55 protein-coding genes (1 of these 55 running past the window's edge) are annotated in these 57,671 nt (G+C 38.0%); 47 read left to right on the forward strand and 8 right to left on the reverse strand.

The genetic code is table 11. The annotated features are described in order from the left end of the window. From AC1Z3K_RS12750 to tuf, 3 genes are all read left to right on the forward strand, one after another. Positions 1–134, forward strand: a 134-nt coding sequence (locus tag AC1Z3K_RS12750; RefSeq protein WP_461732511.1) for an IS3 family transposase, incomplete at its 5' end; no start/stop codon positions are given. 35 nt (positions 135–169) lie between these two features. Further along, complete coding sequence (locus AC1Z3K_RS12755) at positions 170–292, forward strand: hypothetical protein (protein ID WP_461732911.1); 123 nt, start codon at positions 170–172, stop codon at positions 290–292. Between the two features lie 233 nt (positions 293–525). Further along, the gene (tuf, locus tag AC1Z3K_RS12760; protein WP_461732912.1) at positions 526–1,713 is read left to right on the forward strand and encodes an elongation factor Tu; all 1,188 of its coding nucleotides are present in this window, start codon (positions 526–528) and stop codon (positions 1,711–1,713) included. Positions 1,714–1,913: 200 nt separating this feature from the next. Here tuf and AC1Z3K_RS12765 read toward each other — a convergent pair whose 3' ends face one another. Then, on the reverse strand, positions 1,914–2,450 hold the full coding sequence (locus AC1Z3K_RS12765; RefSeq protein WP_426081383.1) for a CDP-alcohol phosphatidyltransferase family protein: 537 nt from the start codon (positions 2,448–2,450) through the stop codon (positions 1,914–1,916). A 328-nt stretch (positions 2,451–2,778) separates the two neighbouring features. On the opposite strand from AC1Z3K_RS12765, the gene AC1Z3K_RS12770 reads away from it, so the two are divergent. After that, on the forward strand, positions 2,779–3,648 hold the full coding sequence (locus AC1Z3K_RS12770; protein ID WP_461732913.1) for a PhzF family phenazine biosynthesis isomerase: 870 nt from the start codon (positions 2,779–2,781) through the stop codon (positions 3,646–3,648). An 80-nt stretch (positions 3,649–3,728) separates the two neighbouring features. Here the strand turns inward: AC1Z3K_RS12770 and AC1Z3K_RS12775 are convergent, their stop codons facing one another. The 3 genes from AC1Z3K_RS12775 to AC1Z3K_RS12785 all read right to left on the reverse strand — a co-directional run bounded on the left by AC1Z3K_RS12775 (position 3,729) and on the right by AC1Z3K_RS12785 (position 7,696). Continuing rightward, positions 3,729–4,157, reverse strand: a complete 429-nt coding sequence (locus AC1Z3K_RS12775; protein ID WP_426081385.1) for a GNAT family N-acetyltransferase — start codon at positions 4,155–4,157, stop codon at positions 3,729–3,731. Between the two features lie 222 nt (positions 4,158–4,379). Beyond that, positions 4,380–6,971 (reverse strand): bifunctional lysylphosphatidylglycerol flippase/synthetase MprF, encoded by a 2,592-nt coding sequence (mprF, locus tag AC1Z3K_RS12780; protein WP_461732914.1) that lies wholly within the window; start codon positions 6,969–6,971, stop codon positions 4,380–4,382. Further along, the gene (locus AC1Z3K_RS12785; protein WP_461732915.1) at positions 6,968–7,696 is read right to left on the reverse strand and encodes an alpha/beta fold hydrolase; all 729 of its coding nucleotides are present in this window, start codon (positions 7,694–7,696) and stop codon (positions 6,968–6,970) included. Before AC1Z3K_RS12785 ends, mprF begins: the two co-directional genes overlap by 4 nt. 188 nt (positions 7,697–7,884) lie before the next feature. Between AC1Z3K_RS12785 and AC1Z3K_RS12790 the strand changes: the two genes are divergently transcribed. After that, entirely contained in the window at positions 7,885–8,490 is a 606-nt protein-coding gene (locus tag AC1Z3K_RS12790; RefSeq protein WP_426081388.1) for a lysozyme family protein, read from the forward strand. Positions 8,491–8,915: 425 nt separating this feature from the next. On the opposite strand, the gene AC1Z3K_RS12795 is transcribed toward AC1Z3K_RS12790, so the two are convergent. After that, positions 8,916–9,506 carry a class I SAM-dependent DNA methyltransferase gene (locus tag AC1Z3K_RS12795; protein WP_461732916.1) on the reverse strand — a complete coding sequence of 197 codons (591 nt, stop codon included), beginning with the start codon at positions 9,504–9,506 and terminating at the stop codon, positions 8,916–8,918. 286 nt (positions 9,507–9,792) lie between these two features. Between AC1Z3K_RS12795 and AC1Z3K_RS12800 the strand changes: the two genes are divergently transcribed. From AC1Z3K_RS12800 to AC1Z3K_RS12880, 17 genes are all read left to right on the forward strand, one after another. Further along, positions 9,793–12,075 carry a cation-translocating P-type ATPase gene (locus AC1Z3K_RS12800; protein WP_461732975.1) on the forward strand — a complete coding sequence of 761 codons (2,283 nt, stop codon included), beginning with the start codon at positions 9,793–9,795 and terminating at the stop codon, positions 12,073–12,075. Between the two features lie 583 nt (positions 12,076–12,658). After that, positions 12,659–12,919, forward strand: coding sequence for a TIGR04197 family type VII secretion effector (locus tag AC1Z3K_RS12805; protein ID WP_426081391.1), 261 nt, complete (start codon positions 12,659–12,661; stop codon positions 12,917–12,919). Between the two features lie 21 nt (positions 12,920–12,940). Beyond that, positions 12,941–13,297 (forward strand): hypothetical protein, encoded by a 357-nt coding sequence (locus AC1Z3K_RS12810; RefSeq protein ID WP_426081392.1) that lies wholly within the window; start codon positions 12,941–12,943, stop codon positions 13,295–13,297. Next, complete coding sequence (locus AC1Z3K_RS12815; RefSeq protein WP_461732917.1) at positions 13,297–14,970, forward strand: DUF3114 domain-containing protein; 1,674 nt, start codon at positions 13,297–13,299, stop codon at positions 14,968–14,970. Before AC1Z3K_RS12810 ends, AC1Z3K_RS12815 begins: the two co-directional genes overlap by 1 nt. An 11-nt stretch (positions 14,971–14,981) precedes the next feature. Next, positions 14,982–16,130, forward strand: a complete 1,149-nt coding sequence (locus AC1Z3K_RS12820) for a hypothetical protein (protein ID WP_461732918.1) — start codon at positions 14,982–14,984, stop codon at positions 16,128–16,130. A 38-nt stretch (positions 16,131–16,168) separates the two neighbouring features. Continuing rightward, a complete protein-coding gene (locus tag AC1Z3K_RS12825) occupies positions 16,169–16,816 on the forward strand; it encodes a hypothetical protein (protein ID WP_461732919.1) in 648 nt (215 codons plus the stop codon). A gap of 147 nt (positions 16,817–16,963) precedes the next feature. Next, positions 16,964–18,019, forward strand: coding sequence for a hypothetical protein (locus AC1Z3K_RS12830; protein WP_461732920.1), 1,056 nt, complete (start codon positions 16,964–16,966; stop codon positions 18,017–18,019). Positions 18,020–18,051: 32 nt separating this feature from the next. After that, positions 18,052–18,537: a hypothetical protein gene (locus tag AC1Z3K_RS12835; RefSeq protein WP_461732921.1), complete on the forward strand. Its 486-nt coding sequence runs from the start codon at positions 18,052–18,054 to the stop codon at positions 18,535–18,537. Between the two features lie 47 nt (positions 18,538–18,584). Next, a complete protein-coding gene (locus tag AC1Z3K_RS12840; RefSeq protein ID WP_461732922.1) occupies positions 18,585–19,763 on the forward strand; it encodes a hypothetical protein in 1,179 nt (392 codons plus the stop codon). A gap of 245 nt (positions 19,764–20,008) precedes the next feature. After that, positions 20,009–21,892 carry a DNA primase gene (dnaG, locus tag AC1Z3K_RS12845; protein WP_461732923.1) on the forward strand — a complete coding sequence of 628 codons (1,884 nt, stop codon included), beginning with the start codon at positions 20,009–20,011 and terminating at the stop codon, positions 21,890–21,892. An 81-nt stretch (positions 21,893–21,973) separates the two neighbouring features. Further along, positions 21,974–23,080, forward strand: a complete 1,107-nt coding sequence (gene rpoD, locus AC1Z3K_RS12850; protein WP_426081398.1) for an RNA polymerase sigma factor RpoD — start codon at positions 21,974–21,976, stop codon at positions 23,078–23,080. A gap of 203 nt (positions 23,081–23,283) precedes the next feature. Further along, on the forward strand, positions 23,284–25,383 hold the full coding sequence (locus AC1Z3K_RS12855; RefSeq protein ID WP_461732924.1) for a cell division site-positioning protein MapZ family protein: 2,100 nt from the start codon (positions 23,284–23,286) through the stop codon (positions 25,381–25,383). A gap of 323 nt (positions 25,384–25,706) precedes the next feature. After that, positions 25,707–26,414, forward strand: coding sequence for an AzlC family ABC transporter permease (locus tag AC1Z3K_RS12860; RefSeq protein WP_461732925.1), 708 nt, complete (start codon positions 25,707–25,709; stop codon positions 26,412–26,414). Beyond that, complete coding sequence (locus AC1Z3K_RS12865; RefSeq protein WP_426081401.1) at positions 26,404–26,727, forward strand: AzlD domain-containing protein; 324 nt, start codon at positions 26,404–26,406, stop codon at positions 26,725–26,727. Before AC1Z3K_RS12860 ends, AC1Z3K_RS12865 begins: the two co-directional genes overlap by 11 nt. A 21-nt stretch (positions 26,728–26,748) precedes the next feature. After that, positions 26,749–27,600, forward strand: coding sequence for a CvfB family protein (locus AC1Z3K_RS12870; protein ID WP_426081402.1), 852 nt, complete (start codon positions 26,749–26,751; stop codon positions 27,598–27,600). Positions 27,601–27,773: 173 nt separating this feature from the next. Beyond that, positions 27,774–28,244 (forward strand): ferric iron uptake transcriptional regulator, encoded by a 471-nt coding sequence (gene fur, locus AC1Z3K_RS12875; protein ID WP_426081403.1) that lies wholly within the window; start codon positions 27,774–27,776, stop codon positions 28,242–28,244. A gap of 42 nt (positions 28,245–28,286) precedes the next feature. Further along, positions 28,287–28,691 carry a hypothetical protein gene (locus AC1Z3K_RS12880; protein WP_461732926.1) on the forward strand — a complete coding sequence of 135 codons (405 nt, stop codon included), beginning with the start codon at positions 28,287–28,289 and terminating at the stop codon, positions 28,689–28,691. 149 nt (positions 28,692–28,840) lie between these two features. Here the strand turns inward: AC1Z3K_RS12880 and gap are convergent, their stop codons facing one another. Then, positions 28,841–29,851: a type I glyceraldehyde-3-phosphate dehydrogenase gene (gap, locus tag AC1Z3K_RS12885; protein ID WP_426081405.1), complete on the reverse strand. Its 1,011-nt coding sequence runs from the start codon at positions 29,849–29,851 to the stop codon at positions 28,841–28,843. Positions 29,852–30,958: 1,107 nt separating this feature from the next. Between gap and obgE the strand changes: the two genes are divergently transcribed. The 14 genes from obgE (at position 30,959) to AC1Z3K_RS12955 (ending at position 45,475) form a co-directional block, all read left to right on the forward strand. Continuing rightward, positions 30,959–32,272, forward strand: a complete 1,314-nt coding sequence (gene obgE, locus AC1Z3K_RS12890; protein ID WP_461732927.1) for a GTPase ObgE — start codon at positions 30,959–30,961, stop codon at positions 32,270–32,272. 599 nt (positions 32,273–32,871) lie between these two features. Further along, on the forward strand, positions 32,872–33,603 hold the full coding sequence (locus AC1Z3K_RS12895; RefSeq protein ID WP_461732928.1) for a VTC domain-containing protein: 732 nt from the start codon (positions 32,872–32,874) through the stop codon (positions 33,601–33,603). Further along, complete coding sequence (locus AC1Z3K_RS12900; RefSeq protein WP_426081408.1) at positions 33,593–34,270, forward strand: DUF4956 domain-containing protein; 678 nt, start codon at positions 33,593–33,595, stop codon at positions 34,268–34,270. The genes AC1Z3K_RS12895 and AC1Z3K_RS12900 overlap by 11 nt, the downstream gene beginning before the upstream one ends. Positions 34,271–34,279: 9 nt before the next feature. Next, entirely contained in the window at positions 34,280–36,163 is a 1,884-nt protein-coding gene (locus tag AC1Z3K_RS12905) for a carbohydrate-binding domain-containing protein (RefSeq protein WP_461732929.1), read from the forward strand. Between the two features lie 79 nt (positions 36,164–36,242). Beyond that, complete coding sequence (locus tag AC1Z3K_RS12910) at positions 36,243–36,818, forward strand: DUF1269 domain-containing protein (RefSeq protein ID WP_461732930.1); 576 nt, start codon at positions 36,243–36,245, stop codon at positions 36,816–36,818. Positions 36,819–37,056: 238 nt separating this feature from the next. After that, on the forward strand, positions 37,057–37,746 hold the full coding sequence (locus tag AC1Z3K_RS12915) for a response regulator transcription factor (protein WP_426081411.1): 690 nt from the start codon (positions 37,057–37,059) through the stop codon (positions 37,744–37,746). Next, entirely contained in the window at positions 37,743–39,068 is a 1,326-nt protein-coding gene (locus AC1Z3K_RS12920; protein WP_426081412.1) for a sensor histidine kinase, read from the forward strand. Before AC1Z3K_RS12915 ends, AC1Z3K_RS12920 begins: the two co-directional genes overlap by 4 nt. Before the next feature lie 68 nt (positions 39,069–39,136). Next, on the forward strand, positions 39,137–40,072 hold the full coding sequence (gene rnz / locus AC1Z3K_RS12925; protein ID WP_461732931.1) for a ribonuclease Z: 936 nt from the start codon (positions 39,137–39,139) through the stop codon (positions 40,070–40,072). 23 nt (positions 40,073–40,095) lie between these two features. Then, entirely contained in the window at positions 40,096–40,896 is an 801-nt protein-coding gene (locus AC1Z3K_RS12930; protein ID WP_426081414.1) for an SDR family NAD(P)-dependent oxidoreductase, read from the forward strand. A 17-nt stretch (positions 40,897–40,913) separates the two neighbouring features. Further along, positions 40,914–41,327, forward strand: a complete 414-nt coding sequence (locus AC1Z3K_RS12935) for a LapA family protein (RefSeq protein ID WP_461732932.1) — start codon at positions 40,914–40,916, stop codon at positions 41,325–41,327. Positions 41,328–41,509: 182 nt separating this feature from the next. Beyond that, complete coding sequence (locus AC1Z3K_RS12940) at positions 41,510–41,914, forward strand: hypothetical protein (RefSeq protein ID WP_426081416.1); 405 nt, start codon at positions 41,510–41,512, stop codon at positions 41,912–41,914. 155 nt (positions 41,915–42,069) lie between these two features. Then, the gene (locus AC1Z3K_RS12945) at positions 42,070–42,501 is read left to right on the forward strand and encodes a hypothetical protein (RefSeq protein WP_426081417.1); all 432 of its coding nucleotides are present in this window, start codon (positions 42,070–42,072) and stop codon (positions 42,499–42,501) included. 144 nt (positions 42,502–42,645) lie between these two features. Further along, entirely contained in the window at positions 42,646–44,961 is a 2,316-nt protein-coding gene (gene recJ / locus AC1Z3K_RS12950) for a single-stranded-DNA-specific exonuclease RecJ (protein ID WP_461732933.1), read from the forward strand. 1 nt (position 44,962) lies between these two features. Then, a complete protein-coding gene (locus tag AC1Z3K_RS12955; protein WP_426081420.1) occupies positions 44,963–45,475 on the forward strand; it encodes an adenine phosphoribosyltransferase in 513 nt (170 codons plus the stop codon). 621 nt (positions 45,476–46,096) lie between these two features. Here the strand turns inward: AC1Z3K_RS12955 and AC1Z3K_RS12960 are convergent. Next, the gene (locus AC1Z3K_RS12960; RefSeq protein WP_426081421.1) at positions 46,097–46,297 is read right to left on the reverse strand and encodes a hypothetical protein; all 201 of its coding nucleotides are present in this window, start codon (positions 46,295–46,297) and stop codon (positions 46,097–46,099) included. A gap of 325 nt (positions 46,298–46,622) precedes the next feature. Continuing rightward, positions 46,623–47,276, reverse strand: coding sequence for a PAQR family membrane homeostasis protein TrhA (trhA, locus tag AC1Z3K_RS12965; protein ID WP_461732934.1), 654 nt, complete (start codon positions 47,274–47,276; stop codon positions 46,623–46,625). Between the two features lie 129 nt (positions 47,277–47,405). On the opposite strand from trhA, the gene AC1Z3K_RS12970 reads away from it, so the two are divergent. The 11 genes from AC1Z3K_RS12970 to topA all read left to right on the forward strand — a co-directional run. Then, complete coding sequence (locus tag AC1Z3K_RS12970) at positions 47,406–48,248, forward strand: DegV family protein (protein ID WP_426081423.1); 843 nt, start codon at positions 47,406–47,408, stop codon at positions 48,246–48,248. Between the two features lie 166 nt (positions 48,249–48,414). Continuing rightward, positions 48,415–49,296, forward strand: a complete 882-nt coding sequence (locus tag AC1Z3K_RS12975; protein ID WP_461732935.1) for an SGNH/GDSL hydrolase family protein — start codon at positions 48,415–48,417, stop codon at positions 49,294–49,296. 2 nt (positions 49,297–49,298) lie between these two features. After that, a complete protein-coding gene (locus AC1Z3K_RS12980; protein ID WP_461732936.1) occupies positions 49,299–49,979 on the forward strand; it encodes a YpmS family protein in 681 nt (226 codons plus the stop codon). A 14-nt stretch (positions 49,980–49,993) separates the two neighbouring features. Further along, on the forward strand, positions 49,994–50,518 hold the full coding sequence (gene msrA / locus AC1Z3K_RS12985) for a peptide-methionine (S)-S-oxide reductase MsrA (RefSeq protein ID WP_426081426.1): 525 nt from the start codon (positions 49,994–49,996) through the stop codon (positions 50,516–50,518). Continuing rightward, the gene (locus AC1Z3K_RS12990; RefSeq protein ID WP_461732937.1) at positions 50,515–50,733 is read left to right on the forward strand and encodes a YozE family protein; all 219 of its coding nucleotides are present in this window, start codon (positions 50,515–50,517) and stop codon (positions 50,731–50,733) included. The genes msrA and AC1Z3K_RS12990 overlap by 4 nt, the downstream gene beginning before the upstream one ends. A 336-nt stretch (positions 50,734–51,069) precedes the next feature. Then, positions 51,070–52,497 carry a S41 family peptidase gene (locus AC1Z3K_RS12995; protein WP_461732938.1) on the forward strand — a complete coding sequence of 476 codons (1,428 nt, stop codon included), beginning with the start codon at positions 51,070–51,072 and terminating at the stop codon, positions 52,495–52,497. Positions 52,498–52,558: 61 nt separating this feature from the next. Beyond that, positions 52,559–53,110 (forward strand): signal peptidase I, encoded by a 552-nt coding sequence (gene lepB / locus AC1Z3K_RS13000; protein ID WP_426081429.1) that lies wholly within the window; start codon positions 52,559–52,561, stop codon positions 53,108–53,110. A 12-nt stretch (positions 53,111–53,122) separates the two neighbouring features. Beyond that, positions 53,123–53,983, forward strand: coding sequence for a ribosome biogenesis GTPase YlqF (gene ylqF / locus AC1Z3K_RS13005; protein WP_426081430.1), 861 nt, complete (start codon positions 53,123–53,125; stop codon positions 53,981–53,983). After that, positions 53,976–54,746 (forward strand): ribonuclease HII, encoded by a 771-nt coding sequence (locus AC1Z3K_RS13010; RefSeq protein ID WP_461732939.1) that lies wholly within the window; start codon positions 53,976–53,978, stop codon positions 54,744–54,746. The genes ylqF and AC1Z3K_RS13010 overlap by 8 nt, the downstream gene beginning before the upstream one ends. A gap of 109 nt (positions 54,747–54,855) precedes the next feature. Then, positions 54,856–55,731: a DNA-processing protein DprA gene (gene dprA / locus AC1Z3K_RS13015; RefSeq protein ID WP_461732940.1), complete on the forward strand. Its 876-nt coding sequence runs from the start codon at positions 54,856–54,858 to the stop codon at positions 55,729–55,731. 130 nt (positions 55,732–55,861) lie between these two features. Next, positions 55,862–57,671: the 5' portion of a type I DNA topoisomerase gene (gene topA, locus AC1Z3K_RS13020; RefSeq protein WP_461732941.1), read on the forward strand. It continues 269 nt past the right edge of the window; only the first 1,810 of its 2,079 coding nucleotides appear in the window; the start codon lies at positions 55,862–55,864; its stop codon lies off the right edge, out of view.

Below are 57,671 nucleotides of genomic sequence, written 5' to 3' on the forward strand. Positions count from 1 at the left end.
ACATAGAGCCAAAATACTCTACCACTACTGTAATAGATATTGTCACAAATTACATTAAGAATTATAATACCCATAGAATTCAACGGAAGTTGGGTTATCTATCACCGATAGCCTATCGAAAACAGACCGTTTAATCGCCTCTCTTTTGCCCTCTCACTTTTGGGGGTCAGTGCCGAAACGGTTAGCTTCAAGCAATAAGCCGGGATTTACGGAAATTGCTCCACAAATTTTTGCTAAATTCCGGCTTATTGCCAAAGAAGTTGTTTCTATCTCACCGTTTATTCGGATTTAAGCGTACGAAAAGTCTGGGAATTTAGTTCTGTCCCAGACTCGTTTTTTTAATCAATAGCTGGTATGAATCCAGTAATGGCAGTCATTTTAAATTAAGAAATAAATACGCTTATTATTAGTAAGCATATTTGTTGTCATTTTATAAAAAAAGCTTATAATTTATTTTGCAAAGGTCAGTGAACGTCAAAGAAGATAGGGAGCTGCCTTTCAAATGAATATAGGAGGTTTGTAATTATGGCAAAAGAACATTATGACAGAAGTAAACTCCATGTAAATATCGGGACTATTGGTCACGTCGATCATGGGAAAACAACATTAACCGCTGCAATCACTACAGTATTAGGGAAAAAAGGCCTGGCAAACCCCCAGGATTATGCAAGTATTGATGCAGCTCCTGAAGAACGTGAACGTGGTATTACCATTAATACTGCCCATGTCGAATATGAAACTGAAAAACGGCATTATGCCCATATTGATGCACCAGGGCACGCAGATTATGTGAAAAATATGATTACTGGCGCTGCTCAAATGGATGGAGCGATTTTGGTTGTTTCTGCAACAGATGGACCAATGCCTCAGACTAGAGAGCATATTCTACTTTCACGTCAGGTTGGCGTAAAATACTTAATCGTATTTTTGAATAAAACAGACCTGGTCGATGACGACGAGTTGATAGATCTAGTAGAGATGGAAGTCCGTGAGTTATTAAATGAGTATAATTTTCCAGGTGATGATACACCGATTATTAAGGGTTCTGCTTTGAAAGCAATTGAAGGAGATCCTGCTGCTGAAGCCGCAATTCTTGAATTGATGGATACAGTTGACAGCTATATACCGACTCCGAAAAGAGACACAGACAAGCCGTTATTATTGCCGGTTGAAGATGTATTTTCTATTACTGGCCGGGGAACTGTTGCTTCCGGTCGTATCGACCGTGGTCAAGTAAAGGTTGGCGATGAAATCGAAATCGTTGGTATTAAGCCTGAAACTCAAAAAGCTGTAGTTACTGGTATTGAAATGTTTCGTAAAACACTAGATTACGGAGAAGCTGGGGACAATGTTGGTATTCTCCTGCGCGGAATAACTCGGGATGAAATTGAGCGTGGTCAAGTTATTGCAAAACCGGGCTCTATCACTCCCCATACCAAATTCAAAGCAGAAGTGTATGTATTGACGAAGGATGAAGGTGGTCGTCATACGCCGTTCTTCACAAACTATCGTCCACAATTTTACTTCCGCACGACAGATGTAACTGGGGTTGTAGAGCTTCCGGAAGCAGTTGAGATGGTTATGCCGGGTGACAACGTAACGATTGACGTTGAACTAATTCATCCTATCGCTGTTGAACAAGGAACAACCTTCTCTATTCGAGAAGGCGGCCGAACTGTCGGTTCAGGTATTGTCACTGAAATCGAAAAATAACGAATTTAAGCAAAAGGTTATAACAGAAGCTTCAATTCATAAAAAACCAAGCAGGTACTAATTTCAGTACTTGCTTGGTTTTGTTATTTAATAATAAGCATTTTCTATGCATATGTTTTCTATTGTATTTTGATTTGGAAGCTAGTCAAAGGAAATAGCTCATTTTAAGTTTTTACTGTATTTAAACCGAAGTATTTGTCTTAAAAAAATAACCCTTTCTGATTCCTATCCAAGCTTTCTGAGCGAATCGTCAGCAGCAGTTCTTCCAGCGCCGAAATAAAGGTAACTCCTATCAATAACAGCCCAACCTTTTCTATGCCCAATGTTAGATAAAGAAGAGGAGCACAAAATAACAATAATCCGCTAAGCTTATTGAGCCAAGTATGTAGACTTGAAAATTTTCGATACTTTTTAAAACCGACAAGATAGGCACTCATTCGAATAATGATAATTAAAATCCCCCAGTAAAGAAAGTAAGGTGGAAGGGTTACTGCAGGAATAACCTTGAAGCAAACAATGACTAAAAAGAAAATATCGGCAAGACTGTCTAACAGTGCACCGGTTGAAGTAGCTGTATTTGTTGCTCTTGCAACATAGCCGTCAAGCATATCACTAATCCCGCAGGCTGCGTATAAAATAAAAAATGAGACTGAAAATGGATTAGTAAACAAAATAAAAAATGTTAGGAAAAATCTTAAACTAGTTAGAATATTTGCTGCATACTGAATAACTATCACCTCGCGAGCTTTTTAGTCAGTATAACAAATTTTTAGCTTGTGTACTGATAGTCTTGTATTTTTTTAAAAGGTAGCTGTCAATGTTCAACATCGATTAAAAAAATATATGTAATATTTTTCTCTCTTAATAAAAAAATATTCTAGCTTTTCAAAGCTTTTTTCTGCAATACAAACGAATAGATTACTCTGTTTTTTATTATTTGTAGTGCTGAAAAAATGTATAGTGGTACTCCTGTTTTTACAATAAAGTTATATATTTTGAAAATTGTAAATGTCTTTTACTAAATTTCTATGCTATAATTTCAAAAAATGTAGCGGAGGAGTTCATATGGAATGTAAAGTGATACAGGTGGATGCCTTTACCAGAAAACCAGGTCAGGGTAATCCTGCTGGTGTGATTTTGAACGGCGATGACTATACTGAAGAAGAGATGCAGAAAATCGCAAAGGAAGTAGGGTTTAATGAGTGTGTATTTGTCTGCAGCAGCGACAAAGCAGACGTGCGGCTTCGTTATTTCACCCCTGGGCATGAAACACCCTTGTGTGGTCATGCAACTATGGGAGCCATGTTTTTATTATCTGAACAAAAACAAGAAGATTATCAGTGGTCTGTAGAAACTCTGGCGGGTGTTATTCAGGTTGATTATGAAACTACGACACAAGAGATGACTATGCAGCAGGCTGATGCACAGTTTATACCGTTTAACGGAGATAAAGAAAGCTTATGTAGAGTAATGGGGATAAGTAGTGACAGCTTAGTTGAAGATTTGCCGATTGTCTATGGCAATACAGGTTCATGGACATTGATTGTTCCTGTAAAGGAAGGCGCAGTTTTAGATCAAATGATTCCGCAGACCGCAGCATTTCCAACTGTTCTGGAAGAAATGCCAAAATCATCAATTCATCCATTTGCGGCTTCTAAAAATGAAGGGACTTATGTTGCCCGCCATTTCTCTTCACCGTTTTCCGGAACGATTGAAGATTCTGTGACTGGAACAGCTTCTGGGGTGATGGGCGCGTATTTGCTGGCGTATGATCGGCCGCTTAAAAAGCAGCAGATGATTACTGTTGTACAAGGGAAGCATGTGGGGCGAGAAGGACAGTTAACGGTCCTGGCTGAACAAGAAGGTGATAATGTATATCATGTTTCCATTACTGGAACTGCCTGTCGAAATAAAGAAATGACAATCTCCTTGTAATTGCTGAAAATAGAATTTAAAATACCCTATCGTTGTTAGATAAGATAGGGTATTTTTAGTTGAGTAAGATGATTAACTACTTATTTTTTTGTTATTTCTTTAATAAAAAATAATTCTGTAGGTTGTTCATGACCAGGTACTGTAATAAGTAACCCGCCGGCATCGGAATAGCCTAGCCTTCGATAAAAATGCTGGGCTTCTTCATCTGCTCGTGTAGATGTCATAATGAATGCATAGCCATATCGCTGCATTTCACTTTCCCAGTAGTCCATCAGCATTTTTCCATAGCCGCTGCGCTGATACGATTGATCAATAAAAAGTAGTGTACAAAAAGGTGTATCATCCCAAAAAAGATTATAGCGCAACAATCCAACCGGTTGATTATTATCTAATAAAACATAGCCTCGTTTATCTCTGATTTTCCTTTCAAATTCAGTTTCTGACAAGTGCTGATCTAATTTGAACCAGAAAAGCTGATCTTCTTTTTGTACATGTCTGATATGTATCATAGTAACCACCTTAATAAGCATTTGGTTTCCTTGATTATAGCAAAGGAAAGCTGGAAGAAAAAGCAGAGGGCAGTTAATAATCACAGTCTGCTTTTTATTTTTGCTAAAATTCGGATAAATAGTAGAGCCAAAACACTTATCCGGACTGAGACGTAGCGGACAAGTGTTTTAGCTTCTGCGAAAATAAGTCGTATGTTCACCGATACAAACCGTCGTTAATACTTAACGTTGATATCGGTTTTTCAATATACGTTTAATTCCGTGAATTTTTTTCTGATTTCCGTCAATTGGTGCATTATCAATAATTAGCAGAGCAATCATCACATAGATGATGGAACTATCTCGTGAATACAGAGTATAGCGTGGAACCCAATCAGAGGCATACTTATTTTTGTAGGCACGTAGACCTTGAAATGAGTAGAAGGTAGAGCCAAAATTATAGACAAGAAAGGCGATGCGCTCCTGAATAAAGCTTTTTCTCGACGTACCAACATTGGCTAAGGGAGCCATCCCCATATTAAAATATTCAATGCCGTTGTTTTTCATATCGTTGAAAATTGAAATGAACAGAAAGTCCATAACGCCTGAAGGCGCATCTTGTCTGTAGCGCATTAAATCAATGGTTCCTTCTTTTTTAGTATATGTCGGCATAATATTCGCAAAGGCGATGATCTCATCTTTTTGGTTTTTAACAACAGCAATATCTGACAACTGCAGGTACTCCTCTGAAAAGAATCCTAGAGAAAATCCTTTCTCTTTTCGGTTTCCCAGCCACTCATCAGAAACAGAGCGTAATTCAGCTATTGTTTCAGGAAGAAAAGGCGGAGATAGAATGTCTAAGCGATACATTTCTTTTTCAAAACGATTCATTACAGCTCGGTCGGCGCGCCTTTTTTTTCCGGATAAACTAAAGGACACTAAGTCAACGTGAGCCTCTTCCCCCATTTTGATAAAGTCATAGCCATATTCATGAAGCAGCATGACTAATGACTCAGATACCTCGTAGAATACTGGTAAATAGCCCCACAAATCAGCCTCATGAATGAACTGCTGAATTGCTTCAGGAAAATCCTCTGAGTTACCTGAAGGATCGCCCATTACGACACACTTATTATTGTAGGTTTTGAATTGAAGTAGGACGGTTTCTTCACCAGCAGTATTTGAATAAATGTACATATTTTTGTCATTCAGAAAAACCAGCTGGCTGTCCGTATTACCTCCATAATTATTCAGGAGAGCCAAGGCTCGCTTTTTATCCAAGGGTTCACCAATTTGGTGCTTGTTTCCTTGAAGATAACGAATAAAGATGAAAATGAAAAAAGTAACAAGCAAAATTCCTAGCAGACCAGAAAACCAGATTTTTTCTGATGGGAATAAGAAAAATGAAATAAACCGCCGATGATGATGGGGAAAAGACGGTAGATTGTATACCCCAATCACAGCATAGAGCAAGGCAAGTACAGCAAAGAGAATCCCGTCAAAGGTTCTCATTTCCCAAGAATAAACAAATTGTTTTCTGTAAAGTTCTTTTTTTGAGAAAATAACAAAAATAAGCAACAGAGATAAAAGGATAATCACGCTCCAGCTTAAATCTTTAAACAAAGTATATAACAAGGTGATAAGAATTAACGCAATTGCGGGAATATACGCCCGACTGACTCTTGCAGCGAGTCCACGGCCAATAATCAGTAGAGAAAAGCCTAATATAATGGCAGGAAATTGTGTTAATAAATGAGAAGACCAAGGATTTAGCTGCTTGAGCCAGTGAAATTGTGTAAATGCTTCCGGAATTGTAGCTGAAAGAACAATCATAATGCCGGAAAAATAGACAAGAACGACCAGCAGCTTATGACTTACTTCAATAGCCAGCTCCCTGGGAACACCAGAATAGCGATGATTAAGCGTGTGACTTAGATTTTTTACGAAAAACACGACGCCGATTAAAAATGGGATAATGTAATAAAATAGACGGAACAACAAGAGCCAAACAATGACTGTCTCACGGGGAATCCCTAATGAAGACAGACCGAGAATCATCATAATATCAAAGCTGCCTAGTTCACCAGGAATCATAGAGACAATTCCGATAACAGAAGCAGCGATAAATAATGGAATAACTTGTGAAGGATGGAAAGATATACCCATAAGCGAACCAATGAGCAGAAAGCTTAGCAGCACTCCTGTCCATTCTAGAAATGAAGTCAAAATCAACTGAAGGCGGGAAGACATAGGGATATCGCCAATGTATTCATCTTTTCTAACCATTGTCAGCAGCAGCACAATTGGAAAATATAAGCCCCCGCCAATTAGCCAAATACTATACTGTTCTAAATAAGGATTTTTTCCGCCAAGTGTGACTAAAAGAAAAGAAATCAAACTGTAAATTGATAAACCTGCCAAAAGAAAAATCAAAATTTTTGATAAAGCTTTTACTACTTTTTTTCCATCTGTTTCTTTGCCGTAAAATTCGGAACGCAGACCGATACTAACCAAACCGCCAAAGCCAGCAATATTGTTGATTGAATTAATCATCCAGCTTGTTTCCAATAGGTAGGCGGGGGCAACTTTTTGCTCCAGTGTCCGATTAAGTACAATATCATACCCAAACATCGGAACCACAGCGAGTAAACCAATCCCCAGCATCAATAGAAGCTTCCAAAAAGGCAGCGTCTGAAAAATAGCTCCTAATTGCTCAAAAGATATGGTTTTACCAATAGCCAATAGCTCACTGACTACAATAAATAAAACAGAAATAATAAAAATCATTTTAATAAGACCTAAACGCTTCTTGAACCATTGTATAATTGACTTCATAAATCCACCTGCTTTTCTAATAGAAATGAAAGTACGTTTTTGTTAAAAAGGTTGGGATCTTTTCGCGCGAATAGATGGCCTTGACCAGGAATCAAAACAAAAGAAGCCTTGGGAATCTTCTCTGCTAAATACATCGAGTGAGTTAGTTTAATGACATCTTTTTTTCCAACAATTACCAAAGTCTTAGCTGAGATGCGTTCCAAGTCGCGCTCCGTGATACCGATATCCCTTAGCATTAAATGCGTAATAACTGCTCGTTTTCGCCATTTAGAGGAGTAAATGCCTAGTAGCCGAAACCAAAAGTATTCTAGATAGACGCTGATTTGACTAAAAGGAGTTAATCCTTGAAATTCAGTATTTCCAGCATTTAAAATTAAATGTTTGACCATTGCCGGATGGCTGGCAGCAAAGTAGATTGCTAGATTAGCTCCGTCGCTAAAGCCTAGAATATTTAGAGAGTGAATATTCTCCTGGGCTGTGATAAGATAAAGGTCATCAGATAACAAATCAAAAGAAAGCTTGTCTTGTGTATTGGTTGAACGACCGTGTCCGCGGAGATCAATTGTATAGACTTTGAAATAACGGCTTAAAACAGGTACCTGATAGCTGAAATAATCGCTGCTTCCCCCATTTCCATGAAGAAGAAAAAGCGGTGTGCCAGTACCTGTTGTTTCATAAAAGATTTGACTTCCGTCTGCGGTTGTTACAGTGTTTTTTTTCGTCATTTTATTCATCACCTGTCAGTAACAGTATAGTCAGTTTTTCATTATTTGAGAAATAATATGGATATAAGCCGAATCGTTTTGATAATGTTAAAGAATTTTAAAGAATAGATCTTCTTTCAGCTTTTTTTTGATAGGTAAAGTATGATAGTAAATATTTCCAGTAGTTTGGAGGATTCAACTGACCAATTATGAAAATCTTAAAAAGAGCAGCAATTGTTATTCTTAGTTTGATCGTAATTATTTCATTATATATGGGTTACAAGATTCGGGGAAATGTACAGCAGGTTATTCGCTATGAGAGTCAGGTAGAAGCAGCAGCCGAGGAGAACGGCATACCAGAATATAAAAATCTGATTCTGGCAATTATTTATACAGAGTCGAAAGGACGTTCAGCTGATTTAATGCAGAGCAGTGAAAGCGTCTATGGTCAGCAGGAGGTAATTGATGATCCAATCGAAAGTATAAAGTATGGTGTTAAGTTTCTAGCAGAAGCAATTCAGCAGAACAAAGAGGCTGGGAATGATCTTTGGACAGCAGTACAGGCGTACAATTTTGGCTTGGAATATATTCGTTTTGTTAGTCAAAACGGCGGTAGGAATACGGTGGCTCTTTCAGAAGAATATTCAAAGGATTTTTTATCTCCACTGCTTGGAAATGATAGCGGAGAAACGTATAGCTATTATCGCTTTCAATCAATTTTTCACAATGGTGGATTTCTTTATAAAAATGGCGGTAATATGTTTTATGCTGAAATTGTAAAAATGAATCAGAATTTTATTAAATGGTTTGGCTAGTGAAAGGAAGAAGCTTGGGAAGTGTTGTAGTTTTTTCTGAGAAATACCAGGAAGCATATGCAGCTAGTTTGATAGGTACTCAACAACAAGCTAAGTTAGAAAAGCCGAATTTTAGTCGAACAGATTTGAATGGATAGTATCATTAGACAACAATAGTGTCTTTTTACAAACGGCTTCTACGCAAGGAATGGCAAGATAAAAACTAAATAAACGCTTAGAGCTTGGAATCAAAAGCAGAGAATTTCTGGTTTTGTTTCAGGTTCTTTTTTTTGGAGGATGAGCTTCTCGGTGATTTAGACATTTTGATATGTATAAAACTCTACATGAGACCTACTAAAAAATACTGCCGAAAATTCTTTAAGGAATTTTCAGCAGCACAGAACAGTATCGAGCGTACAAAAACGGAAACTGTTGTCTAAGAATGATTAGTTTTCAGCCTGCAAAATAAACAGCGAGGCATCCTTGTTCATAAACATATTTTTTCCATGATAGAATGTTTCCATTTGTATATTCTTGAAGCCAGCTTGCTCTGCAATGTGAATCAATTCCCTATGAGAAAAGCCGTTGTGAACATCTGGGTGCTGAATGCTTTCCTCTTTGTCAAAATCAACGATAATCAATTTGCCGCCTGGGTTAATTAAGCTTTTTAGAAGTGAAAAAACAGCAGCTGTATCAGGGATATGCAGCAATACCTGAGATAAGTATACAAAGTCGGCTGATATACCTTTTGAATCTAAAAATAAATCCTGATGGAGCAGGGTAATTGAGTCGATTTTTTGCTGATCAATTTTCTTGCGGGCAATTTCCAGCATGTTTCCGGATGTATCAACAAAAATCATTTGACTGAATAAGTCAATAAGCTGTAGTCCTACCAAGCCAGTTCCGCTGCCAAAGTCTAATGCAGTGTCGTATTCGCCGATTTTAACTGTTTGGCGAATTTTGTCAGCGATTTGTTCTGCAATCTGTAATCGTTCTGGTGAGTCGTAGTGATTTGCTATTTGTTCAAATTTATTCATAGTTATTTTCAGCCTCTCTTAAAGTATCCTTGTTAGTATCAGACATTATCATATCATAGTATCGCAGGAAGAGTTAAGCTGATGGATTGCTAAATAATTAGACAAGACCGTAAAGGAAAGTTTAAGGAATGCACTTGTTTTTTAATAATTTCTTGCAGTTCTTTTCTTGAACAAGTAAACTAGAGAAGGTGTGATTTTAAACTTGAGTGAGGAAAGTAGGGATTCTGTGTCATTAAATAAATTAGAGCTGAAAAAAGGGTTAACTGCTCAGGAGGTTAACAGTCGGATGCAGCAGGGGCTGCAAAATGACTATGAGGAAAACGTAGCGAAATCAACTAAGGATATTATCTATGATAATGTCATGACGCTGTTTAACTTTTTGAACTTTGGAATAGCCCTTTGTTTATTAGCAGTAGGAGCATACTCCAATCTGGCTTTTCTAGCAATTATTTTAGTAAATATGAGTATGGGGATTTATCAGGAAATTCATGCTCGGAACTTAGTGCAAAAGCTTTCTATTGTCGCTAAAGAAGAAGTTACAGTTATCCGGGATGGTATACAGCAGTCCATTAATACCAAAGAGTTGGTTATGGATGATATTGTTGTAATTTCTGCCGGTGAGCAGGTTCCTTCTGATATGCAGGTAATTGATGGTAAAGCTGAGGCAAACGAAGCGCTATTGACAGGAGAATCTGATTTAATTGAAAAAACAGAAGGCGATACACTGCTTTCTGGAAGCTTTTTGTCTAGCGGTCAGGTATATGCTCAGGTTATTCATGTGGGCGCGGAAAATTATGCGGTAAAGATTACCTCTGAAGCAAAAGTGCACAAGCCGATTCGTTCTGAACTGATTCAATCAATTCGGAAGGTATCAAAATTCACTAGTTTTGTCATTATTCCATTAGGTATTATTCTATTTGTAGAGGGCTATTTTATCCGTGAATCTGGGATGAAGGGTTCTGTAGTTGCATCTGCTGCTGCCTTGCTTGGTATGCTCCCTAAAGGATTGGTTCTTCTGATTAGTATTGCCCTGACTACGGGTGTTATTAAACTGGCGAAGAAACGAATTCTTGTACAGGATATGTATGCAATGGAAACGTTAGCTCACGTAAATACATTATGCTTGGATAAAACAGGGACAATAACAGAAGGAAAAATGAAAGTACAGCATACAGCGATTTTAAATCCGCTGTTTAAAGAGAATTTTCCTTTAATCATTGGCAGTTACTTGGCTGAGAGTACAGACAATAATATTACGATGCAGGCGATTAGAGATCATTTTGAATTATCCAACCGCTATGGTGCGGTTAATGTTCTGCCGTTTTCTTCTGAAAGAAAATGGGGAGCAATTCAGTTCAATGAAATTGGGACAGTCGTTTTAGGTGCGCCGGAAAAGCTTTTTAGTGAAGACCGTTTGCCCCAGGAAGTATTTGAGGCGCAGGAACAGGGATACCGGGTTTTAATGATGGGAATTTCTGAACATGGTGTGCTGGATGAGAACGAACAGCTGCCATATCTGGAACAGCTGGCATTGTTTGAAATCGATGATCCGATTCGTCAGAACGCTAATGAAACACTTGCTTATCTGCGTGAGGAAGGGGTTGATCTCAAGGTGATTTCCGGAGATAATCCCGTAACTGTTTCTAATATTGCTCGTCGCGCAGGACTGTACGGATATGAATCTTATATTGACTTGTCTACGAAACAGACAGAAGAGGAAGTTCGTCAGGCTGTTCATGAGTATACAGTCTTTGGTCGTGTTTCGCCGCAGCAGAAGCGGACAATTGTCAGAGAACTGAAAGACAATGGTCGTGTTGTGGCAATGACTGGGGATGGTGTAAATGATGTGCTGGCTCTTCGGGAAGCCGATTGCAGTATTGCTATGGCTGAAGGAGATGGCGCTACCCGCCAGATTTCTAATTTGGTACTACTGGATTCTGATTTCACAACATTGCCGGATGTCCTATTCGAAGGACGCCGGGTAGTGAATAATGTCACTCGTGTTGCCAGTGTCTTTTTCATTAAGACGATTTACTCGCTGATTTTATCGCTTATTTGTGCAGTTACAGCAATTGCTTTTCCGTTTATTCCAATTCAAATTACTTTGATTGATTTGGCCATTGAGGGATATCCGGCGTTCTTCCTTTCCTTTGAAGAAGATAAGAGACGAATTAAAGGTAAATTCTTACCAACAGCTCTGAAAAATGCAGCTGTAAATGCAGTACTGGTTGTGGTGAATATTGTTGCAGTCTATCTAATAGCGGAAAATCAAGGCTTTAATCATTTGGATACGACAACATTAATGTACTATCTTTTGATTGGTATTAGCTGTATGGCTGTTGTACGTGCCTGCCTGCCTCTGAATCCTTTGCGCATCTTCCTGATTGTAACAACTATTGGAGGAATTTATGTAGCAGCTATGCTGTTCCATCATATTTTGGAGGTTGGTTTCCTAACAAGTGCAACCTTACCAATTTTTGCTGTGATGATGCTGGCGAATATTGTTGTTCGGGCATTAATCGGCGTATATACAATGAAGAAGAATAATTTAGCGATTAAAGATTTATAAAATTGTTAAAAGAATAACTAGAAAAAGAGAACTCTGCAGGAATTAACTATTCTTCTGCAGGGTTCTTTTTTGCTTTACTTACGAAAGGATACGCTTATTTTTTACTTTATGTGGCTAAAGACATCTAGTTTTCAAAGATTTAATACTATATAATTAAATTGTTAGATAAAAAAAGCGAATTATTATCGCTGTATCAGTAAAGTGATAGAGCAAGCGAAACGAAAATTAACTAAATTTACTGAAATTCAGTACCTTAATGGTGAGATAACTAACATAGGTTAGCACAGTTAGTTAAGTAGTAAGCGCTATTTTTAAATAGGGATTGCATATAAAGAAGTTAGCTTAGTCTATTGTAAAAGAAGGATAAGCGAATCAAAATTAAACTGTTTTTGACGGTTTTATTTACTAAGTTCTGATTAGAAGACAATATGATGATAGCTAGCGAAAAACGAAACTGGTTACAGAGGAAAATGCGCTCTGCAATATGAGTAGCTGGGTTTATACCAGTTTGCCTTTTAGTATAGGTAATCTTAGAAACAGAATTCTGTTTCTAAGGCAGGAAATTACAGATGGAGGAGATACAATGACGATTAAAAATGATGCAGGAGCTGCAGCAGCAATCGGCGGCGCACTTGCCAGCAAAGCAATTAGCGATAAAGGGGTCATTCAATATGCAGAAGAAAGTAATTTAACCGCTGTCGGAACAGGAAAAGAACGCGGAGAATCGGCTGGACAGGCAGTTGCTTCCTACCGTACGTTGTTAGTTGGCGATGCACAAAAAATTTCATCTTTAGGACAGGAATTTGCTGGTTTGGATCAGGCATTAGCTGGAAAAATGAACTAGTCTTTTTAGGAGGAAATTATAATGGATAGTGAACAACTGTTAAAAAAGGAGCTGCAGGAAATAGAGGAAGAACGCTATCAGGCGGAAAAGCTGGAGAGTGAAGTGCTCTCAGAAGAAGAATATTTTTTTGAAGACATGACTCAGCGTGTTCATAGTGTTTATGAAAGCCAGGAACAGTGGGGACAAGACCCGATGATGGGGTATCTATTTGAAGAACAGGCTGATTTATTGCGGCAAGTACAACAGAACCGTCAGGACTTTATGGATACCTGGGTAACAGAGATGAAGACATATAAGCAAAAGCTTTCAGATCAAGAAGACCACTGTACAGAGAAGCTTTACAAGGAAAGACAAGGGGAAATAAAGGAGGAAAACTAATGGGGTTGTTGGTAAAACCTAGTGAAGTCAAACGGCAAACGACAAGCATGATTACGGCTCTGCAAAAGGATGCTGATTCAATCGATCAGGTGCTGCCGTCTATAGAAGAATTTTCAGGAAATCCAGCTTTAGGCGGTGGTGCCTGGGAAGGGATGAAGGCGCAGCTTTCAGGCCACTGCGCAGTAATTCAGGGATTGATTTTAGCAATGGAAAGTATGATGTCCGATAGCGAATCTTTGGCAGGAGCTGTTGGAGATGAAGAACTGGATGAAGATAAGCTTCAAAAAGAGATAGAAAAGCTGGAGAAGAATAATGCTTCCTACAGTACATCAATTGCTTCTTATCAGCAGAAAATAAGAAATTTGTCTTACCAGTCAATTGGTATGGGGACACTAAATGAGGGCTTAAAGAATTACTATAGTCAGCAAATCAGCAGTACAAAAAAGCTGATTGACTTGAATAAAGAAGCGATTGAAAAGCTGCAGAAAAAACTGGAAACTCTGTACGAAATGGAAAGTGCCACTTCTGGGCTGTATGGAGAGGCAATGTCGCTGTATGACTTATCCCAGCAAGGAATGACTGCTTTAGGCAACAGCTGGACTGGTAGTGGATTTTCATTGCCAAAGGATAGTATGTGGCAAAAACAGCTGGAAAATAAATGGAGTACAAGTGAAACAAGAATTATCCGGCAATTAAAAAAAGAGGGCTGGGATAATCCGGCTATTGAGAAATTTAAAGAGTATTTAAACGAGAAAACAAAGGGATTAAGTGGGGAGGAGCTTATTCAGAAGCTAAATGGAATTCTTGAAGAAACCTATTTAGTAGGATCAGATGTCTATGAAATATTGTTTGATGAATCAGAGCTGCCTGATAAAAAGAAAATCGAATTGGTGCTGAAGCAGATGGGTGGTTATTTAGATGAAAATGGCGACTTGGCTTTTAAAGAACCTTGCCGATTCAAATTTGATCCGAATATGCCGCCAGGCGGCAGTTTCTTAGATAAGTTTTCAAAAACTGTTCAAAATGCTTTCCCAGAGGGATTGACTGTTAAGGATGAGGATAAGAAATTAAGCTCAGTTGAACTAAAGAAAAAATACTCGTTAGAAACAATGCTCCATCAATTTAGAAACACTCTGGATCAGAACAACATTGCTTATGTTCAGCGCTATAAAAAAGAGCATGGATTAAGCACTGATGAAGAGGCAATCAAAGCAATTCTAGGTGAAGATGGCTGGATGTACAGAGATTCTCGTTTTCATAATAGAGGCTGGGTTGGTGTGGATATATCATTAGAAAATGTTGTTGGAAATAATCTGACAGTTGAAGGCTTTGAAGAAAAGTTAAAAGCGACTGGATTTAATCGGAAAATATTATCTTCAGATTATCATACTGAGTTTATTGTAAATGAAGATGGGAATTTGGTAAGTCAATGGACTTTAAATGATTCAGAATATGGGCATCGGATGGGGTTAATGAATGGGGAATCTTTTAACTATGGAGAAAAACCAGAGATAAATGATAGTCATCAATTGTTAGATGTAGATTCACCTGCTTTTTTTGACACAGAGGCTAGAAAAAACATAAAGAATGAGTGGAGATATCCGGAGAATGATGGAAACTATAAAGAAATTAGAAAGAAAGCAGAAAATGGTCAAAAATTCAAAGAAAGATAAGGATGAAGAGGTTGAAAAAGAGAATTAAGTTATTAATTTTTTTACTTATTAGTCTAATAATTAGTGGTTGTTTTAATAAATCAAAAGAAAGTAAAGATACATCTGAATTTTTAAAAACTTTTGAAATGAAACGGTTAAATACTAAAACGACTGAGGAACTTATCCCAGAAAAATTAGAGATACCAACTGAATATAGACAATCAAAGACTGATTATATTGACATGAAAATAATAAACAAAAAAATATTCATTATTCTTGGCAGTGATGTAACTGTTACTACAACTATTTCTACAGGTATACGTTACAAAAATATGAAACTCTTAGTATATGATTTTCAGACAAAAAAATATGAGCAGCTAATAGAAAGTGATGGAGATACTAGTATATCTTTTGAATATTGTTTCAATGATAAGATTTATCTACGTAAACAAACTGGAAACTCTGAAAATAATAATGAACAACTTGGGCTTCTTGAACTAGACGCTAAAACCGATGATCTTATTGAAAAAATAGCAATGAGCAGTGAAATAAAGGATTTTGTTATTTTGGGAGAAGATGTTTATACACATTATCTGACAGAGGACAAAATAAAAAAATCCAGTCTAGTTTCAATAACGAATAAGGAAATAGAAAACAATAACAATATGAGTAATTGGATGATTAAAAGTGAATCTTGCTATAATTATGACTATAGTTATTTTAATCGGATAGAAAACGGAATGTTTATTACTATGAACATCAAAACAAAAGAAGAAGAAATTCTTTTCAAAACAGATAGCAATCCAATTGGTCAAAAACTTAATACTGCGGATATGATTATGGTTAAGAGTTTTTATCCTAAACATTTGAGTGGCGAAGAAAATCCTATAAATTTTCTAACACTAATGAATTATGAGGATAACCAGGAATATCTTTTATTTGATGGTGAGATGGTGAACTCCTTGTTTAGCGCGAAATTTCAGAATGAAGTTCTTACTCCTACTAATACAAATTTTTTCCTGTTTAAAGATTTTAAAGGGGATTGGGCACGCTATCATATGAAAGAAAGCGTGCTTATTAAAGAGCCAATTCCGAATACTGAAAACTTTAAGACCACAATGGCGATGAATAATGGCTGGTTTTTCCTAAGTGATGGAAAGTCAATCTTTCTGATAAAATAGTTTTGTTTTTAACATAGCTAGATAGTTGAGGCATATTTATGAACAGCAAAATTATCATTTTTACAAATTTTATTTTTTTAATTACGTTGTTATCTGCATGTGCTGGAAGTGTAAATAATACTATTGAAGAAATAAATTATTTTCAAGTTTACTCTTCAGATTATTATGTTGAAAGTGTGATGGTTGATCCTGAAAGTAATCGTGGTGTAGATAGCAGTCCAGAGCACGCATTTTATTTAGAAGATGAAAAGCTGCCGTATTACGATGGTGAGCTTGTTTATGACCGCTACAAGATAGATGGCGAGCTGTTTTTGAAATTGAATAAAAAGTATTATTTTCAAGCATTGATGTCTTTAAAGCTAGAAAAGAAACAAATTGAAAAAAACAATAAGAGACTTGAATTGACAGATGAAGAGGAAATGAAGTTATTTACCAGCCAAGGAAATTTAATGTTTGAAGAAAATCCGTTGGCTACAATTGATAAAATAGTGATTACATTTGACGAGAAATATCGGCCTAATAAAATTACCTCTTATGTAAAAGAAGAGACTGAGTATATGAATTTTGAAATTACGTATATTTCAGCTCAAAAATTTGATTCAATGATGAGAGAAGTAAAAAAAGACATGAGAAACTATGAGAAAGATTCAGATGAAGTGGAGAAAAAGGAAAAAGGGTACGAATAAAAAATGAAGCAGACAAAAGCTGAACTAAAAAGAAAAAGTAGTTTATTGATTTCACTAGTAATTATCCTACTTTTTTCGGCTTGTACAATAAAAACTACTGAAAAAAGTTACAAAACAGAAAAAAATGACTTTCTAAAAACATTTCAAATGAAACAACTAAAAACAGAAGATGCCGAAAAGCTGTTGCCGGAAAAAATTAGTTTGCCTATCAATGAAAAAGATTTCAGTTACGAATATGTAGATGCTAAAGTGATAAATAATCAGCTATATATTATTTTGGCGAGTGAAAAAGTGGATTCTGAGACTATTTCTAAAGAGAAGCGTTATCAAAAGTCCAAGTTGATGACCTATGACTTTCAGAAGCAGTCTTTTGAAGAAGTGCAAATCGGTAATACAGATAATACTATTTCATTCGAATGTATTCTTAAGGATACTGTTTATTTACGTTATCAATCCGGAAGCTATAAAGAAAATACTGAACAGTTAGGTCTTCTCGAATTAAATCCCGCAACAAACAAAACAGTCGACAAAATAAAATTAAATTCCAAGCTTAAAGATTTTGTTATTGTCGGGAATGATATTTATCAACTTTATAACGATGAGAAGAATGAGGAAGCTATCATTCAAAAATCAGATTTTGAGTCTATGAATATGGAACAGGAATTTGAAAAAAGCGATTCGGAATTCAGCAAACTAAAATCAATGATGGATAAATCCAAAGCGGGCTATTCTTATGATTATACTTTCTTTAATGCCATAGAAGATGGAAACTACACCAGTTGGACCATGGAATCAGGAGAGAAAAATACATTGTTTAAAGCAAATAGTTTAGAAGCTGGTCAAAGATTGGCTGATGAAAAGTTTTTAGAAATAATCGATTTTTACCCAGGAGGTAGAAGTGGTGAGGATCCGCCGATGCATTTTTTAACCTTGTATAATTTGCCTGAACAAGAGCAGGTTCTTTTGTACGACGATTTATATATAAACAGAACAAAGGAATTTCAGAACAGCTACACAACTCCAGCAAACCAAACCCATTTTTTAATTAAAGACTTCAAAGGAGATTGGGCACGATATCATATTGAAGAAAATGTGCTAATTAAAGAGCTAATTCCGAATACTGAAAACTTTAAGACCACAATGGCGATGAATAATGGCTGGTTTTTCCTAAGTGATGGAAAGACGATTTTGCTGATAAAATGAGCGTATAACTTGATGGAAAAGGAAAATTAGATATGACTGTTAAAAAAATAGTACTTATAAGCAGTTTAGCTTCTACAATTATTATTGGTGCAATATTTCTATTTTCTCTTTATAGTTTCAATGAAGAAAAAAAGATTTGGGAACATTTATCAAAAAAAGAAGCGGATTTCCTGTTGAGAAAAGAAGATGGTGTCTATACTAATACGGATGGCTATTCTATGAGTGCAACAGATTATAGCCTTTTGTATTATTTAGCTATTAACGAAAGTGGCGATGACACGGAAATTTATACGAAAAAAAGTGAAAAAAAGGATTTCTGGTACATCACTCGTTCAACTACAACCAATGGAGAAGTTGAAATAGACTATGTAATCTTTGAAACGTCAGCCTTTTTAGCAAAAGATGTTTCAGAAAAAGAATTTAAGCAAGCTATCAAAAAAGATACAGGACTAAGCTATTCTAAAGACCAAACACAAACCACAATCGAACCTTTATACGTTAAAAAGTATGTTGATTGAAATCTGAATAGAAAAGGTAAGGAGAATGAAGCCGACTGAAAAATAAGATGATTATCAATGGAAATGGTAAAAAATGGAGCAAAAACCAAAGATATCTATTAATTTTATTGATAGCTATTATATCTCTTTCGGGATGTAATTTAGCAAATACTAGTGTGAACGAAGAAGCCACGACATCTGAATTTTTAAAAACATTTGAAATGAAACGGTTAAATACTGAAACGTCTGAGGAACTTATCCCAGAAAAATTAGAGATACCAAATGATTTTGAAATATCAAAAAATGATTACATTGATGTGAAGAGTGTTGGAAATAAGCTATACATTATCACAGGTCAAGATTTATCTAATAATTTAAGCTATGAAACAATGACATTATTTAGTTATGATCTAGAAACTAAAGACTATCAGACGATAATATCAAAAGATGAGGATGTTAGTATCTCGTTTGAGTATGTTGAAGATAGCAAAATCTATATTAGAAAATATAATTCAACAGATATGCAATTGGGATTAGTAGAGCTCAATACAGAAACTGATAAAATCGTTGGAAAATTACCAATGGGTGATTGGGAAGATTTTGTTATTATTGGCAAGAGAATTTTTACACTGGAATCACAAAATGATGAGAAAATTCAAGAATTTGATTTCTTAACTATGGAAAAAAAGACCAGTTATGAAAAATCAAATGCTCAATTTGAGGAAATCAAGCAGCGCATGAATAGTTGGGAAAATGGTTACAGTTTTGATTATTCACATTACCATTCAATCGAAGGAGAAGGGATTTTTTCTTGGGACATGAAAACAGGAGAGGCAACTCTTTTGACTGAAACAAATGCTAAAGATGTTGGCCAACGATTAGGTGATAATATTTTATTGCAAAACCATCAATATTATAGCGATGAAATGAGTGGCGAAGAAAATGCATTGGAGATAGTAACTGCTTTGGATTTAGCAAATCAAAAAGAATATTTCCTTTTTGATGATTCTGAGGTTTTTTTGCATAGTAATCATTCCTTGAAAATTCCTAATGAAACAGCAACACCTGCAAATAATCATTACTTTATTGCCCAAGACTTTCAAAGTAATTGGGCACGATATCATATGAAAGAAAGCGTGCTTATTAAAGAGCCGATTCCGAATACTGAAAACTTTAAGACCACAATGGCGATGAATAATGGCTGGTTTTTCCTAAGTGATGGAAAGACGATTTTGCTGATAAAGTAAAACGAATTAAAAATGCAACGAATTACATTGGGAATATCCAAGCGCATCTATGTGATTATCACGAAAAATGACAATGGGTTTCTCAAAGTGTAGATAACTTGAATTAAATCGATTTTGTGGTACAATAACTATGTGTAATTGTGTCATTTGAAGACGTACTGAAAGCAAATGCAGATCAGTGCGTCTTTTTACCGACTGTTCACATTCACATGAATCAGTGATTTTGCTCTTTGGAGGTGAGAATAGTGGCACAAAGAATCCCTCAGGAAGTTATTGATGAGGTGCGTCAGCGGACGAATATTGTTGAGATTGTTGGTCAGTATGTTCAGCTAAAGAAATCAGGCAAGAACTATATGGGGTTATGTCCGTTTCATGAAGAACGTTCCCCGTCCTTTTCAGTAGCTGAAGACAAGCAAATATTTCATTGTTTTGGTTGTGGAAAAGGTGGAACTGTTTTTAATTTTGTACAGGAAATCGAAGGTATCAGCTTTCCAGAATCTGTTCAGAAGATTGCAGAGATGGAAAATATCCCTTTGCAGATTGATTTATCCAATCATATGGACCAAAGCAATACCGGCGATCCGAAGCGAAGACAGCTTCTGGAGATGCACAAAAAAGCATCGGAACTTTACCACCACGTGTTAATGAATACTCAAATTGGCGAAACAGCGCTAAACTATCTGTTGGAACGAGGATTGACCAGAGAAATCATTGAAGAATTTCAAATAGGGTTTGCCCCTCAGAAAAGAGATTTCCTTAGCCAAGTGTTTGCCAATGAAAAAATTGATGATTCTTTTTTTCAGGAATCCGGTTTGTTTATTCAAAGGGATAGTGGAGAATTTCTTGATCGTTTTTATCAAAGAATTATGTTTCCAATTAGTGATGCACAAGGAAAAATCATTGCTTTTTCCGGACGTCTATTAAAGACAGACAATTTTTCCGGAGAAGATATGCCTAAATACTTAAACAGCCCAGAGACGAGTTTGTTCAACAAGCGGGATACGCTGTTCAATTTTAATCTTGCACGGAAAGAGATTCGAAAAGAGAATACAGTATTTCTTTTTGAAGGCTTCATGGATGTGATTGCTGCCTGGCAGTCAGGGATTAAAAGTGGCGTGGCTTCAATGGGAACTAGTTTGACAAATGAACAAATCCGACAGCTTGAGCGGGCAGCGGAAGAGCTGGTTTTATGTTATGACGGAGACACTGCCGGAATCGAAGCAACCAAACGAGCCATCTCCTTATTAACCGAACATAGCCGATTCAACCTAAGTATCGTTAATATTCCTGAAAAGCTTGATCCAGATGATTATTTACGAAAATACGGAAAAGAAGCTTTTAAGGAACTAGCACTTCATGGTAGAGAAACAGTTTTCACCTTTAAAATGAGGTATCATCGTCTTTCTCGAAACATGAATAATGAGAAGGAACGGCTGGATTATGTCAATACGATGCTCCAAGAGTTAGTCTTGGTTGATTCTCCGTTGGAAAGAGACCATTATCTAGGACAACTCTCAGAAGAGTTCCTAATGTCTCAGCATAGCTTAGAAGAACAGCTACGCTTGATTGAAACAGAGAAGAGACAGAACACCAGAGACCAAAGACAATATCCTTCAGATGCTGCAGCTTCTTATGTTCCTCCCTATATGGAAGAAGAACCAATAGAGACAGCAGCACCACCAAGAGAAAGCCAAGAGCGATTGTCCCGTGTGGAAAAAGCAGAGCGTATGCTGCTTTATCGGTTGATGAATGAAGGAAATGTACGGGCAGCACTGCAGCAGCAGAATTTCTCATTTGTTCATACAAAGTACGAGGAGCTCTATATGTGTCTGGCCGATTTCTTATCTGTCTATCCAGATTTCAATCTAGCTCAGTTTTTAGAATACTTGCAAGATGAAAAACTAAAAGAATTGGTGATTACCATTTCTTATCAGGAAATGTCTGAAGAAAGCTCTCAGAGAGAGCTGGACGATTTACTAAATGTCGTTATGTATTCAGATATTGAAACTCGGATTGAAGAATTAAATAGGGAAAAACAAGAAGCGCAGCGCTTGGGAAATCAGCCTAGGGTGGATGAACTTTCAATGGAATTGATCAAACTTGCGCAGAAAAGACAAAAAACTCGGTAATTCCAACAGAAAAAGATTAACAAAACATAAACAGTTGTTATATAATAGATAGGTATGTAAATATGAAGGGGGCCTTCTTTCATGGAAAAAGAAACAGAAAAGAAATATGCTGAGGCTGTTGCAGGCTTTATCAAAGAGAATAAGCCGAAAGGTACAGTTGTCTATGATGATTTGGCAAATAAACTGGCAACACCTTTTACACTAAATGCTGACGAAATGGAAAAACTGATTCAAAAAATTGAGGACGCTGGAATCAGTGTTGTCGATGAAAATGGTGATCCAAGTGAGCACAGCCTGAAAAAAGATGAAAAAGTAGCGACTAAAGCTCAAATGGAAGATTTATCTGCCCCAACTGGTGTTAAGATTAATGATCCAGTACGTATGTATTTGAAAGAAATTGGTCGAGTTCAGCTTTTGACAGCGGAAGAAGAAGTGGACTTAGCGTTGAAGATTGAAGAGGGCGATCAGGAAGCTAAACAGCGTCTGGCTGAAGCAAACCTGCGTCTGGTTGTTTCAATTGCAAAACGGTATGTTGGCCGCGGTATGCAGTTTTTAGATTTAATTCAAGAAGGAAATATGGGTCTGATGAAGGCCGTAGAGAAATTTGATTACCGCAAAGGATTTAAATTCTCAACTTATGCAACCTGGTGGATTCGTCAGGCGATTACTAGAGCAATTGCCGATCAAGCTAGAACAATTCGTATCCCAGTGCATATGGTTGAAACGATTAATAAATTAATTCGTATTCAGCGTCAGCTCTTACAAGATTTAGGCAGAGAACCAACGCCCGAAGAAATTGGTGCTGAAATGGACTTGCCTACAGAAAAGGTACGGGAAATTCTGAAGATTGCTCAAGAGCCTGTATCATTGGAAACACCGATTGGTGAAGAAGATGATTCTCATCTTGGTGATTTCATTGAAGATCAGGATGCAACAAGTCCGGCAGAACATGCTGCTTATGAGCTGCTTAAAGAGCAACTGGAAGATGTTCTGGATACATTGACTGACAGGGAAGAGAACGTTTTAAGACTGCGTTTTGGCCTTGATGATGGACGTACGCGGACACTGGAAGAGGTTGGGAAAGTTTTTGGTGTTACAAGAGAGCGTATCCGTCAGATTGAAGCGAAAGCTTTACGGAAGCTGAGACACCCGTCACGTTCAAAACAATTGAAGGATTTTCTGGAATAGTCGATTTTTGAAAGAAGTTTGGACCTGAACCTTTATTAGGAGGGTCATTCCTATGTAACAGCTCTTTTCGAACAAGTCGAAGAGAGCTGTTTTTAAATTTCTTTACGGAATCGTAACATAAAAGTTACCTAGTACATATTGGAACAAAAGTAGTTTTGTGATAGATTAGATTTACTTGGTAGAGTAGAATGTGAGGCGAAAAAATGACGAAGCATTGCCCTAATTGTGGAAATGAACGAGATGATAATGAAAAAATATGTTCAGCATGCGGTTTTGTGTTTTCAGATGATGAAAAGAATAAAGCGGATGAAAACAACTCCTCTGAAGATAATAAACAGGAGCAGTCCGATGGATCTTCCTCTCATTTTTCCGGTAATGAAGAAAATGAATCGATTGAATGGGCCGACTTGAAGGATTTAAGTATTGGACATGTGATGGATATGTTTAATGAACAGCAAAAGACAGCAGAAGAAGAAAATGAATCAGTAGAACCTTTAACTGAAGAAGGAGAGACAGAAAGTACATCAACTGATTCTGATGAAATAATTCCTCCATCTGAAAGTGCAGAGGCACCTGAGACTGTAGCTGAGCAAGAGGAACAACAGGTTCAGGAATCCGAAGCTGCCGAAATGGATACACCTGACGAAACCATAGTAGGAGAGCCAGTTGCTGAAATGGAACAAGATGAAGCGGATGCCGAACAAGAAAATGATAGTGAAGCAACGTTAAAAGAGTATATTGAAGCACATAAAAAGGAAACCGCGAAAACAAAGTCTCCTGAATCTAATCCAGTGAATGAACCTTTAGAGATAGAAGAAGAATCTGAAGTGGACACAAATCAAACGATTCAAAAAGAAGACACAGTGGAACAGGAAAAAACTGAAGCCCCCGTTATTCCTGAAACAGAGGAATCAAACGAGCAGCTGGAAGAAACTCATTCAATCCCGCCGGTTGGAAATGATACAGATGGAACAGAGGCAAAGGAAGAACCACTTGTCATTGATTCAAAGAGTAAGAAACCGGAAGAAATTGAAATGGATGCAGCACCAATCTTTTTCAAAGAGAAGGATGTTTTGCCGTCTGAATTGGGCCCAAGGAAGAAAACTTCTCAGTTTGCCAATCTGGATCAGGCTGAACGGCCAAAAACCAATTCAAATCAGCCGCCTAAGCAGTCAACATCAGAAAGAAATAAAAAAAGAAAAAAAACACCGCTGATTTTAGCAGCAGTGGCTGCTTTAGCTTTAGGGGGTGGAGGCTGGTACTATGTACACAGCCAAAATCAGGCAAAAGAAAAAGAAGCAGCTGTCACGAATGCACAAAAAGAGCTGTTGAAGAAGACAAAAGCTTCAATTAATAGTTATTTTCTTAATGATGAACAAGTTTTTCTTAAATCAGAAATGGTCAATGTGAGTACAGATTCTGTAGAAGCAGATTTGGAAAAACTCAAGGATGAAAAAGAGTATCAGACGCTTTCGGAATCGTTGGATAAAGTGAAGGAAAAGCAGACCGTAATTAACAAAGTCAATGAGCTTTACACTTCATCTGTTATTGCTGGGGATACCTTTAAAGAACAGCCAATTGTTGCTGACAAAGCTGTTTCATTATCAAAAGAAACAGGCGACGACGGTTTTTCAAAGCTGATAAATCAAGCAATTGATAATGCTAAAGGGCAGTACGATCAGCTGCAAACGGCTAAAGCCGCTGTTGCGAATATCTATAAAGAGGATAAAGCAACAGAAGCGCTGTCGCAGCAGACCTATGCAACAGCCGAAACAGAAGTGAATAAAATCAAAAATTCAACTTTAAAAGAACCATTAACAGCAACTTTGAAGAAGGCTAAGGCAGCGTTAGATACCCAGCTAGCGGCGATTACTGCAGAACAAAATCAAGCGCAGGAATCTGTTGCTGTAGAGGGTTCTGCGAATAATCAAGCAGCAGCTGGCTCTGCGGGAGCTGTTGGAAGCACTGGAACTGCTGCTGCTGGCGCAGTAGACGCTAACGGCTTCTCTGCACCAGACAGCAATGGAGTTTACACAGCCCCTGTTTACCCTGAAAACCCAACAGATGTTGCTGATAGCAGTAACCCTGCCTGGATATGGGCACCTGGTATTCAGGAAAAAGTAATTGCTACCTGTATTGCTCGAGGCTATATGACAGCAGATGGCTATTACCTGCAGCCAGCTCAAATTGTTAATGGTCAAGGATATTACAATTTATATAAAACCGATGGTACGTACCTTGTAACTATCAACGCTCAGACTGGCTGGTTCAAAGGAAATGCTTCAAGAAATGCGGGACGTTAATTGATACAGATACGGCTGATTAATTAAACAATAGGATAAATTAAGAGGTCGAGACAAAAGTGTTTAGCTCCGAGAAATAAGAGTTCAGGTATTTACTTATGTCCCAAATTCTGCCAGTGAAGAATGATTGTATTTATTTATCAAACAAAGAGTTTGGAATGCAGTATTCCAGACTCTTGTTCTATTATAGCTCTTGTTATGCAGCTCACTTGGGGTTCTTAATTATATATCAGCCAAGGGAAATCAGTCTATTTTCCGTCTGCTCATGAGATAGCATAGATGATAGAAATGAAATATAGTTATAGTAGGGAGGAATTCTTTGGATGGAGAAGGTTAAGTACGAAACATTTCGGGAAGGGGTTCAGGCTTGTCTGCCCACTGTACTTGGGTATGCAGGAATTGGTATTGCAGCTGGAATTGTTGGTAAAAGTGTAGGCTTATCTGTTTTTCATGTGGCGATGATGTCGATACTGATTTATGCAGGCAGTGCACAATTTATTATTTGCGGGATGCTGGCAATTCAGGCACCTGTTTCAGCTATTATATTAACAACATTTTTGATTAATTTACGTCATTTTCTGATGAGCATGTCAGTAGCTAGCTTTTTCAAGAAAGAGTCATTGATTACAAATATTGGTATTGGCAGCCTTTTAACAGATGAATCCTACGGCGTACTGATGACAGCTATTTCAAATGAACATAAAATCAGTTCGAATTGGACACACGGCTTAAATATTACAGCATATCTTGCCTGGATTCTCTCCACAGTGGGCGGCGCCTTGTTAGGGAACTGGATTCCTGATCCGTATATGCTGGGGCTGGATTTTGCATTGGTAGCAATGTTCGCTGGGCTTTTTGTACTTCAGGTAGATACAGCAATCAAGAAGAAAACAAAACAGAGACTGCTAGTTATTTTTTCTGTCTGTATTTCTATCTTTATATCAATGAAATTTTTTTCATCAGAACTTGCAGTGCTTATTGCAACTCTGATTGGCTGTGGAGTGGGGGTGACGGTTTCTCATGACGAATAGTTATATACTGCTTACCATTGTTGGCTGTGCCATTGTTACCTGGCTGCCTCGGATTATTCCTTTTGTTCTAACAAAGAAGCTGTCATTTCCTGATTGGCTATTAAATTTTCTATCCTATATTCCGATTTGCATATTAACAGCACTTTTATTCCAAAGTATCTTAATTTATAGAGAAGGGGAATTTCCAGGACTCAAGCTGCTGGAAGCAGTCAGCTGTATTCCTACATTACTGGTTGCTGTTCGAACGAAAGATTTGATGCGGACAGTCATTACCGGAATCATCACTATCGCTATTCTGCGATTCATTTTTTAACACATAGAGAGGAAGAAGGCAATGTACGAATTATTAGGAAATATATTTACAGCACTAGTTATTGATCAAAATGACAGCAGCTACTTTTTGCAAAAAAACGGGGTTACTTTTCGTTTATCAAAAGAAGAAGGAGAGCATCAGCTGGGAGAAGCTGTAGAAGGCTTTGGATATGTGAATCAAAAGCAGGAGCCTGCCATGACAACAGTTATTCCAAGTATTCGTTTAGATAAGTGTGGTTTCGGCGTAGTTACAGGTGTACGGAGAGATTTAGGTGTCTTTGTAGATATCGGATTAAAAGATAAGGACGTTGTGGTTTCCATGGATGAGCTTCCTGTTATGAAAGAGCTTTGGCCTAAAAAAGAGGACCGTCTGATGATATCATTGAAAACCGATGATAAAAACCGTATTTGGGGACAATTGGCGGATGAAAAAGAATTTCAGGCCATGGCACAGCCGGCAGATGAAGCAATGAAAAACAAGAATATTACAGGTACAGTGTTTCGTCTGAAAATGGCTGGTACTTATGTTTTAACTGAGGAACTACATCTTGGGTTTATTCATCCTTCTGAACGATACCAGGAACCCCGCTTAGGTGAAAAGATTTCTGGTCGTGTTATCGGTGTGAGGCCAGACGGTATATTAAACCTTTCGTTGAAGCCAAGAGCCCACGAAGCAATTAATGACGATGCAGCAATGTTGTTGACCTTCCTTGAACGTTCTGCTGATGGAAGAATTCCGTATACAGATAAATCAGCCCCCGAAGAAATAAAGCAGGCCTTTGGCATTAGCAAAGGTCAATTTAAACGGGCAATCGGCCATCTGTTGAAAGACAAAAAGATAAAGCAGGAAGATGGTTTCACAATTTTATTGTAGTTTAGATTACAGTGAAACCGTGAAAAATACTTATATTGGGAAAGTGTTAAAAAAATAATGATTCTAATTGAGAATCACTTGCAATTGTTTTGGAGTTAATTTATACTTATTATAATTTGGAAGTGAGAATTCGATTATCAGATTATAATTATTATAAATAAGGGGTTTTCTTTATGAACTCAATGGCAGCATTAAAAAAAATTAAGAAGCAATTACATGAATCAGGATTCAAATTAACGCCTCAAAGAGAAGCAACACTACTTGTATTGCTGGAGAATGAAAAGGACCATCTTTCGGCTGAAGAAATCTATTTTTTAGTTAAAAGAAAAAGTCCGGAGATTGGCTTAGCAACTGTTTATCGGACGTTGGAAATTTTGACGGATATTAAAGTGATTGATAAGGTCAGCTTTAATGATGGTTTGGCTCGCTATGATCTTAGAAAAGAAGGTGCTAAGCACTTTCATCATCATCTTTTGTGTCTAGAATGTGGTAACATAGAAGAGGTTGAAGAGGATCTTTTAGGTGAAGTAGAAGAAATCGTAGAGCAACGGTATCATTTTGTTGTAAAAGATCACCGTCTAACATTTCATGGTATTTGTCAAGAATGTCAGCAAAAAGAAGCTGCTGAGAAAAAAGGAGAATAGTTCATTTATTTTTAAAATATTAATAAAAAGGGGAAATTTGTTGTGAGTGTTCCAAAAGGTTGGAAGTGGATAGGTTGGTTACTTTGTATTGGTTCGGTTATACAGTTCTATCAGTTAATTCAAGTTTTTGAAATAGTTATGTATGTAAGTGATGTCCTGATTTATTTAGTTATTGTATTAAGCTTTAATGTGGTAAATGGATTAACTGGTATTTTTTTAATAAGAGGAAGTATTATTGGCTATCACTTGACGAAGGTGTTAATTATTCTAACACTGGTCTTTCCTGTGCTGGAATTACTTACCTTTGGTAAAGCTGAGATACTCTCAGTACTAGTTAGACTATTCATACTTTCTAGAATTGTATCAAAAAATAGTGATTTATATCTTACTCATTTGCGTCTTGAAAAGAGTGAGCGAAATAAGCAAAAGCTTGCTGATGTTGAGTAGTCTATAGTATAAAGAAGCAATTATAAAAAAGCTTAAAACTGCTTCTTTTAGTATTGGTAAATGCTTCTTGTTTTATGTTTTTTGAGTAAAAAAACCGGACAGCCGTTCAAAGGAAGGCAGCTGTCCGGTTTTGTGTTTTACTTTAGAAATTACAAGTTGGCAAATTTTTCCAACAAACGAATCATTTGGCAAGTAAAGCCATATTCGTTGTCATACCAAGCGACTGTTTTAACTAACTGGAAGTCTCCCGCAGTTGTTACTTCTGTTTGTGTTGGGTCAAAAATAGAACCTTCAGTAGTACCAATCACATCGCCAGAAACGATTTCACGGTCATCATAACCGAAAGAAGGATTATCAACAGTATGTTTTTTAATCGCTTCGTTGATTTCATCTGCTGTTACTTTCTTTTTAAGAATAGAAACCAGCTCAGTTAAAGAACCATCAACTACAGGAACACGTTGTGCATGACCTTGTAATTTACCGTTTAGTTCAGGAATTACCAAGCCGATTGCTTTAGCAGCACCTGTTGAATGTGGAATTGTATTGTCGGCAGCAGAACGTGCAGCTCTTAGATTACCGCCTTTAACTGGACCATCCAGCAGCATTTGTGTTGAGGTATAGGCGTGAACAGTTGTCATTGTTCCAACTTCAATCCCAAATTCATTATTTAGGAAGTAGGCCATTGGAGCTAGACAGTTCGTTGTACAAGAACCTGCAGAAATGATTTTGTCATCGCTGGTTAATGTATCATCATTCACGTTATATACAATTGTTTTCATGGCACCTGCTGGAGCAGAAATAACTACTCGTTTTACGCCTGCGTCTAAGTGAGCTTGTGCTTTTTCTTCTGAAGTGTAGAAACCTGTACATTCCAAAACGATGTCTACACCGTTTTCTTTTGCCCATGGAATTTTACTAGCATCGGGTTCTGCATAGACACGAGTTTCTTCGCCATCCACTACAATGGCATTATCAGTTGCGGTAACAGTACCTGGGTACGTACCATGTGTGGAGTCGAATTGTAATAACTGCGCCAACATTGTTGGGCTGGTTAAATCGTTGATTGCTACCACTTCAATATCATCTGATACTTCTTTTATACGTCGAAAAGCCAGTCGACCAATTCGTCCAAAACCATTAATACCTACTTTTACTGTCATAGTGCTAATTCCCCCTTCATTAATTAAGCAGAATAGATTCTTCTACTTATGTTTACACTTCATAGTTTGCAACCGAACGGATTTTTTGTCAAAAGATACACCTTGAAATAAAAAGGAAAAATCAGTTCTTTAAACTAAAAATTAGAGGAAAATCAAAAGAACAGAGAAATCTATCCGTGTAGGGAGTTCTCTATTCAATCTGGTTTCGATAGAGCAACCTAATTAACTGAAGCAAAATATTAATTAGCTGGTAGGATAGTCAAAGCAGTCAAACTCAATTCAACAAAGGAAAATACAAAAATATATCCTTCAACATAGAGTAGTGTTGAAATATGTACCTCTTAAAATCGCTAAAATGGTACTTAGGCTGACAGAACCTACAGTTTTAATTTCAGCTGAAAAAGCTTAGTATCAAAAAAATATTTTGAATTCAGGCTTAGATTCGAAGCGATTCTCATATAAATTATTCTTCTTTTAAATATAATTCTGCATGCAAATATAAGCTAGATATTGTAGAATAAATAATAAAATCTGACGTTTATTACAGTGAAAAATCTAGTTTTTCAAGAAACAATTGAACTATTTTTGCTGTAATATACAATCACATGATGAAATTTCTAAAGAAAACGGAACAATGTCTAATGAGTTCATAGAGCTTCAAAACACTTGTCATTCCATTCATCGCTGTAGCAAAAACAAAAGACTGCTGTTTTACGACAGTAAACGGAAAATTACTTCTATGAAAAATACCTAGAAAGCTGTTGAGTTTTTGTTAAGATGATTCATAGGTTAAAAGTAGTTTTTTATCCGCTGCTATTTGTGCTATACTAACACTAGCATTTGGAATAGTCCTTTATTCACTAGCTGTTATTATTGAAAAATATAATTTGATTCTTGCAGAGGCGAAAAAATCGTGCTAGTATAAACAGCTGTGTTTCTTATTAAAGGTTATATTTGTTAAGAATTTATTGACAAGTGTTTAGTTGTAAATCGTGTTTAAAGAAAATGGTTCTGTTGCTGTTATTTTTACTGCTAGTTTAAGTAAAGTGTAGTAGAAACTTTAACCAGATTTATATAGATAATTTACTAAAATAGGAGGACGATAAAATGTCCATGTTTTTAGATCAAGTAGTGATCGATGTCAAGGCTGGTAAAGGCGGCGACGGAATGGTCGCTTTTAGAAGAGAAAAGTATGTGCCTGACGGCGGACCCGCTGGCGGGGATGGCGGAAATGGCGGGGATGTAATTCTAGTTGTTGAAGAAGGTCTGCGGACACTGATGGATTTCCGTTTTAACCGTCATTTTAAAGCCCCTTTAGGTGAAAATGGCATGAGCAAAGGGATGCACGGCAGAGGAGCAGAAGATTTACTAGTAAAAGTACCACCAGGCACAACGGTACGCGACGCAGAAACTGGTGCTCTAATTGGTGATTTGGTTGAGAATGGGCAGCAGCTGGTTGTTGCTCATGGCGGTCGCGGCGGTCGGGGAAATACCCGATTTGCCTCTGCAAGAAATCCTGCACCGGAAATAGCTGAAAACGGCGAGCCGGGTCAAGAAAGAAAAATTGAATTGGAATTGAAGGTTTTAGCAGATGTGGGACTTGTCGGTTTCCCTTCAGTAGGAAAATCCACATTGCTTTCTGTTATTTCAGCAGCAAGACCTAAAATTGGCGCTTATCATTTTACAACGCTAGTGCCTAATCTTGGAATGGTTACAACCGGAGATGGCCGCAGCTTTGCTGCAGCGGACTTACCTGGATTGATTGAGGGTGCCTCTCAGGGCGTGGGACTGGGTACTCAATTTTTACGTCATATTGAACGGACAAGGGTTATTCTTCATGTAATTGACATGAGCGGAATGGAAGGCAGAGATCCATATGAGGACTATCTGGCTATCAATAAAGAATTGGCTTCTCACAATCTGAGATTGCTGGAACGGCCTCAAATTATTGTTGCTAATAAGATGGATATGCCGGAAGCTGAAGAAAACCTCAAAGAGTTTAGAGAAAAGATTGAGAAGGAACGGACAGACGAATATGCAGATGCCTTGCCTATTTTTCCAATCTCTGGAGTTACGAAGCGAGGGCTGGAGCCGCTATTGAATGCTACAGCTGATTTACTTGATGTTACTCCTGAGTTCCCTCTATATAATGAAGAAGTAGAAGAAGAAACTGTTCGTTACGGCTTCCAGTCTGAGGGTCCTCAGTTCACAATTGAGCGTGATTCTGATGCAGCTTGGGTATTAACCGGTGAAGCATTGGAGAAGCTGTTTAAGATGACGAACTTCGAGCACGATGAAACAGTGATGCGTTTTGCTCGACAATTAAGAGGAATGGGTGTTGATGAAGCGCTGCGTGCACGGGGCGCGAAGGATGGAGACATTGTCCGAATTGGCGGCTTTGAATTTGAGTTTGTTGAATAAAGTTTTTTTCTAATATAATTAACTAGTTAATTTCAGACAGCGGGCGCTTTGTAGTCAATATTTAATGGCTATTCATTAATAGTGTTTATAGAATTTTCTCATAGCTGCTAACACTTATGAACGGCGCTGTAAGTTTTAATGATGACATCTTTGTGCAGATTTAGCAAAATAATGAGGTTGTGACAGAAGTGTTCAGCTTCAAGCAATAAGGCGGAAATTCCGAAAATTGTTCTACAAATTTTTGCGAATTTCCGCCTTATTGTCGAAGAAGTTAATTCTGAAACACCGTTTATCCGGGTTTAAGGGACTGAGGCATACTAATGTCACAGCCCCTTTTTTTTATTGATAAAGGGCTAGTGAGGGTGTCATCTGTCTAATGTTTAGCTTTATGAGCAAGTTATCTTTAACAACAAGGCGAGTCAGATACAAGATGCTCTTTATCCTGTGTCTGACTCGCCTTGCTGCTCGTGAGCCAAATGACATTTTTCCATCAATAATCTAATGATAGAAAGTAAAATTTAGCAGCAGTTTGTCAGTTGTGTTTTTTTAAGCTTAATTTATGTTAGTTATTCTATACTTTAATTTGCAAGGGAGGGATTATGTTGAAATTAAAGAACTGTTTTCAACGGAGAGAGAAAAAATATAAGCTATCCTATGAGGTATATGAGCAGCTGTTGAAGAGGCTGGAAAAACATATGTATGAAGATGAATATGGACTGCATACTATTATATCTGTTTATTTTGACACCAATGATTATGAAATGATTCGGCATTCTATTAATAAGCCGGTTTATAAAGAAAAATTTCGTTTGAGAAGCTATGGTATACCACAGCAGGATAGTGATGTATTTATGGAAATCAAAAAAAAGGTTAAGGGAGTAGTATACAAACGACGGGTGAACCTTCCATATGAACAAGCAACAAGTTTCTTTGAACTAAGTCAAGATAATCACAGTTTTGAACGCCAAAAGGATCAGCAGATAAAAAAGGAAATTGACTGGCTGGTTTTAAGAAAAGCATTAAAGCCGAAAGTGATGATTGCTTATGACAGACGGGCATATTACAATCCGCAGGATGAAGATTTTCGCATTACTTTTGACTTTAATATTCGTTACCGGACAGAAGAACTGGATATTTCCAAAGGAGATTATGGAAAACCGGTGGCGCCGGAGATTGATATTTTGATGGAAGTTAAAGCGTTAGGCGCATACCCAATCTGGTTTTCTGAAATACTAGGAGAATTGAAGATTTATCCAGCTTCTTTCTCAAAATACGCACAAACCTATCAGCGTTATCTATTTATCAAGGAGGACTTTAGTTATGTTGTCTAGTTTATTCGCAGAAAGCTCGGTGGAGCTTGATCTTTTGAGTTTGATTTTATGTATGGGAACCTCAGTCGCCCTAGGACTTTTAGTGGCTGCGGTTCATATGTACCGCAGCAGCTATTCTAAAAATTTTATTATTACCTTGGTAATTCTGCCAATTTTGGTTCAGCTGGTTATTATGCTGGTGAATGGGAATTTAGGTACAGGAGTAGCAATTATGGGAGCCTTTAGCCTGATTCGTTTTCGTTCAGTTGCTGGTGGGGCTAGAGAGATTACTAGTGTTTTCTGGTCAATGGGAATTGGTTTAGCGACAGGTATGGGCTATATCAGTTACGTCATTATCTTTTCATTAGTTATTGCCGTTGTTCTGTTTCTTCTAAACGGTAGTCATTTTGGTGAGAAAAATAAAGTAGCAGAACGGGAAATTAAAATTACAATCCCTGAGGATCTCGATTATCCAGGACTTTTTGATGACCTGTTTGCTCAGTTTACTCATAATTTTAATCTGGATTCAGTGAAGACAACAAATATGGGCAGTCTCTATGAATTACGTTATCATGTGACACTAAAAGATGCGCAGGAAGAAAAAACACTTTTAGATGCTTTAAGAGTTCGAAATGGCAATTTGACAATCGCTTCTGGAAAAGTTTCAACAAACAAAGATGAATTGTAGGTGACAATTATGAAAAAAATAGCAACAAAACTCTCTGTCCTGACAGGCTTGCTGGTCTTGTTTGCTGGCTGTCAGAAAAATGAAATAGAAACAAGCCAGACAATCAGTCAAGCCAATACCATTTCGTCAGAGACCGAGCAAGAGAACACGCAAAACAGCGCAGATATCACTGAAATGACTAATGCAACAATTAGTGAGACAAAGTATGGAAAATACAGTGAAGAAGATTTTGATGAAAGCTACAGTGAAGCAAATGCAACGATGATTAAAATGACAGGCACACAAAGTACAATTACAGGATCTGGGGCTTCTGAAAGTAATCAGGTTATCACAATCAGCGCTGGCGGAACGTATATTCTTTCTGGCGAATACACTGGTCAAATCAAAGTTTCCGCCAATCAGGGAACAGTAAAATTAGTATTAAATGGTGTAACAATCACTAATGATACTTCTGCAGCAATCTATGTAGAGCAGGCTGAAAAAGTTATTACAACACTTGCTGAAGGTACACAAAATCGTTTAACTGACGGATCTGAGTATATTTATGGAACAGCTGATGAAACTGATCCGAATGCCGCTTTTTTCAGTAAGGATGATTTAACTATTAATGGTTCAGGTACGCTGACTGTTTCAGGAAACTACAATAATGGCATCCAAAGTAAGGATGATCTCGTTATTACAAACGGAACGATAAAGGTAACTGCCAAAAATAATGGCATAAAAGGAAAAGACTCAGTTTCAATTGCGGGCGGCACGTTTATTATAGAGACTGCAGAGGGTGATGGTATTCAAGCGGATAATGCCACAGAAGCTGAAAAAGGCTGGGTTGGTATTGACGGGGGAAACTTTGAGCTTAACGCCGCTAATGACGGTATTCAGGCAGAAACGACTCTTTCTATTAAGACAAGCACGATGTCTATTCAGACCGGCACTGGAGAGACATTTGATGAAATTGCCAGCTACAAAGGATTGAAAGCTTCTGGAACAATTGTGATTGATGAAGGAACCTACAAGCTGACAACAGCTGATGACAGTATTCATAGTAACGCTGATGTAATAATTAATAACGGCAGCTTTGAGCTGTCCAGCGGAGATGACGGAATACATGCAGACACGGATTTAACGATTAACAACGGAACGATTAAGGTAGCAGAGTCTTATGAGGGCTTGGAGGGAGCGACTGTAACGATCAACGACGGAATAATTGAAGTTCATGCGACAGATGATGGTATCAACTCGGCTGGTGGTAGTGAAGGTGACTCCGGAGCATTTGGCGGTGATCAGTTTAGCGGAGGCGATCCAAACAGCGGAGGAGACAGCAGTTACTACCTTGAAATCAATGGTGGAACGATTTATGTTGAAGCTGAAGGAGATGGGGTGGATAGTAATGGTGATATTCGAATGAATGGCGGAACATTACTAGTAAACGGTCCAGTTAATGGCGGAAACGGAGCCCTTGATTATGAAGGAACGTTTTCTATGGAAGGCGGGACATTATTAGCTAGCGGAAGCTCAGGCATGGCTTTGGGAACAAGCGACAGCTCTTCACAAGCGGCCGTCAGTATTTATTTTGACACAACTCAAGCAGCAGATACACTTATTCATCTTCAGGATTCAGAAGGAAATCAGCTTGCAACATTCCAGCCAACCAAAGAATTTTCACATCTAGTTGTAAGTACACCTCAGTTGTCTTCTGGTAAGGAACTAACAATTTACTCTGGTGGAACAAGCTCAGGAACCTCTGAATTTGGGCTTTATCAGGATGGAACTTATGAAGGCGGCACACAAATCGGAACACTGACGTTAAGCGGTCAAATGACATCTGTTTCACAGGATGGTTCTGCCGTTTCCGAAAACCAAATGGGTGGTGGTCTAGGAGGCGGACGCTGGTAACAGAAAGAAAATGATTTTCATTGCTTAAACAGAGTGATTACTGATAAAATAAGGTTAAAAATAAAATGAGGTGATCAAAATGTCAAAGCGGGTTATCATCATGAATTTTGAAATAGAAAGTCAAGCATATCAGGCATTTTCAGAAATCAAAAAGCTTTATACGGCTAGAGAGATTAAAGGCGAGCAAATGGCGGTCGTTACACATACGAATGAAGGTGCCCACCAATTTAAAATTAATGATTTTCTTGATTTTACAGGAAATGATTACACGTCAAAGAATAGTTTTATTGGCATGGTCATTGGTATATTAGGCGGACCTTTAGGTATTTTATTAGGCTGGTTTGCTGGCAGCTTGATTGGCGCAACACAGGATGCGCGAGAAATTCAGGGAGCGCAGACAGTATTTGAACACATGACAGAGAAAATCTCCGATGGTCAGACTGGACTGATTCTCATTGCAGAAGAAGAAGATAATCGACCGCTGAATCATCTAATTATGAATGAGCTTGGCGGCGAAATTACGCGCTTGGATTACGAAGATGTAAGCCAAGAGATAGAAAAGGCCAAAGCTGTAGAAAAGAAAGTGCAGGAAACAGCCAATGATGCTTGGGTGGACAATAAAGATACAGACAATCAGAGCAATAAAAACGCATAAGCTTAATTCTATAAAAAAACTTTGCTCAGAAAAAATAATCGCTAGTTGCAAGGTTAAGCCTATCTAGGTTTTTTTGAAAGATTTATACATTTTAATGTAAACGATCATTTTCAGATTCTTAGTTTCTTGCAGGCTGAAAAATGGTATAAGAAAATAGACTGATTTTTAAGGATGGGACAATTTGGCATAGAGCTTTGTTTCATCCTTCTAATCATTAGAAAGAATGAAGGTAAAGGATATGTTGAAAATACTTTTGGTTGAAGATGATGAAGTTTTATCTGACAGCATCTCTGATATTTTATCGGAAATTGCTGAGGTAGAACAGATATATGATGGAGAAGAAGCCCTTTACGAAGGGGAACGAGAAGTCTATGATTTGATTGTGTTGGATTTGATGCTTCCAGGTCTCCCAGGTGAACAAGTGTTAACAAAGCTAAGAGAGAAGAAAATTTACACGCCTGTGTTGATATTAACAGCGAAGGATGGTCTGGCTGATAAAATCAACGGGTTTAAGAACGGCGGAGATGATTATCTTACAAAGCCATTCCATAGAGAAGAGCTTTTAATGCGGGTTCAGGCGCTGATTCGTAGATCACTCGGTTTGAATCCAAAGAATGAGCTGACAGTCAGCCATCTCTGCGTGGAAATCGACAATCGTCAAGTAAGGTACAAGGAACATGATATCCAGCTGCAGGGCAAGGAATTTGACTTACTTCTTTATTTAATGCAGAACAAAGAGCGAATTATTACAAAAGATCAGCTGTTTGACCGTATTTGGGGTTTTCAATCGGATACGACCTTGACAGTAGTAGAGGTTTATATGAGTAACTTGAGAAAGCATCTGAAGCCATTTGGTGTGGATAAATGGATTAAAACACTGCGGAATGTCGGCTACCTATTTCAGCCGGAAGAGGAAGAGAGTAAATGAAGGTACAGAGAAATAGAAATCAACGGATTCGCTACTTTATTGTTAACTTGCTATCCTTCGCTAGTATTTTCCTGATTCTAGGTGTTATTGTATTTCAACTACTGCAGACCTCTATTTACCAAAGTGTTGATACAGAACTAACTCGATTAGCCAGCCATGAACAGTTTTTATCAAATCAGCTTAAAGCGTTAGAAAGCAATCGTTTTGGACAACTCCCTCAGATTGAAGGATTTTCAGGCAGCGGCAAAGGAGATAAACTGCCGCCGCCCAATAACTTTCAGCAGCAGGTCATTCTTTGGACTGAAGAGGGAAAGATAGCAAATGAAGAGAGTCTTGGCTCAAGATATACTGATTTGCAGAATATCCCATTTTCTACTGAACACTTAGACACAGTGACCAGCGTTCAGGTGACAGACAGCAATAATCGCGAGCTTCAATTCCGTTCGATTATGGTTCCTGTAATGGATGATCAATCCAGCAGTGTAGCCTATATTCAAATTTTGACAAATACTGATCCGATAAAAGGAACGGTAGAACGCGTTAAGCAAATTTTGATTGGATGTATGGTTATTTTTGGTGTGTTGTCTATAATTTTAAGTTACTTCCTGTCGAAGTGGTCCATGAAACCAATCATGGTTTCATGGCAAAAACAGCAGGAATTTGTAGAAAATGCTTCCCATGAACTGCGGACGCCATTGACAATTATTCAGGCAAAACTGGAGAAGCTTTTTACTAAGCCGAATCATACGATTCTTGAAGAATCGGAAACGATTGCGACATCATTGACAGAGGTGCAGAGGCTTAGTCAATTAACTAGCGATCTCCTGTTGTTGGCCCGTTCTGATTCCAATGCAGTTGTTCTTGATAAAGAGCCGATAGCTGTTAACGAGTTTCTTTCAAAAGCTATTGCTCCATATCTTGAACTTGGAGAAGCTGAAAATAAGGATGTTCAGCTAGAATTGAAAAATGATGGAAAAGCTGTGTTTGATCGTCAGAAAATACAACAATTGCTAATCATTTTGCTGGATAATGCATTAAAGTATACACATGAGAAAGAAAAAATTGTTATTTTTTCTACAGTTGAAAAAAATGAATGGATTTTCAAAGTCATAGATCATGGCGTAGGTATTCCTGATGAACAAAAACAGGAAATTTTTGATCGCTTTTATAGAGGCGATCAGTCACGTAATCGTAAAACTGGTGGTTATGGCATTGGCTTAGCTATTGGAAAATGGATTGTAGAGGCTCATCATGGGAAATTAACGGTAGAAAATACTTTGCCAAAGGGAACAACTTTTACAGTAGTATTACCCATAAAATAATTTTATTTGCTAATAAGGCAGCTTTCTTCTAAAATAAAGAAGAAATCTAATGGAAAGTAAGGAAATCAATGGAATTACAATTTTTAGGTACAGGAGCTGGAGTACCAGCCAAACATCGCAATGTAAGCAGTATTGCATTAAAGTTATTGGATGAGCGAAATGCCGTCTGGCTATTTGACTGTGGAGAAGGCACGCAACTGCAAATTTTAAAAAGTAATATCAGACCCAGAAAAATTGAAAAGATATTCATTACCCATCTTCATGGCGATCATATTTATGGATTACCAGGTCTATTAAGCAGCCGTTCTTTTCAAGGGGGAAATGAGCAACTGGATATTTATGGGCCTCAGGGAATTAAAAACTTTATTGAAACATCCTTTAGTGTGTCAAAGACAAGAGTTTCTTATCCTATTGTTTATCATGAATTATCTGATGGTGGTGTAGCTTTTGAAGATAAACAGTTTAAGGTGGAATATCTGCCGTTGGATCATGGTATTTTAAGCTATGGCTATCGAGTTGCTGAAGCGGATCATGAAGGAGAACTTCAGGTTGAGAAACTGAAGGAGCTGGGTATCCCATCTGGACCAATGTATGGCCGGATAAAACGGGGAGAAACTGTTACTCTGGAAAATGGACAGGTAATTAACGGCAAAGACTTCGTTGGGCAAAAGAAAGCCGGCAGAATTGTGACGATTTTGGGTGATACGAGGAAAACCAAGAATAGCATCACGTTAGCTCGGGGAGCCGATGTACTCGTGCATGAGAGCACTTATAATAAGGACGAAGCTCAAATGGCCCGTTCTTATTATCATTCGACGAGTCATCAGGCGGCGGAAACTGCCAAAATGGCGGAGGTTAAGCAACTGATACTAACCCATATCAGTGCCCGCTATCTGAACAAAGATATTATTCAGCTGGAAGATGAAGCAAAAGAAGTTTTTCCTGTTGTGAAGGCAGTTAAGGACATGGAGGTTATTGATATTCCATTTGTAGAAGGTAATTAAAGAAAAAGCAGGAGGGGCAAAAAATGAAATTTTGGCAGGATTTGAACGATAAGATTGTAGTAGTTACAGGCGGATCTGCTGGTTTAGGTGAGCAAATTTGTTATGGAGCCGCCCGTAGAGGAGCTATAGTAGTTGTCTGTGCACGAAGAATTAATCTCATTGGAAAGGTGAAAGAAACCTGTGAAGAGCTGAGCGGGAAACCAGCTTTTGCATTCCAACTGGACATATCTGATCCTGAAAATGTTGACCATGTAATTGAGCGGATTCAATCAGAAGTTGGCAGACCTGATGTATTAGTCAATAATGCTGGCTTTGGTATTTTTGAAGACTTCCTAACTACAGATTTATCGATTGCTCATGAAATGTTCCGTGTTAATGTACTGGGAATGATGGTCTTTACACAAAAAATTGCGCTGCAGATGGCGGAAGCAAACAGTGGTCACATCATTAATATTGCCTCCATGGCAGGTAAAATGGCCACACCGAAGAGTACCATTTATTCAGCGACAAAGTTTGCTGTATTGGGCTTCTCCAATGCATTACGTTTGGAATTAAAGCCGTTAGGTATTGCTGTGACAACTGTAAATCCTGGTCCTATTGCGACAGAATTTTTCGATAAAGCTGATCCATCAGGAGAATATCTGGAGTCAATGGGTCTGTTTGTGCTGGATCCTAAGAAGCTTGGTACAGAAGTTGCACGAACAATGGGAACAACTCGGCGAGAAATAAACCGCCCCGGAATTATGGAAGCGGCAGCTAGATTTTATACAGTAATGCCTCACTTAGGGGATTTATTGGCAGGAACAATTTTTAATAAAAAATAGTCCGGGGGGATAAGCCTATGAAAAATCAATGGCGTGTAATTGTTGGTCTGGTACTTGTGCTGGTTATTGTTGTATTTGCTGTTTTAAATAATCAAAGTGTGCCAGTCAATTTTGGTATTGCTAAAATTAGCGGACCGTTAATTTTAATTATTTTAGGATCGGCAATAATTGGCGTACTAGTCGGACTAATTACTTCTGTTACAACAATATTGAACCAGAAAAAGCAGATAAAGGCTCTTATTGCAGAGAAAGAAACCTATAAAGAAGGCTCTGACAAATTGATTCAAGAAGCCGTTGAACGGACGCAAAGAAGCAATGAAAACCAACTGGCAGAACTTCAGCAGAAATATCAGCAGCTTCTGGAAGAAAAGGGCGATTTTGCTGAAAGTGATGCCCCTCTTAATAAGACCTGGAATGATTTTGAGGAGTAACCCCCTTTAAGGAGAATATCCACCAATACAAAATATTATAGAGCCAGATAAACTGAATCTCTCTGCTGTCTCAAAAAAGAGGCAGCAGAGAGATTTATTTTTATAAATTCCTCTTTTAAATTAAAGAAGGGTATGCCATAATCGTTATTGTAAAGGAATTGTTGGGGAGGCTTCAGGGATATATGAAAAACATGCTCATTACAGTTCTGTTAGCGGGACTGTTCTTTTTAGGTGGTTGTTCATCCAGTACAACAGAGGAATTTGAGGTAAATGGTCATAAAATTGCTTCATTTTTTAAAGTGATTGGACAAAAGGATATTAAAGATACAATAGTCACTTATAAAGAAGGAACAATATCAGAAGCTGAAATTATTGAGTATATGAATTATTTAAAAAAGGAAGAGGAATTTACTATGCTTCCGCAGGAAACTGAAAATAATCATAGAATTTTACAACGCCTCACTAAAGAATCTGAAGAGCAGAAAACTACAGTCTATGTGGATATTCTATATCTGAAAGAAACGGTTGGAGAGGTAACAATTCATTATTATACTGATGTAGGAGACAGAATAAAACCAAGCAAATAAAGGGATTTAATCATAGTTCAATCCTATGTGCTGAAAACGTTTGAGACAAAAGGTATTGATTTTTATACGGCAGCTGCTGTATAAATTTAAAGATTCAGCAATTTCTTTTATAGAGGGCTTTTATAGTAAATGAACAAGAATGGAGTGAAGAACAGATGAAGAAGGTAATTCAACTTGTTATTTTGGGGAGCATTTTTATGCTGACTGGTTGTGCTTCAAGTACTGCAGAAGAGATTGAGGTAAATAAAGATAAGATTCCTTCGGTGTATAAAGTGCTGGGAGAGAAAAAAATTGTTGGGACAAACAGCAGCGTGAAAGATAGTGTACGCACAACTGAAATTACTTACCAATCAGGCAGTATTTCTAAAGAAGAGGTATTGCAGTATATCAGCTATCTTAGAGAAAATGAAGACTTTTTAGTGACGTTGGATACCAAAGTAGTTGACGATATGGTCATGAACCAGCTGGGGAAAGAATCTGAAACAGAGGGTGATATTGTACTGGTGGATGTGGCTTACCCAAACAACTTAGAGGGAAAAGTAGTGATAACCTATCGTTCTGGTAAAGGAGAAATTTCTGTAAATTAATAATTAAATAAGATAAGACAGGATACAGTGTATAAGAAGAACTGTATTCTGTTTTTTTACATATTCCAGCTGAAATTTTTTCAATCATCTAAACTTTAGTTTTCATTTCTATTTTGGTATAATTACTTGGTTAGGAGTGACGACGTGAAAAAATCAAAGTACATATGGCGTTATCCGGAAGAACCGGCTTTTTCTGAAGTGTTTTCTAAAGTTTTAGAAGAGCGGTCTATCAGTCCATTAGTTGGAAAACTTTTATGGCAGCGGAATATACGAAGTGCGGAACAGTTGGAAGCTTTTTTGACGCCTTCAATTGAAGCCCTTCACGATCCTTTTTTAATCCACGATATGCCGAAAGCTGTAGAACGTATTCAGCAGGCAATCGAAGCAGGGGAACAAATTCTTGTTTACGGGGATTATGATGCGGATGGTATTACCAGCACAACTGTGATGAAGGAAGCGATTGAACTGGTTGGCGGCGAGGTAGAATATTTTCTACCTAATCGATTTGTCCACGGATATGGTCCCAACCTTGAGGTTTTTAAAGAAAAAATTGAAGCAGGGATTCAGTTAATTGTCACAGTGGATAATGGAGTAGCAGGTCATGAAGCTTTGGCTTATGCTCAGGAACAAGGAATAGATGTGATTGTGACTGATCACCACGAATTGCCGGAGGAGCTGCCGGCTGCTTATGCTATTATCCATCCAAAACATCCGGAAGGCATGTATCCTTTCCCTGATTTAGCGGGAGTGGGTGTAGCATTTAAAGTTGCGACTGCATTACTTGATGAGGTGCCAGCCGAATTTCTGGATTTAGTTGCTATTGGAACGATTGCGGATTTGGTCTCATTAACTGGAGAAAACCGTATGCTTGTTCAGCTAGGGCTGAAGATGATTCAAACTGGTGATCGGCTTGGTTTAGATGCACTAATTCAGTCAGCAGGACTAAAGAAAGATGAAATTTCTGAAGAAAATGTCGGTTTTGCCATTGGTCCCCGATTAAATGCTTTAGGACGATTGGGAGAAGCAGCCCCGGGTGTAGCCCTTTTGACAACTTTTGATGAGGAAGAAGCGTTGTCCATTGCTGCTGTCATTGAAGAAACAAATAATGAACGTAAAAAGATTGTGGATACAATTACTGAGGAAGCATTTAGTATGATTGATCCAGCTATGCCGATTCATCTTTTGGCGAAAAAAGGCTGGCATGAAGGTGTGCTGGGGATTGTTGCCGGACGTATTATGCAGGAGACTGGTAAGCCAACGATTGTTTTAACAATTGATGAAGCTGGGAAACGGGCAAAAGGTTCTGGACGCAGTGTGACAACACTAAATTTGTATGAGGCATTAAATGAGGTACGGGAGCTTTTTGTTCATTTTGGCGGTCATCATATGGCAGCTGGCATGACTGTACTAGTAGAAAATATTGATCGTATTCGTACACATTTAATCGAATCTATTGATAAAAAAGGACTGGATCTTTCGCAGGGGCAGGAACTGATTATTGATGAAGCGCTGACTATTGAAGAGACGACTATTCCGTTTATTAATCAGTTAAAGCTGTTGGCGCCTTTTGGAACAGATAATCCGATGCCTACTTTTCTTTATCGACAGGTTGAGGCTGTTCAGGTACGACAAATCGGGGCAAAGAAAAATCATTTGAAGCTTCAGATTACGAACAATAGTGATACACCGTTAGATGTGATTGCTTTTCAAATGGGCAACGAAGCAAAAGAGTTTTCTGACAGCCGCTGTACGATTGCTGGAAAACTCTCAATCAATGAATGGAACGGGAATAAAAAACCGCAGCTGATGGCAGAAGACTACCTAATTGATGAGCTTCAGCTGTTTGATTTTCGCGGAAAATCAAAACAGCTTCAAGAAATTCCAGAGCTTTCTACTCTGTATGTCTTTTTCCAGAAAGAAAGTGTTAAGCTGCTTCAGAAAGAAGTAGCAGCAAAAGTTATTTTTGAATCTATTGAGCAGTTTGTTGTGGAGACAGCGACAATGAAGATTGAACAGCTGGTCATTGTCGATTGTCCTAATGACATGGGTGATCTTAAACAGCTAATCCGTCAAATCTCTGTGAACCGTGTATATATTATGGGATTGTCTGGTGACGAAGCTTACTTAAACGGGACTGGGACTAGAGAACAGTTTTCTAGATTGTACAGTCTAATTAAGAAGCAAGGAACGCTTGATGTTCGCTATAAGCTTCAAGTAGTCGCCAACTACTTAAATATTCAGGAAAAATTATTAATTTTTATGATTCAGGTGTTTTTTGATTTAGGATTTGTTACAATAGAAGACGGTGTTTTGAGAAACGTAAATAACCCTGAAAGTCATCCATTGACTGATAGCAAGGTTTATCAAAACCGCTTGAAAAAAATTAAGGTGGAAGAATTCTTGCTATACAGTGATCGTAAGACGCTGCTTCAATGGCTGCTGAATGAGGAGGAAAAGTAACATGGATTTAAAAGATTATATTGCCAGCATACCTGATTATCCGGAAAAAGGAATTGTTTTCAGAGACATATCTCCGCTGATGGCAAATGGTGATGCTTATCGGGAAGCGACAAAGCAAATCGTTGACTATGCAAAGGAAAAAAGAATTGATATGGTTGTAGGGCCGGAAGCCCGTGGGTTTATTGTCGGCTGTCCTGTTGCCTACGAATTAGGCGTGGGCTTTGCTCCAGTTAGAAAAAAAGGAAAACTTCCTCGGGAAACGATTGAAGTAACCTACGATCTAGAATATGGTACAGACACACTAACCATTCATAAGGATGCGATTGCCCCAGGACAGCGCGTGCTGATTTGTGATGATTTACTAGCGACTGGCGGAACAATTAAAGCAACAACTGATTTAGTTGAATCTTTAGGCGGAATCGTTGTCGGCTGTGCCTTCCTGATTGAATTAAAAGAACTACATGGTAGAGATAAAATTGCTAACTATGAAATCGTTACATTAATGGATTACTAATAAAAAAATTTTACCTCAAATTCATGTTGGTAGGACAAAAACGGAATAAACTCTAAGAGCTTGAAATAAATGCAGGAACTCTCTGCTGCTGTTTCAAGTTCTTTCATTTTGTTGTTCAATCCCTCAGAGCTACCTTTAATCTGTGATTTTAGATGCTTTCATTTTATCTGCTGAGTGTTCTTTTTTGTGCTTGAACACTCAAAAAAGTGCTGGTAGATTTTTTACTAAAACAAAATATTATAGAAATGAAAAACATCACGTTCCTTCCTCTTTTGGGGAAGAGATTCATCTATAAATATAATTCGGTATTATTATCTAGGTGAGCAGCCTTCCTGCTGCATGGTATCAGTCAGCTGTTCCGTTTTAATATTTGAATAGCTAAAAAATGCCGGAAAATTTTCTTTAAGAATTGTCTGCCAACACAAAAATAAAGCTAAAAAAGAAAGCAGCTTCAACATAGGCTGCTTTCTTTTTTACCTTACGATAGGTGTATCCAAAGAAAACTATTTAAAGATTATTTCCCTTAATGGAGACTAGTCAATTAGCAGGAGTACGGACTAGTCACCGTTTGGGAAAAAGGGGGGGGGGGGAGAATCCTAGTGTTATTTATATATAATTATCTTAATGATATTTTCGATAAACATAGTGCTGATCTTCTTCTCTTCTGCGATGTTGAACATAACGTTTCTCATCCCAAAGCATAAACCAGATGATAAATAGTGGGCTGACGATAAGCAGCGCAGACTGTAAGCCCAATGTACCTAGAAAAATACCAATCAATAAAACAAAAAATATAAAGCCGCCACGACGTAGTGCTTTCATTTTCATCACCTCACAAATTAATCGAACGAGTGTTCGTAATAATATTATACGAATGTTTGTTCGGTTTGTAAAGAGGGAACGCTCAAATATTTAAAATTATTTTTGGTGTTTTTAAAGAACGGATGTTATTGATTTGCAGTGAAATAATTGAAGGCAAACAAGCATCTGTATATTTAGGAAATAGGTGAGCGGCTGGCTGAGGATATAGGCGGCAGAAACAAAAAAACTGAGTCATTAGTCCAATGGACTATAACTCAGTCAGTTAACTTAAAGTAAAAGATATACCAAAGCAGCTGCTATCCCTTAAATAGAAAATTCGCAACAACTAGGTAAAAAATAAAATTGAGAAATACATAAAGCCTGCACCAGCCATGACAAAAAGGTGCCAAACAACATGCATAAAGCGAACACCTTTCAAGCTATAGAAGAGAGCGCCTAATGTGTAAGAAACACCGCCGGCAACTAAAAGAGCCAGACCAGTGAAGCTCAGACTTTCATAGAGCGGTTTAGCGGCAATTAAACAGAGCCAGCCCATGATAATATAGATAATCGTTGATGCATTTTTTACAGTATCCTGTTTATGCAGTGTAACAGATTTGTAGATCACACCAAAAATTGCCAATGCCCAAATCAGTCCAAACAATGTCCAGCCTAGCCAGCCTTGAACGCTGAGTAAGCAAAAAGGTGTATAGCTTCCAGCAATCAGCAGGAAAATAGAGCTGTGATCAAAAACCTGAAATACTTTTTTCGCTTTTGTGAAAATTAGACTGTGGAACAATGTGGAGGATAAAAATAGCAGAATCAATGTAGAGCCGTATAAGGCATATGAAACGACCCGAAGGGCGGAACCTATCTGAGCTCCTTTAACCAATAAAATGATTAAACCTGCTATACTTAAGCCAAAGCCGATACCATGGGTAACTGCATTGAGCACCTCGTTCAAAATCAAATACTTTCGAGAAAATTCAGTTTTTTCCAAGAAATCAACTTCCTTCACTTTAATTTGATGAAAAAATTTTTTTGGTCTGTTATACTATATCCATAACCTAAACCTTGTATCCATTCTAACACGAATGTAGGTTGTTTTTAAAGAAAGAGTGGTTAATTTATGACAAATGTAAAGATTGTAACTGATTCTTCCTGTACGATGAGAAAGGAAGTCCGGGAAGCCTTGAATATCCATATGATTCCTCTATCTGTAATGATAGATGGTGTTGTCTACCCAGATGATGATCATTTAGAAGGAAGCCAGTTTATGACTATGATGGATAAAGCAAAAGCTTTACCAAAAACCAGTCAGCCGCCTATCGGAGAGTTTGTGGAGCTTTATGATGAGCTGGGAAGTGACGGAAGCGAAATAATTTCAATTCATATGACCAAAGCATTGAGCGGAACAGTTGAAGCTGCAAGACAGGCGGGCAATCTGACATCAAGCAAGGTAACTGTTATAGACAGTGATTTTACTGATCAGGGATTATCTTTCCAAGTAATTGAAGCCGCAAAACTAGCCGCAAATGGTGCTGGTGTACCGGAAATTTTGGCTGAAATTGAAAGAGTAAAGGAAAATACAAAGCTTTTTATTGGAATATCAACGCTGGATAATTTAGTAAAAGGCGGCCGCATTAGCCGGGCGACAGGGTTGTTGTCAAATATTTTCAATATGAAGGTAGTCATGGATTTCGATCATACAGAATTAATTCCTGTCATTAAAGGACGAGGAGTTAAAACTTTCAATAAGTGGTTTGACGAGTTGAAGCTGGAATTGGAAAAACTTTCAAATGTACGTCAGATTGGTATTTCTCATGCTGAGGGATTAGAATTGGCTAATTATTTTAAAGAAGGACTGCAAAAGCTGTTTCCAGATATGGATATTCCTGTTCTGCATACTAATCCTGTTATCGCTACTCATACAGGCAAAGGTGCTTTTGCGATTATGTATTACACAAGCTAAACAGTTACACTATGGATTGAACAACGATTGGTTCTATATCAGAGCGGTTCCTTTGAACAATCCGTAGTAAAGTAGTTTGTTCTACAATTTTATAAATGAATGTTTGATGAGGCGGCTGCGATTGTTTTAGATCTCAGCCCCTTTTTTCCAATGAAAGAGGGATAAAATGAAGCGATTTTTTCAAACAAAATGGGGGCTGCTGGTACTTCCGTTCGGCGCGGCCTTTCTTACGCTGATACTGCTTTTAGTTTTTGTTCCAAAAGCCCAGCCGTATTTTAATCAAAAAACGAATGAGAATCCAAATAAGAACAACAAAGAACTTGTTAAATATGTTGCAATTGGCGACTCGTTGACTGAAGGGATTGGTGATCCAACTGCTTCAGGAGGTTTTGTACCTATTGTAGCGCGGGATATTGAGGAGCGTTATAAATTAAATGCTGTAGAGGTGGAAAATTTTGGTAAAAACGGTGACCGCAGCGATCAAATTCTAAAACGGATTAAAAAGAATGAGGCTATTCAAAAACAGTTGACTGCCGCAGATATGATTACAGTAACAGTTGGCGGTAATGATTTAATGAAGGTTATCAAAGGAGATGTTTTTAATCTAACAACGGATTCTTTTACTAAACCGCTGAAAAAATATCAGGATCAGCTGGTCTCATTATTTGATGAAATCAGAAAATATAATGAGACTGCACCAATTTATGTATTAGGGATTTATAATCCATTTTATCTATATTTCCCTGAGATTATCGAAATGCAGCAGATTGTAAATAACTGGAATGCTGGAACAGAAGAAACGGTGAGCGGATACTCAGCAATGTATTTCATTCCAATTAATGATTTGCTTTATAAAGGCGTAAACGGCGATGTAGGTGTAACCGGTGCAGAGGGCGACACCAGTGATACAGAAATAACGAATGATGCAATCTATGAAGAAGATCATTTTCATCCGAACAATCTTGGCTATCAGCTGATGGCGAATGCAGTTCGGGAAGAAATGATCAACACAAAGGATCAATGGCTGCCTAAGGAGAGTGACAACTAAGGATGACTGAGGAAAAAGAACCACAGGTTAGAAGAAAAAGAGACACGAACAAGAAAAATAAACAGAAACAGATTAACCCATGGAAAGTGGCCTTTCTATCGATTGTTGGAATCATAGTCGGCTGCCTTCTATTTATTGGCATCAGAATGACACAGGTAAGAGAACCGGATTATAAATCTTCAAAGACTGTTGAGAGATCAGGTTCACCAATTTTAAGTATTCAGTCAAATAAAGAACAGATTAATCAGCTGATTGAATTCTTTTTAGAAGATTTCCAAAAGGACTCAGATATTAGCTATGATTTTTATTTGGAGAATGAAGCTATGCTGACGGGAACGTTTAAGGTATTGGGTTACCCGATTCAGTTTAACCTGTATTTTGATCCTTACGTTATGGATGATGGAAATGTTCAATTGAAAGCCAAAAGTCTATCTGTAGGTACTTTAGGTCTGCCGATTAAAGATATTCTGCAATTTGTTCAGCGGGATTATAAGCTGCCGGAGTGGGTGGAAGTCAATCCGGATGAAAAAACGATTTTGCTTCGGCTTGATAAATTCCAAATGCAAAATGGTCTATTTATTCGGGCGGATAAAATTAATTTAATTGATGATGATATTCAAATAAGCGTATACCTTCCTGAAATAGATAAAACAAGTACTGAAGACAGTACAACGGAAGAGTAGGGGGAGGAAAAGAAATGAGCGAAAAAGCAATTTTTGCCGGCGGTTGTTTCTGGTGTATGATTCAGCCCTTTGATCAACAGCCGGGGATTTATTCAGTGACTTCCGGTTATACAGGAGGACATGTAGTTAATCCGACCTATGAACAGGTAAAAAATCACACAACTGGTCATACGGAAGCCGTGGAGATTTTATTTGATCCAGAAATTATTTCGTATGCTGAGCTGGTTGAGATTTACTGGCAGCAGACAGATCCAACAGATGCGCTGGGTCAATTTGAAGACCGTGGCGACAATTATCGTCCGGTGATTTTTTACGGGAATGAAGAACAACGGCAGATTGCTGAAAAGAGCAAGGAAAGGCTGCAGAACAGCGGTCGTTTTACTAAACCGATTGTGACAACCATTGAACCAGCTGAAACTTTTTATCCTGCAGAAGATTATCATCAGGATTTTTACAAAAAAGAACCAGAGCGATATGAGCGTTCCCACGAACGGCGCGGCAGCTTTTTAAAAGAAAATTGGAAAAGAGGACTGGAATGAGAAGAAGCTTTTATCATTATTTGGTTACACTAAAAGGTCCGGCAGCAGATTCTGAAACTCAATTTGCCAATGCAGCTGCTAAAGATATTCGCTTTCCAAAGCATTCAGAGGATTATCATGAAATTTCCTCCTATTTGGAAATGGAGGTAAATTATTTGCCGACAATGACAGTTTTTGATGAGCTGTGGGAAAAATATTTGGAAAATAATAAATAAAGAAAAAGGATGAAAAGCTCTTCTAAAAAAATAGGAGTTTTTCATCTTTTTTATATTCTAAAAATGCAACGTAAACATTGCTGTGTTGCCTATGTTTCGGGCAAATTTACTTTTTGACTAGCCTGATTGCGAAAAGGTTGTATCATTTGTTGGACTTCATCGCTTGAATACTTCTTATTCATGAAAATGCTTGATGGGCTAGAGTAGGGAGGGAAAGAAAAAGCCGGTTGTTTTATCAGGAAGTTCTGTGTTGTGCCCTTTTTTCATTCGCTTTTTCATGGTAAACTATAAGAATCGGTCAGCAGTATATAGAGAACCGGAAAAGGGAGCGAGACAATGAAAAAACAACGGCAGGTGCCTTATTATCAATATATAATTTCAATTATTTGTACAGCAATTATTGTCGGCGGGGGCAGTTTTATTCTGTTTAGAAGTGTTCTTCAGAGCTACATAGTTAATCAACCCTCAGAAGAAGAAAACCTAAGAGAAGTAAGTCAGCTGTATAACAGCATTCTGGAAGATTATGTAGGAAAAGTCGATAAAGAAGAGCTGGTTGAAGGGGCATTAAAAGGAATGATGGAATCCTTAGATGATCCCTACTCTTCCTATCTGGGAAAAGAGGAATCGACTGCTTTGGAAGAAGAGGTTTCCGGAAGCTTTGAAGGGATTGGTGCAACGCTTGGTTTAGAAGATGACATTCTTACTGTTATGCAGGCACCGATTGAAGGCTCTCCTGCTGAGAAAGCCGGCTTGAAAATGGAGGATCAGATTCTGAAAATTGATGGGGATACTACAGAAGGAGCAACATTGTCTGAATCAGTTAGTAAAATTAGAGGAGAAAAAGGCAGTGATGTCCGCTTAGAAATTTCACGAGGGGAAGCGACGTTTGAATTGACGATTACCAGAGATACAATCCCTCTAACCACTGTCAGTGCAGCGTTGGATGAAACGGATAAAACAATAGGAAACATTCGCATTTCTTCTTTTGGCGGCAAGACATTTGAAGAGCTGAAAACCGCAGTAAAGGATTTGCGTAAAGAAGGTGCCGTATCATTCATTATTGATCTTCGACAAAATCCGGGCGGTTTACTGGATCAAGTGGAAAAAATGTCAAGTATGTTTTTAAAGGACGGTCAGAAGATTGTCCAGTTTGAAGATAAAGCTGGTAATATAATTGAAAGCAAAGCATCCTCTGAGTTAGACGGTGGTTTTAAAGTGGAGGAACCGGTTGTAGTATTAGTCGATGGCGGAAGTGCAAGCGCATCGGAAATTTTTGCAGCAGCACTGAAGGAATCGGGCAAGGTGAAAGTTATTGGAACGAAGACTTTTGGTAAAGGGACAGTCCAAACAGTTAAAGGAGTTGGACAGGAGACTAGTCTCAAGCTGTCTATTTTGAAATGGCTGACACCAGAGGGGAATTGGATTCATGAGAAGGGATTGGCCCCTACTATTGAAGCAGATTTTCCAGAGTATGCTTATCTGGCTCCCATCTCCAGAAGTAGTATTTTGAGACAAGGGGATCAGTCAGAAATTGTCGCAAATCTGAATAAAATGCTGAAAGCTCTTGATTTTGATGTAGATGAAACAGCTGATTTTAACGAGAAAACGAAGCAAGCAGTTGAATCTATTCAGACGGATCAAGCGCTGCCGGTTTCTGGAGAAGTGGATGAAACCACAGCAGAACAAATTGAAGGGCTGCTGAAAGTAAAAATTCAAAATAATGACGGAGCCTATAACACAGCTATTGAGCAATTACAAAAGTAAATTTTTCATTGAACAGCTATTAGGTTTCTGCTATATTACAATGGAAGAAGGTTCGAAATCTATGGAGAAAAGGAAAAGTTATATAGGGTATCTCATTTCATTTATAAAACTGCTGATACCATCGCTTGTTCTTTTATTTATTGTTCGTGGTTTTATCCTGATTCCTGTGCCAATTGACGGAAGTTCTATGAAACCGAATCTTAGTCAGGGAGATATGGTGCTGATGGAAAAATTCACAGCTATTCAGCGGTTTGATGTGATTGTCTTTCAATTGCCGGATGGCGAAATTTATGTAAAACGAGTAATTGGTCTTCCGGGAGATGAAATTCGCTACGAAAAAGATCAGCTTTATATTAATGGCGAAAAAGTAGCTGAACCTTTCTTGAAAAAAGGAAGGAAAACAAAGTCGGATACAGAACCATATACTACGAACTTTAATCTTGCTGATTTAATGAATCAGGAGAATTTGAGCGGGGATAGTTATTTTGTTTTGGGTGATAATAGAAGAATGTCAAAGGATAGCCGATCATTTGGGGCTGTTGAAAGCAAGTACATCTTAGGTAAAGCAAGGTTTGTATATTATCCATTTAATCATATAAAAATTATTAGTTAGATAGGTGAAAACATGACAATACAATGGTTTCCAGGTCATATGGCGAAAGCCCGGAGAGAAGTGTCGGAAAAGATAAAATTTGTAGATATTATTTTTGAACTAGTGGACGCTCGATTACCAATCTCTTCAAGAAATCCAATGATGGATCAGATTGTGCAGCAAAAGCCTCGCTTGGTTCTACTAAACAAGGGGGATTTGGCAGATCCGGATCAGAATAGAAAATGGCAGGATTATTTTAGAGAAAAAGGATTTCACACACTGATAATCAATTCTCAACAGAATCAGGGAATCAACAAGATTGTTCCAGAAGCAAAAAAGGCACTGAAGAATAAAATCGAACGGGACCGAAGCCGCGGGTTGAAGCCGCGGGCTATTCGAGCAATGTGTATAGGCATCCCCAATGTAGGCAAATCGACATTAATGAATCGGCTCGTAGGTAAGAAAATTGCTCAGACGGGGAACAAACCGGGAGTCACTAAAGGTCAGCAATGGCTAAAATCAGGTAAGGATTTAGAATTACTTGATACTCCAGGGATTTTATGGCCAAAATTTGAAGATGCAGCGATTGGAAAAAAATTGGCATTAACAGGTGCAATTAAAGATCAGCTGCTTCATTTTGATGATTTAGCTATTTATGGGCTAACCTTTTTTGCTCGTTTCTATCCGGAGCGCTTACTTGAACGCTATCAGCTTACCGAAGAAGATTTATTTTTACCTGCTCCGGAACTATTGATGCTGATTACTAAAAAAAGAGGCTTCAAGGACGACTATGATCGTGCAAGCGAGATGATTGTTCAGGAAATCCGCAGCGGCAAGCTAGGTGCATATACATTAGACCGATGGGAAGAGTTAGGAGCAGGGCTGGATGAATAAGGAATCTATCAAAGACATCAAAGAAGAACTAAAAACGATTGACCGTCGAGACGATCAACGGTTAACTGTTTGGAAGGATGATGAGAGACTTGGTGTACAGCAGGCCTTAGCTCAATGGGAAAGAAGTATGGTCAAACAGGAGAGTGAAATTGCTCAATTTAAGCAGCTCTCTATTTTTGAAGAAGAAGCAAAAAAAGCAGGACACCGCTTAATTGCCGGCATCGATGAGGTTGGCAGAGGTCCTTTGGCTGGACCAGTGGTGGCTGCAGCTGTCATTTTACCAGAAAAGTGTGAGCTGCTTGGTCTGAATGATTCAAAACAGCTTTCTATTAAGAAGAGAGAAGCTTTATATGATCAGATTCAAAGTCAAGCAATTGCAATTGGTATCGGAATGGTTGATCATAAAGAAATCGATGAGATAAATATCTATCAGGCAAGCAAAAAAGCTATGAAAATGGCTGTAAAGGACCTTGATTTTACACCAGATTATTTATTAATTGATGCAATGGAGCTAGAGTTATCCATTCCGCAGAAAAAGCTGATTAAAGGGGATGCCCGTTCAGTTTCGATTGCTGCAGCCAGTATTGTTGCCAAGGTTTGCCGGGATCGGTTGATGGAGGATTACTCTAAGGTTTTTCCTGGATACGGCTTTGAGAGAAATGCAGGATATGGGACAAAAGAGCATCTTGAAGGAATGAAGAAACAGGGGATTTGTGCAATTCATCGGCGAACATTTGCACCAGTTAAAGATTTATGCCAATAAAATGAAAACAGCTTTCTTATGCAAATACTATCTATGTAAATCTTGTGAAAAAACGTTGTAAGGTACAGGGTTTATAAATGATTGAGTATTTGAGAGGAAGGCTTTTTTTATGGATAAAGAGTTGAGAGAATTATTATTTCGTTTAGTGAACTGTCAGGGAATCGGGAACATAGGCATATTGAAGATTCTAAGCTTTATAATAGAAAATGACTATGTAAATTTGAGCAAGAATGAATTGCTTCAAATTGCAGAAATAAAAAAATATGCACCTCAGTTTTTAGCCTCCTGGGAACGATTAAATCAATTAGGTGAGAAAGTAAAACAGTTCCAATCAGAGCATCAGTTTCTCACTATTCTAGATGCTCAGTTTCCGGTTCTTTTAAAAGAAATATACAATTGTCCAGCAGTTCTTTTTTACAAAGGAAATATTAACCTGCTTCAAGAAAAAGCACTGGCAGTTGTTGGTGCTCGCGATGCTTCTGCTTATGGAATAAAAGTGGTAAGAGAGTTTATACCGCCGATTGCTGCAGCCGGCTGGGTCATTGTCAGCGGCTTAGCTAAAGGAATTGATAGCAAAAGTCATGAAGCTGCCATGAATCATGAAGGCAAAACAATTGGTGTTGTTGGCACTGGCTTAGACTGCTGCTACCCTAAAGAAACAGCTGTTTTACATAGAAGAATGGCAGAAGAACAACTGATTATTAGTGAATACCCCAACGGCACTCCGCCGCGGAAGCATCATTTCCCCATGCGAAACCGAATTATTGCAGGGCTTGCCAGAGGCACATGCCTGATTGAAGCACGTAAAAACAGTGGTTCTCTCATTACAGCACAGTCTGCCCTTGAATATGGCAGAGAAGTTTTTGTGGTTCCGGGAAATATTTTTTTACCTCATTCAGAAGGCTGTCATACCTTACTTTACGAAGGGGCAAATAGTGTTTTTTCTCCCGAAGATATTTTGAATGAAATGAGATTTTTTTGTTAGATTGCTATATCAATCCTTGACAAACTCAAAATGAATCGATATGATGAACTACGATTTGTAAGTTTTTCACTGTATATTTTCACTGTATATAATAGTAGGAACAGGAAATCTGAAAGGAGCCGCACGTTTAATGGCGTATAAATACTTAGTTATTGTAGAATCACCAGCAAAAGCCAAAACGATTGAAAAATATTTAGGAAGAAACTATAAAGTCGTTGCCAGTGTTGGGCATATTCGTGATTTGCCAAAAAGTAAAATGGGTATCGATTTTGAAAATAATTATGAACCGCATTACATCTCAATTCGCGGAAAAGGCGATGTGATTAAAGGACTTAAAGCAGCCGCAAAAAAAGCAGATAAAGTTTATCTTGCAGCCGATCCGGATAGAGAGGGAGAAGCTATTGCCTGGCATCTATCTCACTTATTAAATTTGGATATTAATGATAAAAACCGGGTCGTATTTAACGAAATCACTAAAGAAGCTGTTAAGGCAGCCTTCAAAGAACCACGGGCAATTGACGTTGATTTAGTGGATGCCCAGCAGGCACGCCGCGTATTGGATCGCATCGTTGGCTATTCTATCAGTCCGATTCTTTGGCGTAAAGTGAAAAAAGGACTTAGCGCAGGTCGAGTACAGTCTGTTGCTTTGAAAATTATTATAGACCGTGAACAGGAAATTAGAAAATTTGTTCCAGAAGAATACTGGAGTATTGACGGGAATTTCCAAAAAGGGAAAAAGAAGTTTAAAGCGAACTTTTGGGGATTAGACGGCAAAAAGAAAAAACTGCCGAATCCGGAAGCAGTAAAAGAAGTGACCAGTCGTATCAAAGGTAAAGATTATGATATTACAAAGGTTGAGAAGAAAGAGCGAAAACGCAACCCTGCGTTGCCGTTTACAACTAGTAGCCTACAACAGGAAGCTGCCAGAAAATTGAATTTTCGTACTAGAAAAACCATGATGGTTGCTCAACAGCTGTATGAAGGGATTGCACTAGGCAAGCAAGGAACTGTGGGTCTCATTACTTACATGCGTACAGACTCCACTCGACTGGCGGATTCAGCGAAAATTGAAGCTGCATCATACATTGAAGAAACTTATGGTAAAGAATACTCTGCTCACGGCGGACGCAAAGCGAAAAATGCACAGGGAGCACAGGATGCCCATGAAGCAATCCGCCCATCCAGCGTGTTAAGAACACCTGATGAGATTAAACAGTATCTTGATAAGGATCAGCTGAAGCTTTACACGCTAATTTGGTCAAGAATGGTTGCCAGTCAAATGACACCGGCTGTCCTGGATACTATGAAGGTTACCCTTGAGCAAAATGGCGTGATTTTCATAGCAAATGGTTCCAAGGTGAAATTTAAAGGTTTTATGCAGGTGTACGTTGAAGGTCGTGATGATGGGAAGGAAGACAAAGAAAATATTCTTCCTGATATGACAGCAGGAGAAAAAGTCCAGTCTGTAGATATCGAACCAAAACAACACTTCACACAACCGCCGGCACGTTTCAGCGAAGCGACATTAATCCGTACGCTGGAGGAAAACGGTGTAGGTCGCCCTTCTACTTATGCACCAACGCTGGAAACGATTCAACGGCGCTATTATGTGAAGCTAACGAATAAGCGCTTTGAACCAACAGAGCTTGGTGAAATTGTTAATTCGCTAATCGTTGAGTTCTTCCCTAAAATTGTGGACGTTCATTTCACTGCGTCAATGGAAGAGGATTTGGATAACATTGAAGAAGGAAAAGAAGAGTGGATCAAGATAATTGATCAATTTTATAAACCTTTTGAAAAAGAATTGGCAACTGCAGAGGAAAAAATTGAAAAAATCCAAATCAAAGATGAACCAGCTGGTTTTGATTGTGATGTATGTGGTCATCCGATGGTCATCAAGTTAGGACGTTATGGAAAATTCTATGCCTGCAGCAACTTTC

The sequence above is a fragment of the Enterococcus sp. LJL128 genome (assembly GCF_056924295.1).

Coding starts and splice junctions, on each gene's coding strand:
- gap (WP_426081405.1), bottom strand. CDS start 29,851: ATGACAGTAAAAGTAGGTATTAATGGTTTTGGACGAATTGGTCGACTG.
- AC1Z3K_RS12775 (WP_426081385.1), bottom strand. CDS start 4,157: ATGATACATATCAGACATGTACAAAAAGAAGATCAGCTTTTCTGGTTC.
- AC1Z3K_RS12825 (WP_461732919.1), top strand. CDS start 16,169: ATGAACAGCAAAATTATCATTTTTACAAATTTTATTTTTTTAATTACG.
- AC1Z3K_RS12860 (WP_461732925.1), top strand. CDS start 25,707: ATGGAGAAGGTTAAGTACGAAACATTTCGGGAAGGGGTTCAGGCTTGT.
- AC1Z3K_RS12795 (WP_461732916.1), bottom strand. CDS start 9,506: ATGAATAAATTTGAACAAATAGCAAATCACTACGACTCACCAGAACGA.
- fur (WP_426081403.1), top strand. CDS start 27,774: ATGAACTCAATGGCAGCATTAAAAAAAATTAAGAAGCAATTACATGAA.
- msrA (WP_426081426.1), top strand. CDS start 49,994: ATGAGCGAAAAAGCAATTTTTGCCGGCGGTTGTTTCTGGTGTATGATT.
- AC1Z3K_RS12935 (WP_461732932.1), top strand. CDS start 40,914: ATGAAAAATCAATGGCGTGTAATTGTTGGTCTGGTACTTGTGCTGGTT.
- AC1Z3K_RS12840 (WP_461732922.1), top strand. CDS start 18,585: ATGATTATCAATGGAAATGGTAAAAAATGGAGCAAAAACCAAAGATAT.
- AC1Z3K_RS12995 (WP_461732938.1), top strand. CDS start 51,070: ATGAAAAAACAACGGCAGGTGCCTTATTATCAATATATAATTTCAATT.
- rnz (WP_461732931.1), top strand. CDS start 39,137: ATGGAATTACAATTTTTAGGTACAGGAGCTGGAGTACCAGCCAAACAT.
- AC1Z3K_RS12900 (WP_426081408.1), top strand. CDS start 33,593: ATGTTGTCTAGTTTATTCGCAGAAAGCTCGGTGGAGCTTGATCTTTTG.
- AC1Z3K_RS12990 (WP_461732937.1), top strand. CDS start 50,515: ATGAGAAGAAGCTTTTATCATTATTTGGTTACACTAAAAGGTCCGGCA.
- obgE (WP_461732927.1), top strand. CDS start 30,959: ATGTCCATGTTTTTAGATCAAGTAGTGATCGATGTCAAGGCTGGTAAA.
- AC1Z3K_RS12910 (WP_461732930.1), top strand. CDS start 36,243: ATGTCAAAGCGGGTTATCATCATGAATTTTGAAATAGAAAGTCAAGCA.
- AC1Z3K_RS12930 (WP_426081414.1), top strand. CDS start 40,096: ATGAAATTTTGGCAGGATTTGAACGATAAGATTGTAGTAGTTACAGGC.
- AC1Z3K_RS12835 (WP_461732921.1), top strand. CDS start 18,052: ATGACTGTTAAAAAAATAGTACTTATAAGCAGTTTAGCTTCTACAATT.
- AC1Z3K_RS12920 (WP_426081412.1), top strand. CDS start 37,743: ATGAAGGTACAGAGAAATAGAAATCAACGGATTCGCTACTTTATTGTT.
- AC1Z3K_RS12895 (WP_461732928.1), top strand. CDS start 32,872: ATGTTGAAATTAAAGAACTGTTTTCAACGGAGAGAGAAAAAATATAAG.
- AC1Z3K_RS12980 (WP_461732936.1), top strand. CDS start 49,299: ATGACTGAGGAAAAAGAACCACAGGTTAGAAGAAAAAGAGACACGAAC.
- AC1Z3K_RS12790 (WP_426081388.1), top strand. CDS start 7,885: ATGAAAATCTTAAAAAGAGCAGCAATTGTTATTCTTAGTTTGATCGTA.
- AC1Z3K_RS12865 (WP_426081401.1), top strand. CDS start 26,404: ATGACGAATAGTTATATACTGCTTACCATTGTTGGCTGTGCCATTGTT.
- AC1Z3K_RS12805 (WP_426081391.1), top strand. CDS start 12,659: ATGACGATTAAAAATGATGCAGGAGCTGCAGCAGCAATCGGCGGCGCA.
- AC1Z3K_RS12945 (WP_426081417.1), top strand. CDS start 42,070: ATGAAGAAGGTAATTCAACTTGTTATTTTGGGGAGCATTTTTATGCTG.
- AC1Z3K_RS12815 (WP_461732917.1), top strand. CDS start 13,297: ATGGGGTTGTTGGTAAAACCTAGTGAAGTCAAACGGCAAACGACAAGC.
- AC1Z3K_RS12975 (WP_461732935.1), top strand. CDS start 48,415: ATGAAGCGATTTTTTCAAACAAAATGGGGGCTGCTGGTACTTCCGTTC.
- AC1Z3K_RS12785 (WP_461732915.1), bottom strand. CDS start 7,696: ATGACGAAAAAAAACACTGTAACAACCGCAGACGGAAGTCAAATCTTT.
- AC1Z3K_RS12970 (WP_426081423.1), top strand. CDS start 47,406: ATGACAAATGTAAAGATTGTAACTGATTCTTCCTGTACGATGAGAAAG.
- ylqF (WP_426081430.1), top strand. CDS start 53,123: ATGACAATACAATGGTTTCCAGGTCATATGGCGAAAGCCCGGAGAGAA.
- mprF (WP_461732914.1), bottom strand. CDS start 6,971: ATGAAGTCAATTATACAATGGTTCAAGAAGCGTTTAGGTCTTATTAAA.
- AC1Z3K_RS12960 (WP_426081421.1), bottom strand. CDS start 46,297: ATGAAAGCACTACGTCGTGGCGGCTTTATATTTTTTGTTTTATTGATT.
- AC1Z3K_RS12905 (WP_461732929.1), top strand. CDS start 34,280: ATGAAAAAAATAGCAACAAAACTCTCTGTCCTGACAGGCTTGCTGGTC.
- AC1Z3K_RS12870 (WP_426081402.1), top strand. CDS start 26,749: ATGTACGAATTATTAGGAAATATATTTACAGCACTAGTTATTGATCAA.
- dprA (WP_461732940.1), top strand. CDS start 54,856: ATGGATAAAGAGTTGAGAGAATTATTATTTCGTTTAGTGAACTGTCAG.
- lepB (WP_426081429.1), top strand. CDS start 52,559: ATGGAGAAAAGGAAAAGTTATATAGGGTATCTCATTTCATTTATAAAA.
- AC1Z3K_RS12915 (WP_426081411.1), top strand. CDS start 37,057: ATGTTGAAAATACTTTTGGTTGAAGATGATGAAGTTTTATCTGACAGC.
- AC1Z3K_RS12830 (WP_461732920.1), top strand. CDS start 16,964: ATGAAACAACTAAAAACAGAAGATGCCGAAAAGCTGTTGCCGGAAAAA.
- AC1Z3K_RS12810 (WP_426081392.1), top strand. CDS start 12,941: ATGGATAGTGAACAACTGTTAAAAAAGGAGCTGCAGGAAATAGAGGAA.
- AC1Z3K_RS12955 (WP_426081420.1), top strand. CDS start 44,963: ATGGATTTAAAAGATTATATTGCCAGCATACCTGATTATCCGGAAAAA.
- tuf (WP_461732912.1), top strand. CDS start 526: ATGGCAAAAGAACATTATGACAGAAGTAAACTCCATGTAAATATCGGG.
- AC1Z3K_RS12940 (WP_426081416.1), top strand. CDS start 41,510: ATGAAAAACATGCTCATTACAGTTCTGTTAGCGGGACTGTTCTTTTTA.
- AC1Z3K_RS12770 (WP_461732913.1), top strand. CDS start 2,779: ATGGAATGTAAAGTGATACAGGTGGATGCCTTTACCAGAAAACCAGGT.
- AC1Z3K_RS12855 (WP_461732924.1), top strand. CDS start 23,284: ATGACGAAGCATTGCCCTAATTGTGGAAATGAACGAGATGATAATGAA.
- AC1Z3K_RS13010 (WP_461732939.1), top strand. CDS start 53,976: ATGAATAAGGAATCTATCAAAGACATCAAAGAAGAACTAAAAACGATT.
- rpoD (WP_426081398.1), top strand. CDS start 21,974: ATGGAAAAAGAAACAGAAAAGAAATATGCTGAGGCTGTTGCAGGCTTT.
- AC1Z3K_RS12800 (WP_461732975.1), top strand. CDS start 9,793: ATGCAGCAGGGGCTGCAAAATGACTATGAGGAAAACGTAGCGAAATCA.